53 protein-coding genes (2 of these 53 only partly in view) are annotated in these 57671 nt (G+C 52.2%); 29 read left to right on the top strand and 24 right to left on the bottom strand.

All coding sequences use genetic code 11. The features are described 5' to 3' along the window. Both F8R23_RS10010 and F8R23_RS10005 read left to right on the top strand, forming a co-directional pair. Positions 1-326, top strand: partial view of a fimbria/pilus outer membrane usher protein gene (locus F8R23_RS10010; protein ID WP_129938490.1) — the end only. Its footprint begins 2236 nt before the window's first position; only the last 326 of its 2562 coding nucleotides appear in the window; its start codon lies beyond the left edge, outside the window; it ends in the stop codon at positions 324-326. Next, a complete protein-coding gene (locus F8R23_RS10005) occupies positions 323-1360 on the top strand; it encodes a fimbrial protein (RefSeq protein WP_129935427.1) in 1038 nt (345 codons plus the stop codon). Before F8R23_RS10010 ends, F8R23_RS10005 begins: the two co-directional genes overlap by 4 nt. Before the next feature lie 60 nt (positions 1361-1420). Here the strand turns inward: F8R23_RS10005 and F8R23_RS10000 are convergent, their stop codons facing one another. From F8R23_RS10000 to F8R23_RS09990, 3 genes are all read right to left on the bottom strand, one after another. Then, the gene (locus tag F8R23_RS10000; protein WP_129935425.1) at positions 1421-1879 is read right to left on the bottom strand and encodes a helix-turn-helix domain-containing protein; all 459 of its coding nucleotides are present in this window, start codon (positions 1877-1879) and stop codon (positions 1421-1423) included. A gap of 202 nt (positions 1880-2081) precedes the next feature. Further along, entirely contained in the window at positions 2082-3659 is a 1578-nt protein-coding gene (gene mqo, locus F8R23_RS09995; RefSeq protein ID WP_129938489.1) for a malate dehydrogenase (quinone), read from the bottom strand. A 433-nt stretch (positions 3660-4092) separates the two neighbouring features. Continuing rightward, on the bottom strand, positions 4093-4929 hold the full coding sequence (locus F8R23_RS09990; protein ID WP_242503228.1) for an NmrA family NAD(P)-binding protein: 837 nt from the start codon (positions 4927-4929) through the stop codon (positions 4093-4095). 97 nt (positions 4930-5026) lie between these two features. Here F8R23_RS09990 and F8R23_RS09985 point away from each other — a divergent pair, with 97 nt between their 5' ends. Further along, positions 5027-5650: a TetR/AcrR family transcriptional regulator gene (locus F8R23_RS09985; RefSeq protein ID WP_129936099.1), complete on the top strand. Its 624-nt coding sequence runs from the start codon at positions 5027-5029 to the stop codon at positions 5648-5650. On the opposite strand, the gene F8R23_RS09980 is transcribed toward F8R23_RS09985, so the two are convergent. From F8R23_RS09980 to F8R23_RS09965, 4 genes are all read right to left on the bottom strand, one after another. Further along, positions 5647-6219 (bottom strand): GNAT family N-acetyltransferase, encoded by a 573-nt coding sequence (locus tag F8R23_RS09980; protein ID WP_112348243.1) that lies wholly within the window; start codon positions 6217-6219, stop codon positions 5647-5649. The two genes, F8R23_RS09985 and F8R23_RS09980, sit on opposite strands and share 4 nt — an antisense overlap. A gap of 222 nt (positions 6220-6441) precedes the next feature. Continuing rightward, positions 6442-7869 carry an alkaline phosphatase gene (gene phoA / locus F8R23_RS09975; protein WP_165366365.1) on the bottom strand — a complete coding sequence of 476 codons (1428 nt, stop codon included), beginning with the start codon at positions 7867-7869 and terminating at the stop codon, positions 6442-6444. Positions 7870-8006: 137 nt separating this feature from the next. Beyond that, positions 8007-8714 (bottom strand): glutathione S-transferase N-terminal domain-containing protein, encoded by a 708-nt coding sequence (locus F8R23_RS09970; protein ID WP_129938488.1) that lies wholly within the window; start codon positions 8712-8714, stop codon positions 8007-8009. A gap of 63 nt (positions 8715-8777) precedes the next feature. Continuing rightward, positions 8778-9461: an ArsR/SmtB family transcription factor gene (locus tag F8R23_RS09965; RefSeq protein ID WP_129935420.1), complete on the bottom strand. Its 684-nt coding sequence runs from the start codon at positions 9459-9461 to the stop codon at positions 8778-8780. Positions 9462-9542: 81 nt separating this feature from the next. Here F8R23_RS09965 and F8R23_RS09960 point away from each other — a divergent pair, with 81 nt between their 5' ends. From F8R23_RS09960 to F8R23_RS09950, 3 genes are all read left to right on the top strand, one after another. Continuing rightward, positions 9543-10607, top strand: coding sequence for a cytochrome P450 family protein (locus tag F8R23_RS09960; protein WP_151415585.1), 1065 nt, complete (start codon positions 9543-9545; stop codon positions 10605-10607). Continuing rightward, positions 10604-10951, top strand: a complete 348-nt coding sequence (locus F8R23_RS09955; protein ID WP_151415584.1) for an antibiotic biosynthesis monooxygenase family protein — start codon at positions 10604-10606, stop codon at positions 10949-10951. The genes F8R23_RS09960 and F8R23_RS09955 overlap by 4 nt, the downstream gene beginning before the upstream one ends. Positions 10952-11146: 195 nt before the next feature. Then, positions 11147-11647, top strand: coding sequence for a P-loop nucleotide/nucleoside kinase family protein (locus F8R23_RS09950; protein WP_151415583.1), 501 nt, complete (start codon positions 11147-11149; stop codon positions 11645-11647). Positions 11648-11742: 95 nt separating this feature from the next. Here the strand turns inward: F8R23_RS09950 and F8R23_RS09945 are convergent, their stop codons facing one another. Next, a complete protein-coding gene (locus F8R23_RS09945) occupies positions 11743-12174 on the bottom strand; it encodes a hypothetical protein (protein ID WP_151415582.1) in 432 nt (143 codons plus the stop codon). Between the two features lie 33 nt (positions 12175-12207). Continuing rightward, the gene (locus tag F8R23_RS09940) at positions 12208-13515 is read right to left on the bottom strand and encodes an MFS transporter (RefSeq protein WP_129938482.1); all 1308 of its coding nucleotides are present in this window, start codon (positions 13513-13515) and stop codon (positions 12208-12210) included. Between the two features lie 901 nt (positions 13516-14416). Between F8R23_RS09940 and F8R23_RS24270 the strand changes: the two genes are divergently transcribed. Both F8R23_RS24270 and F8R23_RS09930 read left to right on the top strand, forming a co-directional pair. After that, the gene (locus F8R23_RS24270; RefSeq protein WP_244953386.1) at positions 14417-14641 is read left to right on the top strand and encodes a hypothetical protein; all 225 of its coding nucleotides are present in this window, start codon (positions 14417-14419) and stop codon (positions 14639-14641) included. Between the two features lie 546 nt (positions 14642-15187). After that, positions 15188-16102, top strand: coding sequence for a hypothetical protein (locus F8R23_RS09930; RefSeq protein ID WP_151415581.1), 915 nt, complete (start codon positions 15188-15190; stop codon positions 16100-16102). Positions 16103-16237: 135 nt separating this feature from the next. Here the strand turns inward: F8R23_RS09930 and F8R23_RS09925 are convergent, their stop codons facing one another. Together F8R23_RS09925 and F8R23_RS09920 are read right to left on the bottom strand one after the other, a co-directional pair. Then, positions 16238-19339 (bottom strand): SIR2 family protein, encoded by a 3102-nt coding sequence (locus tag F8R23_RS09925; RefSeq protein ID WP_151415580.1) that lies wholly within the window; start codon positions 19337-19339, stop codon positions 16238-16240. A 575-nt stretch (positions 19340-19914) separates the two neighbouring features. Next, positions 19915-20124 (bottom strand): helix-turn-helix domain-containing protein, encoded by a 210-nt coding sequence (locus F8R23_RS09920; protein WP_151415579.1) that lies wholly within the window; start codon positions 20122-20124, stop codon positions 19915-19917. A 963-nt stretch (positions 20125-21087) separates the two neighbouring features. Here F8R23_RS09920 and mchS3 point away from each other — a divergent pair. The 3 genes from mchS3 (at position 21088) to F8R23_RS09905 (ending at position 23690) form a co-directional block, all read left to right on the top strand. After that, positions 21088-21513: an MchS3 family protein gene (gene mchS3 / locus F8R23_RS09915; protein ID WP_151415578.1), complete on the top strand. Its 426-nt coding sequence runs from the start codon at positions 21088-21090 to the stop codon at positions 21511-21513. A gap of 50 nt (positions 21514-21563) precedes the next feature. Then, on the top strand, positions 21564-21854 hold the full coding sequence (locus tag F8R23_RS09910; protein WP_244953385.1) for a hypothetical protein: 291 nt from the start codon (positions 21564-21566) through the stop codon (positions 21852-21854). 243 nt (positions 21855-22097) lie between these two features. Then, a complete protein-coding gene (locus F8R23_RS09905) occupies positions 22098-23690 on the top strand; it encodes an ABC-F family ATPase (RefSeq protein WP_112348256.1) in 1593 nt (530 codons plus the stop codon). An 86-nt stretch (positions 23691-23776) separates the two neighbouring features. Here F8R23_RS09905 and moeB read toward each other — a convergent pair whose 3' ends face one another. Beyond that, a complete protein-coding gene (gene moeB / locus F8R23_RS09900; protein WP_112348257.1) occupies positions 23777-24532 on the bottom strand; it encodes a molybdopterin-synthase adenylyltransferase MoeB in 756 nt (251 codons plus the stop codon). A 2-nt stretch (positions 24533-24534) separates the two neighbouring features. Further along, positions 24535-25773, bottom strand: a complete 1239-nt coding sequence (gene moeA, locus F8R23_RS09895; protein ID WP_129937376.1) for a molybdopterin molybdotransferase MoeA — start codon at positions 25771-25773, stop codon at positions 24535-24537. Positions 25774-25866: 93 nt separating this feature from the next. On the opposite strand from moeA, the gene F8R23_RS09890 reads away from it, so the two are divergent. The 7 genes from F8R23_RS09890 to F8R23_RS09860 all read left to right on the top strand — a co-directional run bounded on the left by F8R23_RS09890 (position 25867) and on the right by F8R23_RS09860 (position 33439). Then, positions 25867-26403: a DUF924 family protein gene (locus tag F8R23_RS09890; protein ID WP_151415577.1), complete on the top strand. Its 537-nt coding sequence runs from the start codon at positions 25867-25869 to the stop codon at positions 26401-26403. Positions 26404-26741: 338 nt separating this feature from the next. Continuing rightward, positions 26742-27686: an isoaspartyl peptidase/L-asparaginase family protein gene (locus tag F8R23_RS09885; protein ID WP_151415576.1), complete on the top strand. Its 945-nt coding sequence runs from the start codon at positions 26742-26744 to the stop codon at positions 27684-27686. A gap of 19 nt (positions 27687-27705) precedes the next feature. Then, the gene (locus F8R23_RS09880) at positions 27706-29583 is read left to right on the top strand and encodes a dipeptide ABC transporter ATP-binding protein (protein ID WP_129937374.1); all 1878 of its coding nucleotides are present in this window, start codon (positions 27706-27708) and stop codon (positions 29581-29583) included. Positions 29584-29606: 23 nt separating this feature from the next. Then, complete coding sequence (gene gsiB, locus F8R23_RS09875; RefSeq protein WP_151415575.1) at positions 29607-31145, top strand: glutathione ABC transporter substrate-binding protein GsiB; 1539 nt, start codon at positions 29607-29609, stop codon at positions 31143-31145. A gap of 50 nt (positions 31146-31195) precedes the next feature. Then, positions 31196-32116, top strand: coding sequence for a glutathione ABC transporter permease GsiC (gsiC, locus tag F8R23_RS09870; RefSeq protein ID WP_085115922.1), 921 nt, complete (start codon positions 31196-31198; stop codon positions 32114-32116). A 9-nt stretch (positions 32117-32125) separates the two neighbouring features. Then, complete coding sequence (gsiD, locus tag F8R23_RS09865; protein ID WP_099064104.1) at positions 32126-33034, top strand: glutathione ABC transporter permease GsiD; 909 nt, start codon at positions 32126-32128, stop codon at positions 33032-33034. Between the two features lie 210 nt (positions 33035-33244). Then, on the top strand, positions 33245-33439 hold the full coding sequence (locus F8R23_RS09860) for a hypothetical protein (RefSeq protein WP_129937372.1): 195 nt from the start codon (positions 33245-33247) through the stop codon (positions 33437-33439). Between the two features lie 64 nt (positions 33440-33503). Here F8R23_RS09860 and fghA read toward each other — a convergent pair whose 3' ends face one another. The 3 genes from fghA to ptrR are packed head-to-tail and all read right to left on the bottom strand — an operon-like array spanning position 33504 to position 36433. Further along, complete coding sequence (fghA, locus tag F8R23_RS09855) at positions 33504-34346, bottom strand: S-formylglutathione hydrolase (RefSeq protein WP_129938481.1); 843 nt, start codon at positions 34344-34346, stop codon at positions 33504-33506. Positions 34347-34360: 14 nt separating this feature from the next. After that, positions 34361-35488, bottom strand: coding sequence for an S-(hydroxymethyl)glutathione dehydrogenase/class III alcohol dehydrogenase (locus F8R23_RS09850; protein WP_129937379.1), 1128 nt, complete (start codon positions 35486-35488; stop codon positions 34361-34363). Positions 35489-35515: 27 nt separating this feature from the next. After that, a complete protein-coding gene (gene ptrR / locus F8R23_RS09845; protein ID WP_112348265.1) occupies positions 35516-36433 on the bottom strand; it encodes a putrescine utilization regulator PtrR in 918 nt (305 codons plus the stop codon). Between the two features lie 106 nt (positions 36434-36539). Between ptrR and F8R23_RS09840 the strand changes: the two genes are divergently transcribed. The 7 genes from F8R23_RS09840 to mglC all read left to right on the top strand — a co-directional run bounded on the left by F8R23_RS09840 (position 36540) and on the right by mglC (position 44913). Beyond that, positions 36540-37697 (top strand): YbfB/YjiJ family MFS transporter, encoded by a 1158-nt coding sequence (locus F8R23_RS09840; protein WP_151415574.1) that lies wholly within the window; start codon positions 36540-36542, stop codon positions 37695-37697. A gap of 247 nt (positions 37698-37944) precedes the next feature. Further along, positions 37945-38610 carry a GTP cyclohydrolase I FolE gene (gene folE / locus F8R23_RS09835; RefSeq protein ID WP_012005993.1) on the top strand — a complete coding sequence of 222 codons (666 nt, stop codon included), beginning with the start codon at positions 37945-37947 and terminating at the stop codon, positions 38608-38610. A gap of 67 nt (positions 38611-38677) precedes the next feature. Then, positions 38678-39859 carry a DUF418 domain-containing protein YeiB gene (gene yeiB / locus F8R23_RS09830; protein WP_151415573.1) on the top strand — a complete coding sequence of 394 codons (1182 nt, stop codon included), beginning with the start codon at positions 38678-38680 and terminating at the stop codon, positions 39857-39859. A gap of 129 nt (positions 39860-39988) precedes the next feature. After that, positions 39989-41029: an HTH-type transcriptional regulator GalS gene (gene galS / locus F8R23_RS09825; RefSeq protein WP_099064111.1), complete on the top strand. Its 1041-nt coding sequence runs from the start codon at positions 39989-39991 to the stop codon at positions 41027-41029. 256 nt (positions 41030-41285) lie between these two features. Continuing rightward, positions 41286-42278 (top strand): galactose/glucose ABC transporter substrate-binding protein MglB, encoded by a 993-nt coding sequence (gene mglB, locus F8R23_RS09820; protein WP_099064112.1) that lies wholly within the window; start codon positions 41286-41288, stop codon positions 42276-42278. Positions 42279-42382: 104 nt separating this feature from the next. Further along, entirely contained in the window at positions 42383-43891 is a 1509-nt protein-coding gene (gene mglA / locus F8R23_RS09815) for a galactose/methyl galactoside ABC transporter ATP-binding protein MglA (RefSeq protein ID WP_085115932.1), read from the top strand. Between the two features lie 11 nt (positions 43892-43902). Then, positions 43903-44913, top strand: coding sequence for a galactose/methyl galactoside ABC transporter permease MglC (gene mglC, locus F8R23_RS09810; RefSeq protein WP_012005998.1), 1011 nt, complete (start codon positions 43903-43905; stop codon positions 44911-44913). A 63-nt stretch (positions 44914-44976) separates the two neighbouring features. Here mglC and sanA read toward each other — a convergent pair whose 3' ends face one another. From sanA to metG, 7 genes are all read right to left on the bottom strand, one after another. Further along, on the bottom strand, positions 44977-45720 hold the full coding sequence (gene sanA, locus F8R23_RS09805; protein WP_151415572.1) for an outer membrane permeability protein SanA: 744 nt from the start codon (positions 45718-45720) through the stop codon (positions 44977-44979). Positions 45721-46083: 363 nt separating this feature from the next. Further along, the gene (locus F8R23_RS09800; protein WP_112348268.1) at positions 46084-47781 is read right to left on the bottom strand and encodes an NAD-dependent malic enzyme; all 1698 of its coding nucleotides are present in this window, start codon (positions 47779-47781) and stop codon (positions 46084-46086) included. Positions 47782-48002: 221 nt separating this feature from the next. After that, the gene (gene cdd, locus F8R23_RS09795; RefSeq protein WP_129937367.1) at positions 48003-48887 is read right to left on the bottom strand and encodes a cytidine deaminase; all 885 of its coding nucleotides are present in this window, start codon (positions 48885-48887) and stop codon (positions 48003-48005) included. Between the two features lie 137 nt (positions 48888-49024). Next, positions 49025-49720 (bottom strand): CidB/LrgB family autolysis modulator, encoded by a 696-nt coding sequence (locus F8R23_RS09790; protein WP_129937366.1) that lies wholly within the window; start codon positions 49718-49720, stop codon positions 49025-49027. Further along, complete coding sequence (locus tag F8R23_RS09785; protein WP_099064116.1) at positions 49717-50124, bottom strand: CidA/LrgA family protein; 408 nt, start codon at positions 50122-50124, stop codon at positions 49717-49719. Before F8R23_RS09785 ends, F8R23_RS09790 begins: the two co-directional genes overlap by 4 nt. Positions 50125-50260: 136 nt before the next feature. Beyond that, positions 50261-51484 carry an MFS transporter gene (locus F8R23_RS09780; protein WP_129938479.1) on the bottom strand — a complete coding sequence of 408 codons (1224 nt, stop codon included), beginning with the start codon at positions 51482-51484 and terminating at the stop codon, positions 50261-50263. Positions 51485-51624: 140 nt separating this feature from the next. Further along, on the bottom strand, positions 51625-53652 hold the full coding sequence (gene metG / locus F8R23_RS09775) for a methionine--tRNA ligase (RefSeq protein ID WP_112348273.1): 2028 nt from the start codon (positions 53650-53652) through the stop codon (positions 51625-51627). 159 nt (positions 53653-53811) lie between these two features. Here metG and apbC point away from each other — a divergent pair, with 159 nt between their 5' ends. After that, positions 53812-54924 carry an iron-sulfur cluster carrier protein ApbC gene (apbC, locus tag F8R23_RS09770; protein ID WP_099064119.1) on the top strand — a complete coding sequence of 371 codons (1113 nt, stop codon included), beginning with the start codon at positions 53812-53814 and terminating at the stop codon, positions 54922-54924. A gap of 48 nt (positions 54925-54972) precedes the next feature. On the opposite strand, the gene F8R23_RS09765 is transcribed toward apbC, so the two are convergent. After that, positions 54973-55602, bottom strand: a complete 630-nt coding sequence (locus tag F8R23_RS09765; RefSeq protein WP_129937378.1) for a phosphatase PAP2 family protein — start codon at positions 55600-55602, stop codon at positions 54973-54975. A 245-nt stretch (positions 55603-55847) separates the two neighbouring features. On the opposite strand from F8R23_RS09765, the gene udk reads away from it, so the two are divergent. The 3 genes from udk to asmA all read left to right on the top strand — a co-directional run. Then, positions 55848-56489, top strand: coding sequence for a uridine kinase (gene udk, locus F8R23_RS09760; RefSeq protein ID WP_012006009.1), 642 nt, complete (start codon positions 55848-55850; stop codon positions 56487-56489). Between the two features lie 125 nt (positions 56490-56614). Beyond that, positions 56615-57196 carry a dCTP deaminase gene (gene dcd, locus F8R23_RS09755; RefSeq protein WP_012006010.1) on the top strand — a complete coding sequence of 194 codons (582 nt, stop codon included), beginning with the start codon at positions 56615-56617 and terminating at the stop codon, positions 57194-57196. A 44-nt stretch (positions 57197-57240) separates the two neighbouring features. Beyond that, on the top strand, positions 57241-57671 hold the 5' end (the start) of the coding sequence (gene asmA, locus F8R23_RS09750; protein ID WP_129938478.1) for an outer membrane assembly protein AsmA. It continues 1405 nt past the right edge of the window; the window shows 431 of its 1836 coding nt (coding positions 1-431); the start codon lies at positions 57241-57243; the stop codon falls past the right edge of the window.

The following is a 57671-nucleotide window of genomic DNA, read 5'->3' as shown; positions in this document are numbered from 1 at the left end:
AAAGCAGCAGCCAGCAGATTGCTCCTTACGCCGGAGCTATTGCCCGACTGGAGTTTAAGACTACCAAAGGGCAGGCACTGATCATTCATGCCCTCGGTCCTGATGGCAGTGCGTTGCCGTTTGGTGCCGAAGTTCTGGATACCCGCAATCAGGTTGTCGGTATTGTCGGTCAGGGTAGTCGTATTTACTTGCGTACCGAAGCGCGCAAAGGTTTGTTGCAGGTTAAGTGGGGCACGCAGCCAACGCAGCAGTGTTCAGTCAGCTACAGTGCCAAAGCGCAGAACAATAATACTGACTACGAAATTATTGAAGCGAGTTGCAAATGATAAAATTAATGCGTGTTCCATCGCTGCATAAAAGGTCAGCGAAATACCTGATGCTGTTTGGGCTGATGATGGTTGGCAGTCAAAGTGCATATGCCGCCTGTTCGGTGAGGGCAGGTTACAAGGCTCAGGTGATCAATATGAAGCTTGGGCGTGTGCTGGTTACACCAAGCAGTCAGGTAGGCGATACCCTGGTCACCGGTCAGTTCCCGATCAATCAGGTTAGTAATATCGGCAGTTGTTCAAGAGGTGGTAGCGCGATTGGTAGGATTATGCAGGGCAGCTCTACCAGTTTTACCAATGTATGGAGCACCAATATTCCGGGGATCGGCATCCGTTTGTACCGTGAAGCAGGTTCGGTGAGTAACTTCTACCCGCATGATCTGAGATTTTCCGGTAATACTAACGTTACCCTTAACGGCGGTTATTTCAAGATCGATATTGTTAAAACTGCCGCACAGACTGGCACCGGCCAACTGACCACCGGGCTTTATACCAATTATTATATGGATGGCACGGGTCCTGGGTTGCCACTGCTGCAATCGATTGTTGATGCCAATAGTCTGACAATCGTTACTTCAACCTGTAATGTCGACAGTGGTTCCAAAAACAAGGTTGTTAATTTGGATTCTGTCACGGCAGCGTCTTTTGGTGGTGTTGGTTCAACTCAGGGTGAGAAGGCTTTTGATATTAATATCAATTGCGTAGGTGGCGTGGGTGAGAATCTGTTGCCTGGCACTGCGGGGCAAGGAATTGTGAATGTGCGTTTCGACTACACACAGGATCCTTCGAATGCGCCGGGCGTGATCAAATCAGAAACCGGTGCTAACACAGCATCTGGCGTTGCCGTACAGCTTTTGGCCGGCAATACCACACAGCCGATTAAGAATGGTGATGCGGTCAATGCCGGACGTACTATCCCTAACCAAGCCAATACATTGACCTTACCTCTGAAGGCTCGTTACTATCGTACTGGCTCGACGATTAAAGGCGGCAATATAAAATCGACTGCCGTTTTTACCATCGAATACAACTAAGTTTGTCGCTATTAAAAAAGCCAATGGGATTAGCCCATTGGCTTTTTGCTTTTCATTTCTCTATTGCTGACCAACCCAGTTGGTGCAGACGCCGTCCAGACATTTCCCCGCATACCACAGATGCACGCCCGGTGACTCGTGGCGATGCCCTTTCAATGGCTCGATCGCCTGCGGGCGCATTTCCGCTACGTCCCAGCGCGTGGTGCGGCGATACACCGCCGGCGTTTTACCGAACTGTTTTTTAAACGCGCGTGAAAATGATGGCTGGGAATCAAAGTGGAACTGCAGAGCGATATCGAGAATAGGGCGTGGGCTCGAACGCAACGCCTGTGCCGCCTGCGACAGGCGACGCTCGCGGATATAGCTGCCCAGCGCATGGCCGGTGGTACTGCGGAACATCCTTTGCAGATGCCATTTGGAGTAGCCTGACTTTGCCGCTACGTTATCTAACAGCAAGGGTTGATCCAGATGATTTTCAATCCAGTCCAGCAAATCGTGAATGATATTGACGCGATCCATTGTTTAAGTTCTCCCGCAGTACGACATTCAGGTCAGTGTAGGTAAGAGTAATTATCCAAGCTAGTTCTTTGATAATAGGCCGGAGCACCGGGTTACGCAAGTGTTAACTAGGAGGCTAAAGGTGGCTAAAAGTGCTGTTACCGTCGCGGAGAAATGAAAAAGGCCGCGCGAGGCGGCCTTGAAGCAAGCGGGGAAAGGGCTATCAGTTGGTTTCCGGCTTCACTTCGATATAGTCCAACTGCAACACGCTGCTGGTATAGCCACGGATCTTGTTGGTCATTTCAATATCACCGTTCAGCTTGTGGCCGTAGGACGGAATGATCTCTTTCAGTTTGCTCTGCCATTCCGGCGTTGCCACTTTATCTTTGAACACGGTTTCCATCAGGTGCAGCATGATCGGCGCGGCAGTAGATGCGCCCGGTGATGCGCCCAGCAGTGCGGAAATGCTGCCATCTTTGGCGCTGACCACTTCGGTACCGAACTGCAGCACGCCGCCTTTGTCATCGTCTTTCTTGATGATCTGCACGCGTTGGCCGGCGGTCCACAGCTTCCAGTCTGCCTGTTTGGCTTCAGGGAAATATTCTTTCAGCGCGGCGAAGCGGTCGTCGTCGTTCATCATCAACTGGCCCACCAGGTATTTCACCAGGTCGAAGTTATCCAGCCCGACATGCGTCATTGGCATCAGGTTAGAGGTGCTCAGGGAATGCAGCAGATCGAACAGTGAGCCGTTTTTCAGGAACTTGCCGGAGAAGGTGGCGAACGGCCCGAACAGCAAGACACGTTTGCCATCCAGCATACGGGTATCCAGGTGCGGAACCGACATCGGCGGTGAACCTACGCTGGCCAGGCCATAAACCTTGGCCAGGTGCTGGTTAGCGATTTCCGGGTTAGTAGTGACCAGGAACTGACCGCCGACCGGGAAGGCGCCATAGCCCTCGGCTTCGGGAATGCCGGATTTCTGCAGCAGTGTCAGAGAGGCACCGCCCGCGCCGATAAACACGAACTTGGCATTAACGCTGGTTTCTTTGCCGTCGCGGTTCAGATCGGCCACGGTCACGCGCCAGGTGTTGTCGGCGTTACGTTTGATATCGCGTACTTCATGGCTCAGGTTCAGCTTGAAGTTTGGATTTTTGGTCAGGGTATCCACCAGTTGGTGGGTGATCACGCCAAAGTTCACATCGGTGCCCAGCGGCATGCGGGTGGCGGCAATTTTTTGCGTTGGATCGCGACCGTCCATCACCAGCGGTGCCCACTGTTTAATCTGGTTGGCGTCTTCAGAGTACTCCATACCACGGAACAGGGTACTGTGCTGCAGTGCCGCATAGCGTTTGCGCAGGAAGTTGACATTATCGTCACCCCAGACAAAGCTCATGTGCGGTACGCTATTAATAAAGGATTTTGGATCTTTCAGGACGTTATTCTTAACCTGATAAGACCAGAATTGACGAGAGATTTCAAAAGACTCGTTCACCACCACGGCTTTACTGATATCGATGCTGCCGTCTTCTTTTTCTGGGGTGTAGTTCATTTCGGCGAAGGCTGAGTGACCGGTACCGGCGTTATTCCAGCCGTTGGAACTTTCTTCCGCTACGCCATTCATACGCTCATACATGTCGATGGACCAGTTTGGCTCCAGCTCGTGCAGATAAGTCCCCAGCGTGGCGCTCATGATGCCACCCCCGATCAGAACCACATCAACGGTCTTATTCTCTTCTGCTGCGGCCTGTTGCGTGACGCCAAACAGGTTCAGACAGAAAATCAGGACGAGTAATTTTCTCATTAAATCAATTCTCTTTTATGTAAATTCTACTCATTGCAGGTGAAAGAATTTATCGGGAGCTACCCTGGAAATAGGTGAAACTAACCCGCCCGGCAAAGCCGAATAGCAGTGATAATGTCTTTTTGTTAACCATTTTTTTAACGAAAAGTGGATTATTACAGGCTGCCTGGGGACAGATTGTTCAACTCTGGTTACTGAGGGGATATTATTGTTTGCAATATTGTTAAAAACTACTTTTGTAATTAAAAAAAGTGGATTAAAGGCAGGAATAATTCATTTTTATTTATATTCAAATATAACCGCTTTATTAACAGGGTCTAATTGCCGTTGATTTAAACGATATTCTGCTATCACACAATATTTATGGAACAATTGCAAATGACCGCCGGTAACAAAAAGAAAATGACCGCCGAGCAGGACGGCCATTAATCGGTTAACGCGCTTGCCAAACTCCGCTGGGGAGGGTGTCGGCGATGTAAGTGCTGAAATCTCGCGGGGCACGCCCGAGACTGCGCTGAACGTCCTCGGTCAGTGAGGCGTTGCGTCCGTCCAGCACGGTGCTGAATAGATACTCCAGCAGCGTGACCATTTCCGTCGGCAGTTGTGCCTCGCGCAGGTATCCGACGTAATCTGCCACCGGCACCTGCTGATAGTGGATCTCACGCCCGGCGGCGGCGGCAATCTCGCCAATAGCCTGTTCAAAGGTCATCAGACGCGGGCCGGTCAATTCATAATGCATATTGCTGTGGCCGGGTTGGGTGAGGGCGGCAACCGCAACATCGGCAATATCATTCGCATCAATAAAAGGCTCGGGGATCTCGCCCGGTGGCAAATAGACTGCGCCGTTTAGCAATTCATCAAGAATAAAACTCTCGCTGAAGTTTTGCATAAACCAACTGGCGCGCAGTACTGTCCAGTCCACACCGCTACGCTCGATCACTTCTTCCGCCTGACGGGCCTCGTCCTCACCGCGCCCGCTGAGCAGGACTATCTTTTGCACGCCGCCATTTACCGCCTGCTGGCAAAAACGTTCAACGATTTCGGTGGCACCCGGTACTGCCAGGTCAGGTTGAAAGCTGAGATAAAGTTTTTGCACATCCTGTAAGGCCGGTTGCCAGGTGTTGCTGTCTTGCCAGTCGAAGGGGATGGCGGCACCACGATGTCCGGCTCGCACCGCTATGCCAAGCTGTTGCAAACGTGCTGCCACACGACTACCGGTTTTTCCGGTAGCGCCTAAAACCAGAATGGGTGAACCCTGTTTGTTGTTCATGATGCCGCTCCAAATGTGAGTGTTACTCATGTTTTGTAAATATGATAAACCCTCGTATTATTGTCAAGGCGGTTTTTTGTTCAAAGGACGAGACATGATGATTGATAAGCAAAAAAAAACGCCTGCCCTGCGGCGTAAACCCAGCCAGACACGAAGCCGCGAGAAGGTGAAGCTGATCCTGGATTGCGCAACGGCGCTGATAGCCCAGCAGGGCAGTGACGCGATGCGGATGAGTGAAGTGGCGCAAAATGCGGGTATTTCTATTGGGGCGCTGTATCAGTACTTTCCGGATAAAACCGCCATCGTGCGGGTGCTGGCGCAAGGTTATAACCAGGAAGCGCGTGAATGCATCGAGCAAGGCTTAATTCAGGTGCAGACGTTACCGCAGTTGATCGAGGCATTTAACTGCCTGATCGACGAATATTACGCCTTGTTTATGGCTGAGCCGGTCATGCGGGATATCTGGGCGGCGACGCAGGCCAACAAAACGCTGCGCGAGGAAGAGGTGGCGGAAAGCCGGTTAAACGGCGCGTTACTGGCGGCGGCAATACGTCGGTTACGGCCGCAGTCAGATCCGGCGGCGGTGGAGAATGCGGCTTTCTTGCTGATGCATTTGGGGGAAGCGACCATGCGGCTGGCGGTCAGTACCGGCCCGGATGAGGGCCGGGAACTGGTGGCGAGTTATAAGCAAATGGCGGCCAAGATGTTGGCGGATGCCTAAAAGTTCTCTGGTTGCCGGAATTGACACCACTCTTCATTCAGCAGGGCATAAATCAATTCATCGCCCCATTTGCCGTTGAAACGATCATTTTGCCGCAGGTGCGCCTCTTTACGCATTCCCAGGCGTTCGACCACGCCAATCGAGCCCTGGTTGGCGGCATCAAGGCGGGCAAATATGCGATGAAAACCCGATTCGGCAAACCCGCGATCCAGTACCGACTTTACGGCTTCCGCGGCATAACCCTTTCCTGAATAAGCCGGGTTGAAAATGTAGCCAATCTCCCCTTGCAATGCTGCGCCGTTGGCCAGTTTCAGCAAGACTTCACCGATCAGTTTCCCGCTGTCTTTCAAGGTCACGGCACAATAAAGAATGTCGCCGTCTTCACTGAAGCGCGAGGTTATCGCCTGGGTAAACAGGGAGGTCAACTGCGCATCGTCCGGTGTGGGTGCATACAGATAACGATAGACTTCCGGCAAGCGATGATATTCCGCATAAGCATCCAGATCGGTAGGTGTAAAGCCGCGCAGTTGCAGACGTTCGGTGGTAAAGGGCAAGGTAATCAAATTCAAAAGCAGATCCTTATTTTGGGGCCGGCTCACACTGGTTTTTCAACAGGCTGGGAAACAATGAACTGATTAGCGTAAACAAACGCAGTAACGCTTTGAAAAGCCTTTCTCGAAAGCGAAAGTGTTTTTCAATATAGCAGTTGCCTGCTGTTTATAAAGGGGAAAAACGCTATTCATCCCAGGTACTCCAGGCGATGAACAGCGTTTGGATTTCTGGCTATTAACTTACTTAATCGCCATTGCATCACGCAGGGTATAGAACAGATCCGTCTGATCGGTTAGCCCGACTACGTTGGCGGCATGTGGGCCGTAGGCGGCGATCCGCAGTTGAGTCCCGGTATGCCCCTGTGAATCCTCCTCCGAATTGCCGTAGCTGATGGTCATCGGTGCGCCATCTTTGGTGGTCAGCGTTTGTGTCAGGCCAGGGGCCTTGGCATCGGTGGCGATAATCTGACTGGAGTGGGCGTGGTCTGCGGTAACAATCACCAGAGTGTTGCCGTCGGCACGGGCGAATGCCAACGCTTTTTGTACCGCTTCATCCAGGTCAACAGTTTCACCAAACTGGCCGCACGGGTTGGCCGCATGATCCTGTTTGTCGATCGACGCGCCCTCAATCTGCAGGAAGAAACCGTTTTGATTGGTTTTCAACAGGTCGATGGCTTTTTCGGTCATTACCGCCAGCGTCGGGATATCGGCCGTGCGTGCCGGGTTGTTTGCGCAGGTTACCGCCGGTTGGTCGATATTGCCGTGATAAGTGGCTTTCGGCCCCTGCCAACGCACCGGCATATTACCGGCGGCAAACAACCCGAGCAGCGGTTTTTGCTGGTTGGCCACGCTGACGGCGTTCAGTGCATCGAGATTTTCGACCCACTGATAACCGAGAGCCGTTGCCTGGTCTTTCAGCGATTTTCCCTGCCATTCGCCACTTTTCGCTAACTGATTAAAGGATTTTTCCCCGCCGCCCAAGGTGACGTCGGCGCGCGCCTTGAGCAACTGCTCGCTGATTGAGCCATGGCCGCCGTTTTCCAGCGCGTTGGTGGCGCATTTTTCACTGGTTTCCTCGGGACCGTAACATTTACGTGAGGTGACGTGGGAAATCTGTGCCGCTGGCGTGGCGTCCTGTAGCTCGGCGGTAGAGACGTTACCGGTGGCTTTGCCTGCCGCCTTGGCGATTTCCAGCAGCGTCGGTTGGTCTTTACCGTTGACGTCCACACCCAGCGCACCGTTATAGGTTTTTACGCCGCTTGACCATGCGGTCGCCGAGGCGGCAGAGTCAGTCACGTAATTCGGTTTGTGGGTTTTCTTATCCAGCGAGTAATGGGTGTATTGGCCGGTCAGCGGCAGGGCATCGATACCTTTAAAATAGCCGCCCGCGCCTTCGGCGTAGTTGCGCGCCGAGGTGATTTCAGAATCACCCATTCCGTCGCCGATCAGCAAAATCACGTTTTTGACCGTTTTGTCAGACAAAGAAGCCTTCAACGCGGCGGTCTGATCGCCACTCAGGCGTCGTGCGCCACCGGGTTCAACGATGTTGCCACGTGCAGCACGCTCGTAAAGGCCTGCGGTATTGACCGGTGTTTCATCGGCGAAGGCGGCGGAACAGAGTAAGGCGGATAACACGGCGCCGGCGATCAAAGAAACTGGCTGCGGCATGGGAAAGCTCCTTGTCGTAATAAAAAAATATAAATAGCATCAGTTTGTTACGCAGGGAGAGTAGTGCAGAGGTGTGACACTTTTATGACGGTAATTGGGGATAAAAGGATAGCCGGGCGGCTATCCCAGGCAATCCATTATTCGCTGCGGGCGGGAATATTCAGGCCGCGTTGTACTGCCGGACGGGCCAGACCGCGCTCCAGCCATTGCCCCACCAGTGGGAAGTTATCGAACTCGACCAGCTCACGCGCTTCGTAAAAGCCGATCAGATTACGTACCCAGCCCAGCAGTGAAATATCGGCAATGGTGTAATCCTGCCCCATGATCCAGTCACGGCCTTCAAGCCGGGTTTCCAGCACGCCGAGCAGACGCCTGGATTCATTTTTATAGCGTTCCAGCGGACGCTTATCCTCATATTCACGACCGGCGAATTTGTGGAAGAAGCCGACTTGACCGAACATCGGGCCCACCGCCGCCATCTGGAAAAACACCCACTGGATGGTTTCGTAGCGCAGTGCGGGATCCTGCGGCAGGAACTTACCGCTTTTTTCCGCCAGATACAGCAAGATTGCGCCGGATTCAAACAGCGCCAGTGGTTTACCGCCGGGGCCATTGGGATCGATGATCGACGGGATCTTGCCGTTCGGGTTCAGCGACAGAAACTCCGGCGTCCAGGTTTCGTTCTTGCCGATATCGATCAGGTGCGGTTCATAAGCCAGGCCAATTTCTTCCAGCATAATGGACACTTTTACGCCGTTGGGCGTAGGCAGAGAGTAAAGCTGTAGCCTTTCCGGGTGTTGTGCAGGCCAGCGTTTGACGATCGGGAATTGGGTTTGGCTGAGCATGAAGAATCCTCGGGTTGACGGTTTGCCTATTGAGTATTGCAGCAAAGCTAACGCGGCGCAGGGTTAAAGCGTGAGACCAAAATGTGCGGTCAGCGCTTTTTTACCGGCGGGGGTGAGTTGTAGCTCACGGCTTTCAAGCTGACGCCTGATCCAACTATGATCGATAAAAGCACTGAGTACAGCCGCACCCAGTGCGCCGCCAAGGTGAGCCTTACGTTCGCTCCAGTCCAGACAGCCGCAGGCGAAACGCCGCCGTGAAAGCGCCGTCGAACAGTCGATGCCCAGCCGGGTTAAGGCGTTGAGGCCAGCGTTCGTTAACCGGTAGTCTTCATCCCCTTCCAGCCAGGCTAATTGATGCAACCGGTCATGCAATTTTACCGCGACTTCTCCGGCCATATGGTCATAACAGGTGCGGGCGAATTGCAATGAGGTTGGGGTAGTACTTTTTACTACCGGCCTTTCGACGCCAGCCAGCGCCATCAATGTTTCCAGCGCGGCGGCAACCGCCGGCCCGGTCAGACGGAAATAACGATAGCGGCCCTGTTTGACGCAGACAATCAGCCGCTGCTCCTGCAAGCGCGCCAAATGCCCGCTGGCGGTAGAGGCGGCGACGTCCACCGCGGCGCTGAGCTCGGTGGCGGTATAGGCGCGCCCGTCCATCAACAGACACAGCATACGCGCCCGGCTGCGGTCGGCAATGGCGGCGGTCAGTGCCGCCAGACGATCTTCAATATCGATGTTATTCATACTTCGAGATTAGACGAAGTATGGCTGCCAGGCTAGCGCTAGGATAGGTTTTCACACTGGTTCGGTTCAACGGAGAACACTATGACAGTTTGTCCCTATTCCCGTGCGCTTGCTGCCCTGACTTCTGACGATCCGCTTGCCGACTATATGCCGATGGCACCGATGGCATTTCAAGCGGACTTGCAGAGTTGGGTAGCCGTTTCTCCTGTGGTGGTGCGGGAGGTTTTGCACAATATTGATTTTGGGGTACGTCCTGCAGCTGAACCTATACCCGCGGCCTTATTGAACACGTCAGCACAGCCCATTTTCGGTGCTCTGGTACGAATGCAGGAGGGTGAACAACAGCTCAGGCTCAAAGAGGCCATTCTACAGACGTTAACCGCCTTTAACCCAAACCGGGTCCGGCAAACCGCATTAAGCGTGGCGCGAGAGTTAATGCCTTCCTCACCGGATTCACACCAGATCACCCGGTTTAACTATGCCCTGCCAGTGTGCGTTATCGCTGCACTGCTGGGTGTCCCTGCGGATGAGTGGTCGGAGTTAGTTGATGACATTCTGGCTTTTTCCCGCTGCATTGCTCCGGGGGGTAGTGAGCAACAGGTAGAGCGGGGGATCCTGGCTGTGGAGCGTTTAACGGCACGTCAGGAAGGTTGTCGTGGCCCGTTATGGCTGAGTTTGCAGCATTCATGTGCGATACAAGGTCTTGATCGTCAGGTGGCAATGGCCAATGCTATTGGCTTGATGTTTCAGGCTTGTGAAGGGACTGCCGGCCTGATCGGGCAGGCGTTGTTATTGATGCGCAATCACCAGGGAAGTGCGCAGGAACTGATTGAAACAGTCTTGTCCGACACACCCTCGATCCAGAACACCCGCCGCTTTGCTTTGCGGGATACGCAGGTTGCCGGCTACCCGGTGTTGGCTGGGCAGAGCGTCCTGGTGTTGTTGTGCACGGGTGACGAAAGTTTTGCTTTCGGTGAGGGTGCGCATCGCTGTCCGGGGGCGGACTGGGCGAAGATGATCGCGCGTTGTGGTATCGAGCATTTATCCGCCTTGGGTATTGATCTGCAACTGCTGAACAATGTGCGCTGGCGGGCTTCGCAAAACGCGCGCGTGCCTGAATTTACCGCTGACAGGAGCTTATTATGATTGCCGTTATTTTTGAACTGCAGGCCACCGACGGCCAGCGCGAAACCTATCTAGATTTGGCGGCTGAGCTGAAGCCGCTGCTGGCGGAGATTGACGGGTTTATTTCCATTGAGCGCTTCCAAAGCCTGGCCGATCCGCAGCGGCTGCTGTCACTGTCTTTTTGGCGTGATGAGGCAGCAGTGCAACAGTGGCGCAATATCGAGCAGCATCGTGCCGCACAACAGCGTGGTCGCCATGGGGTGTTGGCGCAGTACCGCCTGCGGGTGGCGGAGGTGGTACGGGATTATGGTCTGGATCAGCGGGATCAAGCGCCGCAGGACAGCTGCGGCTATCACGCAGGTTAATGCAAGGCTGGTTTTATTGTTGACAGCACTCCCGGCTTTATTCTATTGATAGTGGATGAACAAAAACCGACTTGTATTCGCGCAGATTATTATCACCATTCTCAGAGTGGTGGGATAGCGCGTCTCTTTCAAGCCAAAACCCGCCAGTAAGGCGGGGTATCTCTCCTCCTGCTGGCCATCACCCAGGAGGACGTCATGGAAAATCACCCCCAGGCTGTTTTACATCTGATGTGCGGCAAAGCCGGTTCAGGTAAGTCGACGTTGGCAAATCGCTTGTCGCAGCAACCACAAACGCTATTGATTGTTGAGGACAGCTGGCTGGCGACGCTGTATGAACAACAGATGGCCGGGTTGCAGGATTACGTTCGCTATTCGGCCCGGCTACGGCAGGCATTGAGCGAACATATTGTACAACTGCTGCATCATGGGCTGTCGGTGGTGCTCGATTTTCCGATGAACACGCCGGATCGTCGTCTTTGGGCCAGGCAATTGGCAGACGCCGCCGGTGTTGGTCATTGTCTGCATTTTCTGGACGTCAGCGATGTGCAATGCAAGAGCCGGATAAAACTGAGAAATGAGCAGGGCGATCATCCTTTCGTGCTAAGCGAAGAAACCTTCGATCTGCTTACCCACTACTTTGTTTCCCCTTCAGAGGAAGAGCGGCTGACTGTGGTCATATACGGTGAGCATGCCTGAGTCAGCCCGTTTGAGGGACGTGGTTTCAAACGCGGTATCGACAGCGACCCGCTCTGCGGTGCAGAGCGGGCGTTATCTCTTGCGTTAACGGAAAGCTATGCCAGCGCGTTCCAGCGCTGTGTAAGCCCCAGCAGATGAACCAGACCCAGACAGAGACAAATCAACGAACTTATGACAATGAATCTGTGACTGCGACCGGTATTGCATAGCGCCAGGGGGCCGGCAATGCCGCGCAACAGATAGATAAACGTGATGAGGCACAGCGCGGGGCGTAGCAATGGCAGCGGCGCAATAATGCCGGCGCCGGCCAAAGCGTACAGCGCCCAGATAAACAGCACCAGGGCGATACCCGCGGTCGCGATGGCCGGAAATTTCTTGCCGGCTTCGACGGCGCGGATAAAGCGATCGCCGGCGCCGCACAGGTGATATCCGCGCGGCCCCGCCTTGATCACCCAAACATGCACCAGGGCCGCAATGGCGCTCAGTCCTGCGCCCGTCAGTAATGCCAAATTATAAGGGGTATCCATACTTCTCTTCGCTCCTGGGGTAGAACCATTGCGTTAGTTTTTGTGCCGCTCCTTGAACACTGTAGTGGCAATCAGGCTGATAGTCAGCATGCCGGTGACATACCAGGCCGGTGCCATAGGATTGCCGCTGACATCCAGCAGCCAGGTGACGACGAGCTGCGCCGACCCACCAAACAGCGTAACGCCGAAAGCATAAATCATTGAGGTGCCAGTAGCGCGGACATGGCGCGGTAGCGCAGAGACGATCAGCATGGTGCTCGACAGCATATTGATCCCTAAAGCGCCGATCAGCAAGATGCGAAAGAGGATTGCCAGCCACAGAGAGTGTACGGAGCCCAGGAACCAGAACGTGGGATAAATCAGTATCAGAGCGGCAAAGATAGAGAAAAGCAGCGGCCTTTTGTAGTTTTGTACCCGATCGACATAACGGCCGGCGAAATAAACGGCGACGATTTGCATCACGGAGGCAATGCAGCTGAAGAGATAGGCGGTTGGCGCGGCAATATGATAGGTCTGCATCATATAGGTCGGCATATACAGCAGCACAATATAAACCATCACGGTGCCGGACATAATGATCAGCATCCCCAGCAGCAGGTCTTTAAAGTGATTGCGCAGCACATCCCAGACCGGGTTAACCGGTGGGCGTTCTTGATCCGCAACCTCGCCGCTATAGGTTTCTTCCAGGTGTTTACGGATATATACGCCGACGGGAATAATCAGCAGGCCGATGATGAAAGGCACGCGCCAGCCCCAGGAATAGAGGGCGTCTTCCGGCAGAAAATAGGTCAACAGCAGCCCGAAAGAAGCACCGAGCAAGGCGCTGATGCCTTGGCTGATCGCCTGCCAACTGACAAAGAATCCCCGCTGGTTGGCCCCGGCCGACTCCAGCAGCAGGGTGGTCGCAGACCCCACTTCACCGCCAGCGGCAAAACCCTGAATCAATCGCCCGACCACGATCAGCATCGGTGCGAAGATGCCAATCTGCGCATGGGTGGGGGCGAAGGCGATCAGCGCCGTGCCGACGCCCATCAGAACAATAGTCATTAACATGGCGGCCTTACGCCCGACCCGATCGGCATAGGCCCCCAACACCATGCTGCCCAGCGGCCGCATAATAAAGCCGACGCCAAAAACGGCCACCGACATTAATAAAGAACCGTAGGCCGTGTCGCTGGGGAAATACAGTTTACCGATAATGGCTGCAAAGAAGCTGTAAACGGTGAAATCGAAGATCTCCAGTCCGTTACCGAGGCTGGCGCCAAAAATGACCTTATAATTTATCTTTTTCTTTTCGATCGTCCGATTCTCGGATAACTCGTTTTCAACAGTGTTTGTCATTATTTCTATCTCTCGCGATGGGTGGCATGTTTTTATTGTTAATGTTTCACCAGTGATACCTGAGGGATGCTGCTTGTTGCGATCACACTATTGCAACCTCTTGTTTACATATACTTGTATGTACAACTATATGCAATACAGGTTGTTTTCGGTGTAAAAATGGAGGTTAATTGGTTTAACTTGTTGTTTGTTTGGTGATTTATTCGGGTTGTGATAAGCGTGTCAACTCTGCCAGGTTGACGATTTAGTGACCTGCCACACACAAAGGATCCGATTCCCTGTGGGTTTTAAGAGGTGAATCACAATTTTAATCGTAGAGAGGAATCTGTGGTGGTATGGTTCTGCCGTAGCAATAAAAATTGCTACTCGGCCTGAAGGAGAGGGTAAAGGCAAAGCATTTACTTAATCCAGGGGAGCAATGGTTTATTACCCGCAGGTTAACGTTATTTTTTTGTTGAGATGTTTAACGTAAATATTGGCTCTCTCTATCACTCCGATGATACGCCTGATGGTTTTTTTAGGCCTGCCTGTGAGTAATTAATATTTTGTGTGAATTTAATTTATTTAAATAATCGTTGTGGTGAATGCAAATATGATTTCTCGAACGCAGACAGGAATACGAGTAATCCAGGATATTGAGACGTCTCGCACAAGGCCCCTTATGCTCTGATGCGCGAGTAGTGCAAAGTGCGGGGCTATTGAATGTCGTGACCAAGCCCCGCTGACTTTTTCTTAAACTTCTGTTTTTTGCATTTGCAGGCAAGGTTCCCGTTGCCATCTCAGTGTCAGAAAATCGACTCTGTTTTTTACTTCGTTATGTTTTCTCCATTGCTACGCAAATGAAAATAATTATGAAACTATAGAAACCAACTTATCCCAGGTTGGTTGTTTTTCCTTAGGAATGAATGGCTTTGCTGGCAAGGTTAGTGAAAGAGAAGTTGCTGTAATAGATATTCTTAAAAGCAAAGGAGTAACTGATATTTTCCTGAGAATAGCCAATAACCCCAAGGCAACGTCAGAAAGTAAACTTTATGCAGCTTGTGGATTGAAGCAATTAGGTAAACTAAATAATAACGACGGCAAATCCATTTTTGAAAAGAGTGGAATGATGATGTTTCGATATTGAAAGCAGACATTTTAAGAAAAGAAAAATTTAAACATTTATATTTTGGCATTTTAAATCACGGATGCATGTGAGTAAATTTACTGAATTATTCTATTTCTTGGGGAAGTGGCTCATGACAACCTTCAAACGGTAAAAGCTTCACTGGTATCCCTCCGTCAACGGGCGAGCTTGCATTGCGCCGAGCCACGGGGCCGGCATGTCGGGTTAATCGCATGATCCTCTGCCACCGCATCATTGCTCAAATTGTCACCGAAACTTCCCGCGATCTCTTATCCCCGTTATGGCATAATGCGCGCCAAATCACATTCCTAATGATATGAAGAGCGAGCGCTGTGTTAAGCACTAACAACATTACAATGTTGTTTCATATGTAAAAGGTAAGATGCTTATTTTTTAATATCTATATCTTATTATTTCAATGATTATTATTTAAATCGTCAATGAATTATAATGTTCTAAACATAAAGTTGAGTATATAGCATTGACTTTACTGCAAGGTATTGGTAAATACATTAGTTATCAAAACTTATGGAATGGCTATCTATAATGGACGATTTAGGAATATTTAGAATTAAATTTGCTTATTTTCATAGTTCTTGGGATCGTGAATCTGATTCTGTTCAAGTTTTAAAATCACAAGGGAGAAGAGTACTTCCTCACGAGTTCACTTCAGACATGGATGGATTTATTTTTTGCCCTGAATGTCACACACCAATATCTAGAAGGCCAAAAAACAAAGAGAAAATGAGAAATGGCAGAAATGCTAGTTTTGTACACCTCCCTTCTTTTAGACATATAGGATGTAATTTAAGAGTAAATAAAAGTACTGGCAGGAAATTTGAAACAGAGGAGGAAGCTAAAAAGGCAATTGCAGATGAACAATTGGCAATAATAAGTGGATTTATAATTGAACGTCCAGAGATTAAAGATATTAAAAAAGGAAAGTTCGAGCATTCTTTTATTGAAGATATTGATGGTGAAGTTAGCGATGTACCGATAAGCCGCCATACTGGCGAGTCATTTAAATTACCTAGCAAAATTACAACTGTATCTGGACTGTGCCGGAACTTTGATGATAACTACTACAAGTATTTTGTTTTTCCAGGAGACACTAATGCGAGACGACTGGACAGTATACTTGTAGATATAAATCTAGTTAATGAAATCTGTGATATTCCTAAGCTATATTTTGGAAAAATACAAAGTAGCTTTAGTGGCCCATGGGATCATTCAATCAGAATGACTAAGATTTCTTGGGAAATTTCAGGAGAGTACCTGGACTTTTACTTTAAACAGAATAATAAAGATTCAAAAGATCATGGGGTTAATGATAATTCACGAGGGAGAATTATCCTGATGTATGGGAAGGTGGAAAGAAATGGCCTTGGTCTATGTTTGAATAATGTGGGGTGGGGAGAGTTTTCACTATTGCCTGAAAAATATAACTATTTACTTGAATAGTTAACCCTATGTATTTTTTATTTGATTAAATAGTTTATTAAAAATATAGAGGGGATAATGAAATACATAGCATTTTTATATTACACAGTAGTGCCCCTTTAAATCCGGGGCATTGCTAGTTTTTTGTGATGTTTTTCAATATTTGTTTTCGATTAAAAAAATCTCTCTATTGTCAGAAATATAATCACAACGGCGGTTTATAAATATAGCGTATTCAGTATGTGAATACCTGACATCTATTGTCATCCCTTTCAATATGCTAGCATATTCAAACTCTTTTTTATAATCACCTTTTATTCGCCATATTATTGAACTTGTTTTATAAAGATGATAAAGTTTGCTGAAATCACCATATTTATAAAAAACTTGCCAAAGTATTTCATGGCATTGAGAAAATAGTCCGTCTATGCGTTGCATGAATAAATAGCTGTAAGACTCTACGACAGATGGTAATATATTACTGTGAAGAAACTCTTCTTCATCTGATTTTAAAATCCCTTTTGCTTTTATTAATAGCGCCCTTATTCTCGTATATGTATCTCTCTCTGTTTTTAAGACAGTATCTATGTATGCATCTTTATTACTTGGTAGTAAAGATGCCAGTTCTAAACTAATGTTATTTGCAGTGAGGGTTTGTTTGTTATTTCTGGCTAATTTTTCTATTCTCTTTAATTTCCTAATTAAAACATCACCCGTTGATTTTTTTGCAAGTATACTATCGGATAAAAACATATCACTTGAGTTGGCTGGTGAAATTTCTTTTAGTTTTTCAGCATATGTGTAAGCCGAATCATCTTTTTGGCTAGACAATGAAAGACTAAGTGTTGACAACATATTTCGATATAATAGTTTTTCATAGTTTTCATTTTTCTCAAAGTGGTCACAAATTGGATTTAGTATTTCTATAGCTTCTCCATGTGAACCGATCATTCGAAGACTCTCGCACAAATAATATGCAATTGTATCTTTTTTAGGTATTTCACTGTTCCTTATTGATTTATATATTTCTCTGGAGAACCCAACAAGCTCTTTAAAAAATGAACTGCTTTTTAAAAACATACAATAAGAGATAGCAGTGTTTACTATTTTGTTTATTTCTTCTTTATCATCTGTTTTAATAGTAACCAATAATAGAGAGTTTATGAGGATATGGCCATTCCCAGGTTGACAATCTTGATAGTTTAACATGTTTTTAGATGTAGGGTTTATTTTGACATTGGAAGATCTCCAATTATCCCCAAGAATAATATTTAATGATCTAATTGTTAATTTTTTTATTTCTTCTTTAGTCAAAAGTGAATGAATGTAGTCTTTTATGACTGGGTTTATCTTTAGAATGAAAATGGGGTTTCTATCTTTTTTCTCTATTGAGTAAACTAACCCCATATCGTTCAATCGAGTAAAGTCATTAAGAGAAAAATGATGATCATAGAAACTCCTTCTTACATTGTTGACTGATTCTCCACATTCTAGAATAGAAAATATTTTTAGAAGAGAGAATAGTTTTTTATTTTCATATCCTTCGGATATAGATAGTTCTTGTATCCTTACTAGGAGTGCGTTTGGAACATTTTCAATAATTAAATCTTCACTGAGTTCGATATAACCTTCATCCAAAACATCCTCAAAAGACATAATTGATTGATAACTTTTGAATTTGTCGAGTTTTGCAGGTAGACCTGATGTTATATTGAATAGACGATCGACTTTATCACCATTAAGTAGTAGGCTTGAATGATCTGTCTTTATATATTCATTAATTTCATCTAAACCAAGAGCATTTAACTCAACACAATTGCAACCAATATTTAAAGTATTGTTGGTGACAAATATTGCTTTTATTTTTTCCGGGAAATCTCCAATTAGTGATGTTATTTCACTTAAGTAAGAATTCAGGTCTGCATTTACTTTTTGTATGTTGTCAAAAATAACAACACTACCTTTCAATTCATCTGTTGCAAATAAAGTTGCTAAGTCAACACCGATATCATCTATTATTCTCTTATCAACTTCTTCTTTACTTTCCGCAGAGGATAAGTCAACGCGAAAAATACCCGATTCGCTATAACTGTCTTTTATGAATGATGCGATAAACCCAAGTTTACCGAATCCCCATCCAGTCTTTAATATAAATGATCCATTTTCTTCAAGGTATTTCATGGCTGAAATTTGCTCAGAAAAACGAATTAGTTCGTGGGAAGGGTCGTATGGTAAATTATAAACCTTCAAACTAACTATACTCGAGCGCTGCTTAGGATTATATATCTCCTCGAGACTTATTGTCTTGACTACACCCGAGTCATCTTTATTTTTATCAAGCTGCTCGGTTTCAAAATTTCCAAAACTTAAAATTTTGTTATAAACATCCTCAAAAAGACGATTGCAGTCGACATCTTTATAGGCATTGAATCTACCCTTTGCAATGGCTGGCTGAACAGTTTTTATTAATTTTGCATTGTTATGGTTAATATCACCATCAGTTTTTTCATAAAAAGCCCATCGAATGTCATAATTTCCCTTTACTTCATTGATTATTTCTTCCAATGAAAGTGTGAATATATCATCCCATCCACCGTATCCGACTATGTAAAGTTTTGACTTCTCTAATATGTTTTTTATTGTCGCCTTTACTTTTCCCCTAATAGCTAATAATTGGTTCGGTGTATGCATTGTATCACCTTCCCAAAAGCCATGTAGGTGAATTATATTGATTTGGTTTTCACTATAGGCGGTCACTGCTTCTATATTTGTATCATTGTCTACGACAGCACGTGAGACTACTCGATTACCTGTTTTAAGGGCCTCCTCTATCAAGGGGTCAAAGTTTGTAGTAATGATATTGTTTACTTTCAGTAATTTATTATTAACTAGTTGTGCAATGTCTAATATTGTTTTGGGAATCAACCATTCTCCGGAATCGATATCCCTGGCCTTCGAAATGGCTCTTTTTATTATCTCTTGGACATCATTTTGGTCACCTGTCGCTAATAAAAACTCGAAACTACTTTGATATGATTCCGACCCTTTTTTTTCTCCTACTTCGGCGTCGTACCCGAGATACATATTATTTTCATGGAGATACTCTCTTATTATTTCGATCACGCCATTGACATTTGGAACCCCCTTGCCATCGTTAGATATACTAATTGCTGAACCAAATAAGAATGAAACTTCCTTGTTTCTCCTAGAGTCATTCAATAATGATGTTACAAGATTATCATAGTTGTTAATTCTCATTGATTACCTTACTTTTAACCGAATTAGTATTTAAAATTTAATGGAGAAAATAACAATAACTAAAGTTATCTTATTGTTCTTTAGGGGGTTTCAAAAATATTGTGATGATTTCTTAATTGATGATTCTATCATAGCTTAATCAACCACCCTTGAAAAAGGCATCTTTTTATTCAGTTAGCAATTTACTTTTAATTGCTCACATATTTACACTAAGATTATAGTTAGATTACAACATACTTATCACATGTCAATCGGTTGTTATACTCGATATGCTAAATAATTTCGCTAAATAGTAGCCATATATAATAACACTAAGTTATTAATTAGGTGATCATTATTTCAACTTCATGGTACTGACTTAAGCGGTTTTGATATGGGAAACGTATAGTGCAAAGCCTAATAGTATTAGGCATCATGATTTATCAGTTACTTTCCAAGATTTTTTATAATGTTTTTTATTTCAATTAGTTATTATTTAATGTGATTGAGCTATATGAATGAAGTGATAGAGAACTACTTTATTTGCAATAAAGTATAATATCTTTTATTAATTATTTAAATTTTAACTATTGACTTTAAAGGAAAAGTTGATGGAGAGTCAATCCAAATCCATTTGCAATGACTCCAATCACCTCTAACGTCGGATTCCTAACCCCACGCTCAATCCCACTCACATAGGTACGGTCTAACCCGCATCTATCAGCGAACTCTTCCTGTGACCAGCCGCGCTCTTTACGTAACTCTCGAACACGTTGGCCAAATTTTATTTGAAGTTCATTTTTCATCTAACAAACATCATGTTTTGTTGCTTATCAGACCACGGACTATGAGTCACATTTTGTCTGTTAAAATGTGACTTATAGTCATCAATAAATTGTACGAAAAGAAATATTTTTGTTAATATTCATTATGTTAGTAATTGATGGGAGAGTGTGATAATGAAGACATGCATGTTGCCACTTTTAGTGGCATTCCCAGCAACAGTCTTGGCATGGGCGCCGGCAGACCCTTTCAAGTATCCTGACGAGTATACAAACCCTTATAACCAGAGTGAGCGGAGCAAAGCTGCCCCATACGAAATGGCTCTCTTCTACAACAACAATACAGATCAGTTCTCAATGGCATTCCGCGCTCTTCGTAGCGATCGGCTCATCAGATTTTCGAATGGGGATACGCCGAACAATGTGGAGATTTCTGGTTGCAAGAAAGAAATGAGAGGTTCCTTAGAGTATGGAATAGGGCTACCGAAACTAATGCTGAAAATTACAAGAAACCGCGAGCTGAAAACTCTTTTCCTTGACTGTGCAGATGTCTTCTTCCGTGTTTCAGATGGAAACAGTCAACAAACCTACAAACCAGTCGCGGGAGGTATAAGCCGGATGCAATGGAGAGACTTACACTATTTGTTAAATTCTCAGAGGTTGTGATTTATCTGTTTTTTGTAAATTGAAGAACGTTATTATAAGTTATATGAATGGTTTCCTGTGATTTATTTTTCACGTGAAAAATAATTACAACTGGGTACAGAAGTTAGGGGGCTCGGTTATTTGATATTTTTAAATGTCTACTGTCATTTATGCTGCGGTATGATAATTATAAAAACCATATAAAATAACAAGTTGTTTGGAGTTTTATAGGTTTTAAAAAATCATGTAATTAATGTGGTTATAATTTTTTATTTGCAATGTTTTTATTTGTGTGCTTAGGTTTGGTATAAGTCGAATAATTTTTGAATGCGGGTGGGATTTATGAAAAGGATTTTTATAGTTGCTACTTTGTTTTTTACTTCGTTATGTTCTCTCTATGGCTACGCAAATGAAAATCATTATGAAACCATAGAAACCAACTTATCCCGGGTTGGTTATTTTTCCTTAGGAATGAATGGCTTTGTTGGCAGGGTTAGTGAGGGAGAAGTTGCTGTAATAGACATCCTTAAAAGCAATAGTGCAACTGATATTTTTTTGAGAATAGCCAATAACCCCAAGGCAACGCCAGAAAGTAAACTTTATGCAGCTTGTGGATTGAAGCGACTAGGTAAACTAAATAATAATGACGTCAAATCCATTTTTGAAAAAGAGTGGAATGATGATGTTTCTGTATTGAAAGCAGATATTCTAAGAAAAGAAAAATTTAAACATTTATATGTTGGTATTTTAAATCATGGATGCATGTGAGTAAACTTACTGAATTACTCTATTGAAAAATACATGAAAAGGATATGTTCATGAAAGAGCTCATACTTGACGAGTTACATTCAATTTCTGGAGGGATGAATCTTGATGGTCACAGAGAATCAACAAATGTAATTGATCAGCGCGGGAGAGATATGGGGACGTACATTGATGCTAATGGAAAATGTTGGTCTCCTGGCACATCTTCAATTGATATGTACCCTAACGGGGGAGGTACATCTTGGGGAAGTGGCCCATGGCAACCTTCAAGTGGTAATAGCTTCTCTCTGGAAGATATTCTGAGTATTGGTTGGAGCAGATTCCAAAGAGACGTTTGGGGCTAATACTGCAGGACGATGACACAAACTAACTGCCTTAATTAAGGCAGTTAGTTTCACCGGTATCCCTCCGTCAGTCGGCAGGCTTGCATTGCACAACCCACGGGGCCGGCATGTCGGGTTAATCGCATGATCCTCTGCCACCGCATCATTGCTCAAATTGTCACCGAAACTTCCCGCGATCTCTTATCCCCGTTATGGCATAATGCGCGCCAAATCACATTCCTAATGATATGAAGAGCGAGCGCTGTGTTAAGCACTAACAACATTACTATGCAGTTTGGCAGTAAGCCGCTGTTTGAAAACATCTCTGTTAAATTTGGTGGCGGTAACCGCTATGGTTTGATCGGGGCCAACGGCTGCGGCAAATCCACCTTTATGAAAATCCTGGGCGGCGATCTGGTACCGAGCGGCGGCAACGTGTTCCTCGATCCGAACGAGCGTCTGGGTAAACTGCGTCAGGATCAGTTCGCTTTTGAACAATACAGCGTGCTGGACACCGTCATCATGGGCCACCATGAGCTGTGGGCAGTGAAGGAAGAGCGTGACCGTATTTACGCTATGGCCGAAATGAGCGAAGAAGACGGCTATAAAGTGGCCGATCTGGAAGTGGCTTACGGCGAGATGGACGGTTACACCGCCGAAGCACGTGCCGGCGAGCTGCTGCTCGGCGTAGGCATCCCGGTTGAACAGCATTATGGCCCGATGAGCGAAATCGCACCGGGCTTCAAACTGCGCGTGTTGCTGGCGCAGGCACTGTTCTCCGATCCAGAAATCCTGTTGCTCGATGAACCAACCAACAACCTGGACATCGATACCATTCGCTGGCTGGAGCAGGTGCTGAACGAGCGTAACAGCACCATGGTTATCATTTCGCACGACCGTCACTTCCTGAACATGGTCTGTACGCACATGGCGGATTTGGACTACGGCGAACTGCGCGTGTATCCGGGCAACTATGACGAATACATGACGGCGGCAACCCAGTCGCGTGAACGTCTGATGGCGGATAACGCCAAGAAAAAGGCACAGATTAACGAACTGCAGTCGTTCGTTAGCCGCTTCAGCGCCAACGCCTCCAAATCCAAACAGGCGACTTCACGTGCCCGCCAGATCGACAAAATCCAGCTGGAAGAAGTGAAGGCTTCAAGCCGTCAGAACCCGTTCATCCGTTTTGACCAGGACAAAAAACTGTTCCGTAACGCGTTGGAAGTGGAAGCACTGACCAAAGGCTTCGACAACGGTCCGTTGTTCAGCAAACTCAACCTGATGGTTGAAGTGGGCGAGAAAGTCGCGGTACTGGGCCCGAACGGTGTTGGTAAGTCGACCCTGCTGAAAGCGCTGGTTGGCGATGCTCAACCGGACAGCGGCAGCGTGAAATGGTCTGAAAACGCCAAGATCGGTTACTATGCTCAGGATCACGAATACGAATTCGATGACACCCTGACGGTATTCGACTGGATGAGCCAGTGGAAGCAGGAAAAAGATGACGAGCAGGCAGTTCGCAGCGTGCTGGGTCGTTTGCTGTTCAGCCAGGACGACATCAAGAAGAAAGTGAAGGTGTTGTCAGGGGGTGAGAAAGGCCGCATGTTATTCGGCAAGCTGATGATGCAGCGTCCTAACATCCTGATTATGGATGAACCAACCAACCACCTGGATATGGAATCCATCGAGTCGCTGAACATGGCGTTGGAAATGTATGAAGGCACCCTGATCTTCGTTTCCCACGACCGTGAGTTCGTTAGCTCGCTGGCGACCCGCGTACTGGAAATGACACCGACCAAGGTGATCGACTTTACCGGCAACTACGAAGACTATCTGCGTAGCCAGGGTATCGTCTAACTCTCTGGTAGGGGCGCGTTATACGCGCCCGCAAAGATAACCAGTGATAATTGCAGGCGGGAGCACTCCCGCCTTTTTTGTGTCTGTTATTCCCCGCCACAAACCTCGCACTGCGGATTTTTCGGCAGCTTCATTTCACGAAATTGCATCGTCATGGCATCAAACATCAGCAGTTTTCCGGTGAGCGGCTGGCCGTATTGTGTCAGCAGTTTGATGGCCTCCATGGCTTGCAGGGTGCCGATGGTGCCCACCAGCGGGGCCATTACACCGGCTTCGACACAGGTCAGGGCGTTGTCGCCGAATAACCGGCTCAGGCAACGGTAACAAGGTTCATCAGGCTGGTAGGTGAAAACGCTCAGCTGCCCCTCCATACGGATCGCCGCGCCGGACACCAGCGGTTTACGCTGCGCATGGCATAGGCGATTCAGCAGATCGCGCGTTGCCACGTTGTCGGTACAGTCCAGTACCAGATCGCAGGCGGCAATCTGTGCCGCCATCTGAGAGTCGTCCAACTGCCCGTCAACGGCGTCAATGTGGGTATGCGGATTGATGGCGCTCAGTTCGATACGCGCAGACTCCACTTTCGCCATGCCAATACGCGCGTCGCGGTGCAGGATCTGGCGTTGCAGGTTGGAGAGCGAAACGGTGTCGAAATCAACCAGCGTCAGGTGACCGACGCCCGCCGCAGCTAAATAGGGCGCGGCGGCGCAACCCAATCCGCCCAGGCCGACAATCAGTACCCGTGCGGCCTTCAGCTTTTCCTGACCGTCGAAGTCGAAGCCGCGCAGGATAATCTGGCGGTTATAGCGCAGCGCTTCGGCATCGGTTAATTCCGGCAGCATGTTCAGCTCCTCAGTAGGGCGTTGAAGGGCTCAATGTCCACCCTTTCACCCACAGCCACTGAGCCGCGATCGCGCTCCAGCACGATAAAGCAGTTGCCCTGGCTGAACGAGCTGAAGACGTGCGAGCCCTGATGACCGGTGCTGCTCACTTCCAACTCACCCTGGGCGTTGCTGGTAAATACGCCGCGCTGGAAATCGAGACGGCCCGGTGCTTTCTTCAAGGGGGTTAATGCGCGCGCTTGCAGACGCGGTGGCAACTGCCAGTCGCTGTAACCGGCCAGCTTTGCCAACAGCGGTTGCACCAGTTGGTAGAAGGTCAGGGCGGCGGAAACCGGGTTGCCCGGCAGGCCGCAGAACCAGGCGTGTTTCAGCTTGCCGAAGGCAAAAGGCTTACCCGGTTTGATCGCCAGCTTCCAGAAGCTGACTTCACCCAGTTCGTCCAGCATCTGCTTGGTGTAGTCGGCTTCACCGACCGAGACGCCACCGCTGCTGATCACCACGTCGGCCTGACTGTCCGCCTGCTCGAAAGCGGCGCGCAGCGCTTCTTGATTGTCGCGGATAATGCCCAGATCGATCACCTCGCAGCCCAGCTGTTCCAGCATCAGGCGCACCGCAAAGCGATTGGTATCGTAGATTTGACCTGCCTGCAGCGGTTGACCGACCGGTTGTAACTCGTCGCCGGTGGAGAACACGGCGACTTTCAGTTTGCGCATCACCTGGACTTCGGCGACGCCGAGCGAGGCCAGCAACGGCAACTGTGCCGCGCCCAACCTGACGCCAGCGGGTAACACCCCGGCACCCAGGCGAATATCTTCCCCCGCCAGACGGATATTTTGCCCGGCTTGCACTTCGGCCGTGAAGCGTACTCCGGCATCACTCACCTCGGCCTGCTCCTGCATGATCACCGCTTCGGCGCCGACAGGGATAGGGGCGCCGGTCATGATGCGCACGCAGGTGTTGGCTGGCCAGTCGCCGTTGAATGGTGCACCGGCAAAGGCTTTGCCCGCCACGGGCAGCGGGGCATTGGCCTGCAAATCGGCGAGGCGCACGGCGTAACCGTCCATCGCCGAATTGGCAAACGGAGGAACATCAATAGGGGAAATCACCGGTACGGCTGTAATACGGCCGGCGGCAGCGGTCAGGGCAATGGATTCGGTCTGCTGCAGGGGGGAGAGTTGGCTGAGCATCTTCTCCAGCGCCTGCTCCAGGGAAATGAGATCGGAAGTATGGCAATGATCCATTGAGAGAACTCCGTAATCAGGGTGCGCGAAATTTTCGGCAAAGTGGGGGTATTATGAAGGATGCTATGCTGAAGTAAACAACAGGAGACCGTGATGCACAGACAGGTATTAGACTTCTGGTTTGACGAGATCGAACCGGCAATGTGGTTCAAAAAGGATGATGAATTTGATCGCCTGCTGCATACCCGCTTTGGCCTGGTTTGGCAGGCCGCCGCTGCCGGTGAACTGGCGCACTGGCGAGAAACCATTGAGGGGCGATTGGCTGAGGTGATCGTGCTCGATCAGTTCAGCCGCAATCTGTTCCGTGGCACACCCGGTTCATTTGCCAGCGACTGTATGGCGCTGGTGTTGGCGCAGGAAGCGGTGCGCAGCGGGCAATGTGAACAGCTCAGTCGGGAGCAGCGGGGTTTTCTCTATTTGCCGTTTATGCACTCGGAGTCGGCGCTGATCCATCAGCAGGCGCTGGAGTTGTATACCGAACTGGATAATGGCGATCAGCTGGAGTTTGAATTGCGACATAAAGCTATTATTGACCGTTTTGGCCGTTACCCGCACCGTAATGCGATATTAGGCCGCGTCTCAACCCTGGAAGAAGAAGCATTTCTGTTGCTGCCGGGTTCCGGGTTCTAAATATTATCATCTGCGTTCAGCCTGCTGAAAAACAGCAGGTTGAACCTGTGACAGCTTAATATACAGAGATATCGGTTATTTCTCCGGATAATAGTTGTCTATCTGCCCAGTGCTTTTACCAAAAATCCCAACCGTTATTTACGGTGTTTCCTCTCCATTCTAACTGACTGTTTTTATTCCATTAAGCTATTTCAATGTGCGAAATAATCTAAGCGAACTACGCTAAATGCTGAGTAGTGACTTAATGCTTTACATAGAATGACGGGCTAAGTATAATAATTAATTAGCAGCCCGGGAACGGTGTGGGGTTGGCAGGTTTAACACAGGGTGTCAGGCAAATGAGCAAACCAGTGATTGCCATTCACGGCGGTGCGGGCGCAATTACCCGTACGGCGCTGAGTGCTGAAAAAGAACAAGAGTATATTCAGGCGTTATCCGGCATTGTCGCCGCAGGTCAGCAGATCCTCGCCCAGGGTGGCAGCGCATTGGATGCGGTGACTGAAGCGGTGCGGTTGCTGGAAGAGTGCCCGTTGTTCAATGCCGGTAAAGGCTCGGTGTTCACTCATCAGGGTACCCATGAACTGGATGCCTGCGTGATGGACGGACGCACCTGTGATGCCGGTGCCGTAGCGGGTGTCAGTCGGATACGCAATCCGATACTGGCTGCGCGTGCGGTGCTGGAAAGCAGCCAGCATGTGCTGTTCGCCGGCGAGGGCGCCGAAAAGTTTGCCATTGCCCACGGCCTGGAAATGGTCGCCCCTGACTTCTTCTTTACCCAATCACGTTTTGACCAACTGCACCGCGCTCAGGCAGAGCTGGGACGGGTGTTGCTCGATCACGACGGTGCCGAGCCGATCGACCCTGACAGTAAGTTTGGCACCGTGGGTGCGGTGGCGTTGGACGCCCTGGGTAATCTGGCAGCGGCCACCTCGACCGGTGGCATGACCAACAAACAGGCCGGTCGGGTCGGCGATACGCCAATAATCGGTGCTGGCTGTTACGCCAACAATGCCACGGTGGCGGTCTCCAGCACCGGCACCGGTGAAATATTCATGCGCGGCGTGGCTGCCTATGACGTTTCCGCGTTGATGGAATACGCCGGTCTCAGCCTGCAGCAGGCCAGCGACCGGATAGTGATGGAAAAACTGCTGGCGATGGGCGGTAGCGGTGGGATGATCGCCATCGACAGCCAAGGTAACGTGGCGCTGCCTTTTAACAGTGAAGGGATGTACCGCGGGTTTGGTTATGTCGGCGATGCGCCGTCCGTAGGGATTTATCGCTAACCGATCACCAGGAGGGTGCATGACCGATACCTTGATGCCACCCACGGCCGATGTTGGGCTATGGTTGCCGCCACAGCGCGTACTTTCAGTACGCGATCTCAGTATTCAGTTTCATCAACAGGGTGACACCCTGGATGCGGTGCGCAACCTGTCATTCGATATCGATCGCGGTGAAACGCTGGCGATCGTCGGCGAATCCGGCTCAGGCAAATCCGTCACCTCGCTGGCCTTGATGCGGCTGGTGGAACAGGGCGGTGGCAATATCGTCAGCGGTGCCATGCCCTTCCGTCGGCGCAACGGTGAGGTGCTTGATTTGGCCCGTGCCCGCCAGGGGACGCTGCGGACGGTACGCGGTGCCGATATGGCGATGATTTTTCAGGAGCCCATGACCTCACTGAATCCGGTATTCCCGGTGGGTGAGCAGATCGCCGAATCCCTGCGTCTGCATCAGGCGATGGATCATCGGGCTGCCAAACAAGCCGCCTTGCAGATGCTCGATCTGGTCCGCATTCCCGAAGCCAAAGATGTGCTTAACCGCTACCCGCATCAACTTTCTGGCGGCATGCGCCAGCGAGTGATGATCGCCATGGCGCTGTCTTGTAAACCGGCATTATTGATTGCCGACGAACCGACCACCGCGCTGGATGTCACTATTCAGGCGCAGATCCTGCAGCTCATCCGCGTGTTGCAGCAGGAAATGCAGATGGGGGTCATTTTCATCACCCACGACATGGGCGTGGTCGCGGAGATTGCCGACCGGGTCCTGGTGATGCGTCAGGGAGAACGGGTGGAGCAGGGACCGGTGCGCGAGCTGTTTGCCGCACCGCAACAGCCCTACACCCAGGCCTTGTTGGCAGCGGTACCGAAGCTGGGTTCGATGGCACAGCAAGATTTTCCGGCCAAATTTCCGTTGCCGAACGGTGCGGACAATGGCGAGCCACAAGATACCGTGCCGCCCGGTGCGGCGCCGATCCTGCGGGTGGAGAATTTGGTGACGCGCTTTGATCTGCGCAGCGGCATTCTGAACCGGGTCACCCGCCGGGTACACGCGGTGGAAAACGTCAGTTTCGATCTCTACCCCGGTGAAACCCTGGGGTTGGTAGGGGAGTCCGGCTGCGGCAAGTCCACCACCGGCCGATCCTTGCTGAAGCTGGTGGACAGCCAGCACGGCACCATTACCTTTGACGGTCGCCAGATCAATCAGTTGAAAGGCCCGGCGTTGCAGCATCTGCGGCGGGATATCCAGTTTATCTTCCAGGATCCTTATGCCTCGCTCGATCCGCGTCTGACCGTCGGTTTCTCGATTATGGAACCGCTGCTGGTGCATAACGTGGCACGCGGCAAGGCCGCACAAGAACGGGTCGATTGGCTGCTGGAGCGCGTCGGATTGAAACCTGAACACGCACGTCGCTACCCGCATGAATTCTCTGGCGGGCAACGACAGCGAGTCTGTATTGCGCGTGCGCTGGCACTCAACCCCAAAGTGGTGATCGCCGATGAATCGGTGTCGGCGCTCGATGTGTCGATTCAGGCGCAGATCGTCAACCTGCTGCTCGATTTGCAGCGTGAGTTTGGCATTGCCTTTTTGTTTATCTCGCATGATATGGCGGTGGTGGAGCGTATCAGCCATCGCGTTGCGGTGATGTATCTTGGACAGATCGTCGAAATTGGCCCGCGCCGTGCGGTGTTTGATAGCCCGCAGCACGCCTACACCCGCAAGCTGATGGCAGCAGTACCGGTGGCCGATCCGGCCCATACTCACCAACGTCAGCCGCTGCTGGTCGATGAAATTCCCAGCCCGATCCGCGCGCTGGGCGATGAACCCGTTACCGCACCGCTGGTGCAGGTTGGCCCCGGGCACTTTGTTGCCCGTCATCCGATCGCCGGTGCCTTTTAATGACCTCAGGAGATGCAAGTACCATGAAGCACACATTCAAACGTAAGGCGTTAGCGGTCGTCGTGCTGTTGGCGGCGGTGGGCGCAGGCCCGGCCTGGGCGGCGAAAGATGCGGTGATCGCCGTCGCGTCCAATTTCACCACGCTTGACCCGTATGACGCCAACGACACGCTGTCGCAGGCTGTGGCCAAATCCTTCTATCAGGGCCTGTTCGGCTTTGACAAGGACATGAAGCTGGTAAACGTGTTGGCGGACAGCTACGAGGTGAGTCCAGACGGCCTGACTTACACCGTCAAGCTGCATCCGGGAGTGAAATTCCATGACGGCAGCGAATTTAACGCCGAAGCGGTGAAGGTTAACCTGGATCGTGCCAGCAACCCGGACAATCACCTCAAGCGTTACAACCTGTTCAAGATGATCGACAAAACCGAAGTGGTGGATGCTACAACGGTCAAGATCGTGCTGAAAGCGCCATTCTCGGCGTTTATCAATAATCTGGCGCACCCGGCGGCGGTGATCATTTCCCCGGCGGCGCTGAAGCAGTACGGCAAAGAGATTGGTTTCCATCCGGTTGGTACCGGCCCTTACCAGTTCGTGACCTGGAACCAGACCGATTTCGTCAAGGTGAAGAAGTTTGACGGTTACTGGAAGCCGGGGCTGCCGAAACTCGACAGCATCACCTGGCGGCCGATCGTGGATAACAATACCCGCGCGGCGATGTTGCAGACCGGCGAAGCGACCTTTGCTTTCCCGTTCCCTTATGAGCAGGCCAAGGTGCTGGAAGGCAATGCCAAGCTTGATCTGGTGGCGGCTCCTTCGATCCTGCAACGCTACATCAGCCTGAACGTCACCCAGAAGCCGTTTGATAATCTGAAAGTGCGGCAGGCGCTGAACTACGCCATCAACAAAGATGCACTGATCAAGGTGGCGTTCTCCGGCTACGCGGTACCGGCAGAAGGCCCGGTGCCGCCGGCGATAGACTTTGCTACCCGTTATAAGCCATGGCCATACGATCTGGCCAAGGCGCGCGAACTGCTGAAAGAAGCAGGCTACCCGAACGGCTTCACCACCACCCTGTGGTCTTCGCATAACCACAGCACCGCGCAGAAAGTTCTGCAGTTTGCTCAGCAGCAGTTGGCGCAGGTAGGGGTGAAAGTGACGGTGACGGCGATGGATGCCGGTCAACGTGCGGCGCAGGTGGAAAGCGTTGGGGTGAAAGGTACCGGCGTGCGGATGTTCTATACCGGCTGGTCCGCGTCAACCGGTGAGGCGGATTGGGCGCTGTCGCCGCTGTTCTCTACCCAGGCGGCACCACCCAAGCAGTTCAACACCGCGTTCTACAGTAACCCGCAGGTGGACCAGGATCTGACCGGTGCGCTGGCGACCACCGATCGCGGCGAGAAGCAAAAACTGTACAAGGACGCGCAGGATCGCATCTGGGCTGATGCGCCGTGGATCTTCCTGGCGACCGAGCGTTTGCTGTCGGCCAACAACAAACAGTTGAGTGGTTTCTATGTGATGCCGGATACCTCGTTCAACTTTGATAATGCCGACCTTAAATAAGGCGCCAATCCCCGCTCTCATTGAGGGCGGGGTGAGGGGACTCACCCGAGATGCTTAATTATTTTCTGAAACGACTGCTGGGGTTGATCCCGACGCTGCTGATTGTCGCGGTGCTGGTGTTTCTGTTCGTCCATATGTTGCCTGGCGATCCGGCGCGGTTGGCGGCAGGGCCGGAGGCCGACGAGGCAGTGGTGCAACTGGTACGCAAGGATCTGGGGCTCGACAAGCCGCTGCCGCAGCAGTTCGTGCACTTTTTTGTCAATGCGCTGCAGGGGGATTTTGGCACCTCAATGGTCTCCAAACGCCCGGTAAGCGAAGAGATTGGCTCGCGCTTTCTGCCGACCCTGTGGCTGACCTTGACCAGCATGCTGTGGGCGACGATCTTCGGTATGGGCATCGGTATGGTGTCTGCCGTCTGGCGTAACCGCTGGCCAGACCGCCTCGGCATGACGTTAGCGGTTTCCGGCATCTCATTCCCCGCTTTTGCGCTTGGCATGCTGTTGATGCAGGTATTCTCCGTCAACCTTGGCTGGTTGCCGACGGTGGGGGCCGACAGCTGGCGGCACTATATTCTGCCCTCGATCACGCTGGGAGCGGCGGTGGCAGCGGTAATGGCGCGTTTTACCCGTGCTTCATTCGTCGAAGTGCTGCAGGAAGACTACATGCGTACCGCGCGCGCCAAGGGCGTACGGGAAACCATGGTGGTGGTGAAACACGGCCTGCGTAACGCGATGATCCCGGTCGTCACCATGATGGGATTGCAATTTGGCTTTTTGCTCGGCGGCTCGATCGTGGTGGAGAAGGTGTTCAACTGGCCGGGGCTGGGCAGGCTGCTGGTCGACTCGGTGGAGATGCGTGACTACCCTGTGATCCAGGCCGAAGTCTTGCTGTTCTCGCTGGAGTTCATTCTGATTAACCTGTTGGTGGACCTGCTGTATGCGGCAATTAACCCGGCGATACGCTACAAATGAGGGCGCTGGATGATTAAGTATTGGCGACGCAACGCCGCATTGAAGGCGATGCCGACGATCAACCCTAACGCGGTTCGCACACCTTGGCATGAGTTCTGGCGGCGGTTCCGCCAACAACGCGTGGCCCTGGTCGCCGGGCTGTTGGTGCTGTTGCTGGTGGTCGCCGCGCTGTTGGCACCATATCTGGTGCCATTTGATGCGGAAAACTACTTTGATTATGACCGTCTGAACGAGGGGCCTTCGCTGGTGCACTGGCTGGGTGTGGATTCGCTTGGCCGGGATATTTTCAGTCGCATTCTGATGGGCACCCGCATTTCATTGGCCGCCGGGGTGTTCTCGGTGCTGGTCGGCGGGCTGATCGGCACGCTATTGGGGCTGCTGGCCGGTTATTACGAAGGCTGGTGGGATCGTATCACCATGCGAATCTGTGACGTGCTGTTCGCCTTTCCCGGCATTTTGCTGGCGATTGGCGTGGTGGCGATTATGGGTAGCGGTATGTCCAACGTGATCATCGCGGTCGCGATTTTCAGCATCCCGGCGTTTGCCCGGCTGGTGCGCGGCAATACGCTGGTACTGAAGCACCTGACTTATATCGAGTCGGCGCGCAGCATCGGTGCGTCCGACTGGACCATCATCCTGCGGCATATTCTGCCGGGGACGATTTCGTCAATTGTGGTGTATTTTACCATGCGTATCGGCACCTCGATCATCACCGCCGCCAGCCTGTCATTTCTCGGTCTGGGCGCGCAGCCGCCGACACCGGAGTGGGGCGCGATGCTCAATGAGGCGCGGGCGGATATGGTGATTGCACCGCACGTGGCGATCTTCCCCAGCCTGGCGATATTTATCACTGTACTGGCGTTCAACCTGCTAGGCGACGGGCTGCGTGACGCGCTGGATCCGAAATTAAAGGGGTAGAATAAAGTTAAATTAATAGCGGTTAATATACGGGGTATTAATCGCTTAATTAACTTTGGCACTTTAACGTGTTCGGTAATTAAACCGAATACGTTCACCTAATTATTGTGTTAGTCATGTAATCATAATTAATGGTTATTTTTATTTAAAATTGAGTGGTTTTATCTTGTTTTCCTTAGTGTTCTTTTGATTTCTTACATGGATGTGTAAATGAAAGACTGCATTATTATAGCCCTGTGGATATTTATTTCATTCTCTTTAATCGAGCATTCATCACTGCTAATTATGGAACCCTGTCATAGTTATGTGGATGTTGCAATCGCGGTGATTACAGTGATCGGCACCAAAGCCTTATTAACCTGGTTTGAAGATGTTTATTATTGGTTCACTGGCCGAGAGCGTTAACTGAGAGTGTTATCGGGAGGAATAACCGCTTGCAATGCTTGCCAATGCAAGCGGTTAGGGCCGATCAACGGAACAGATGTTCGGCGTGGAAGCGCAGGTGGTCTTCGATAAAGCTGGCGATGGTGAAGTAGCTGTGGTCATAACCCGGCTGAATGCGCAGGGTTAGCGGCCAGTCGCGCTGGCGGGCCAGCTCGGCCAGCTTCGCCGGTTGCAGTTGATCCGCCAGGAACTGATCGTCATCACCCTGATCCACCAGCACCGGCATTTTTTCCGCGCCGTTGGCCAGCAGGTGGCAACTGTCATATTGCAGCCATTGGCTTTCGTCGCTACCCAAATAGGCGGCGAAGGCTTTACGCCCCCATGGCACCTGGCAGGGGTTAACGATGGGCGCGAATGCCGACACCGAACGGAAACGCTGTGGATTACGGAATGCCATCACCAGTGCGCCGTGGCCGCCCATTGAGTGACCGAAGATCGACTGACGATCGCTGACGCTGAAATGCTGATGGATCAACGTCGGCAACTCATCGCTGATGTAGTCGTACATGCGAAAGTGCTTGTCCCAGGGGGCCTGGGTGGCATTCAAGTAGAAGCCAGCCCCCTGACCCAGGTCGTAGCCTTCATCGTTCGGCACATCGTCGCCACGAGGGCTGGTGTCGGCCATCACCAGCACCAGCCCCAGCTCGGCGGCGATACGCTGCGCACCGGCCTTCAGCGTGAAGTTTTCATCATTGCAGGTCAGCCCCGACAGCCAGTACAGCACCGGCGGCGGGTTATCATCGCGCGGTGGCGGCAGATAGATGCTGAAAGTCATGTTGCAATTCAGGCTCTGCGCCGCATGGCGATAACGCTGTTGCCAGCCGCCGAACATACGGTGCTCTTCGAGAAGTTCTAATGACAAGGTCATCTCTGCCTCCTGGCTTATTTTTTGTCGAAGTGGATAACGGAACGGATGGATTTGCCTTCGTGCATCAAATCGAACGCTTCGTTAATCTGCTCCAGCCCCATGGTGTGGGTAATAAAGTCATTCAGCGCAAACTCGCCGTCCATATAACGCTGGACGATGCCTGGCAGTTGCGAACGCCCCTTCACGCCACCGAAAGCGGAACCGCGCCACACACGGCCGGTCACCAGTTGGAACGGACGGGTAGAAATCTCCTGACCGGCACCGGCTACGCCGATAATTACCGATTCGCCCCAGCCTTTGTGACAGCATTCCAGCGCCGAACGCATCACGTTGACGTTGCCGATACATTCGAAGGAGAAATCAACGCCGCCGTCGGTCAGTTCGACGATCACGTCCTGAATCGGTTTATCGTAGTCTTTCGGGTTGATCAGGTCGGTTGCGCCCAGTTTGCGTGCCAGATCGAACTTGCTGGTGTTGATATCGATGCCGATGATGCGGCCTGCGCCGGCCATCTGTGCGCCAATAATCGCCGACAGACCAATGCCGCCCAGGCCGAAGATGGCCACGGTATCGCCTTTTTGCACTTTGGCGGTGTTGATTACCGCACCCATACCGGTGGTAACGCCGCAACCCAGCAGGCAGACTTCTTCCAGTGGAGCTTCTTTACTGATTTTCGCCAGTGAGATTTCCGGTACCACGGTGTATTCGGAGAAGGTGGAAGTGCCCATGTAGTGGAAGATGGGTTTGCCGTCTTTGTAGAAACGGGTGGTGCCGTCCGGCATCAGTCCCTTGCCCTGGGTCGTGCGGATCGCCTGGCACAGGTTGGTTTTGCCGGATTTACAGAATTTGCACTCGCCACATTCCGGAGTATACAGCGGGATCACGTGATCGCCGACTTCCACGCTGGTCACGCCTTCACCAATGGCTTCCACCACGCCACCGCCTTCATGGCCGAGGATCGCCGGGAACACCCCTTCCGGATCGGCACCGGACAGGGTGTAGGCATCGGTATGGCAGACACCGGTGGCGACGATACGCACCAGCACTTCGCCTTTTTGCGGTGGCATTAAATCGACTTCTTCAATTTTCAGCGGCTGGTTAGGGCCCCAGGCAACGGCGGCACGGGTTTTGATCATTTCCATCATAGTCTCCAGTGGTCTATTTTTTAATCAGGCTATGTCGATAGCATCTGGTAAGTCGTAGGCAGTATTTTCAACCGCGAGGGTTTCCGCCTGTTCAATAATTAATTCTTTCAGGGCACGCACGTTCGGGCCAAAGGCATCCCGTCGCCACAATAGCCAGGTGGCGGTTTGGGCTATGTCATCCGGCAGGGTATGTACTTTCACTCGCTCATGGCCTGGCAGCAGGCTAAGCACCGAATGCGGGATCATCGCCAGCCCGGCACCGCTGGCGACACAGGCCAGCATGGCGTGGTAGGACTGAATTTCCATCACCTGACCCGGCAGCACGCCTTCGCGCTTGAACCAGGATTCCAGCCGCAGGCGATAAGAACAACTGGCGCGGAAGGCAAACAGCGTTTCGCCCTTGGCGTCTTTGGCGCTATGGATCGGCAGGTGATCGAGGCAGGAGATCACTACCATATGCTCGGGGAAGGCGATGCAGCCGTTGAGTTCGTCATATTGCACCGGCCCGTCGACCAGCGCCGCTGCCAACGTACCGGCGCGTACCCGTTCGGTGATCTCGCCGGAGGTACCGGTGGTCAGCGATAGCGACACCTGTGAGAAGCGTTGGTGATAGGCCGCCAGCAAAGTGGGTAAACGGGTGGCGGCGGTGCTTTCCATCGAACCGATAGCGAAGTTGCCTGCCGGCTCACCGGCATGGGTGATACTCATGGCTTCTTCGCTCAGCGCCAAAATACGGTTGGCGTAGCAGAGAAAATTATGGCCCATCGGCGAAAGGCGCAGGCGCTGTTTTTCGCGAATGAACAGATCGGTGCCCAGTTCCTGTTCAAGCTGACGCAGGCGGGTGGTCAGATTAGAGGGTACGCGGTGCAGTTGCTCGGCAGCACGGGCAACGGAGCCGGTTTCGGCGACGCTACAGAACATGCGGAGCTGGGTCAGATCCATTATCTTCTCTTTTCGTGATGAACTTGGTGAGTATTATTCAGTTTTTGTGAGTGTAATACTGCGGCATGATACTGGCAACTTTCTTTTAACAGTCTGGAAACTCTACATGGCCTTAAGAATTGCCCTGAGCGGCTTTATTGCGTTGATCGTAGCCATGGGGATTGGCCGCTTCGCCTTTACCCCGCAGGTGCCGCTGATGATTGCCGAGCACCAGTTTACCCTGACCGGTGCCGGGCTGGTGGCGGCCATCAACTACCTGGGCTATCTGTGCGGTGCCTATGACGCGATGCGGGCCAGTCAGCATGTCGAGCGTCGGCTGTGGCTGGGCGTGTGGGGCGCGGTCATGTTGACGTTGCTTTCTGCCTGGGTGCAGGGCGAATGGTGGCACGGTGTCGTGCGTTTCCTGATTGGTTGGGCCAGCGGCTGGGCGATGGTGCTGGTGGCGGCCTGGACCAATGAGCGGCTGGCACATTATGGTCGTCCGGCTCTCAGTGCGGCGGTCTTCGCGGGGCCGGGGGCCGGGATTTTTATCAGCGGTATGCTGGCGGTTGGCATTCACAGCCTGGCGCTGACGGCGTCTCAGGCCTGGCTGGTGTACGGCGTGCTGGCGCTGGTATTGATTGGTGCAATCAGCATTAACCTGCCGAAGGCCGGTGAATTACATCGTCCGGATGTGGCTCCGGAGCCACTGTTGCTGACCCCGGCGCTGAAGCGGCTGGTGTGGAGCTACAGTCTGGCGGGCTTTGGCTATATTCTGCCGGCCACCTTTTTGTCGCAAATGGCCGCCGCACGTTTTCCCGGCAGCGTGTTCGCGCAATTTGTCTGGCCGATCTTCGGTGGGGCGGCGGTATTGGGGATTGTTATCGGTATCCTGACCCGCCACAAGCTGACCACCCAAACCCGTCTGGCCATTACCCTGTGGGTACAGGCGTTAGGAGTCTTGAGCGCGGAAATCGTCCCGGGGGTGGCCGGGCTGGCGCTGGGGGCATTGTTGACCGGTGGTGGTTTCCTCAGTGTGGTGCAGTTGTCGATCCAGCACGGCAGGGAACTGGCACCCAACCATGCGCGCTATATGGCGGGATTGTTGACTACGGGTTATGCCGTGGGTCAGTTGGTTGGCCCTACGCTGTCGGCGCTGTCAACGGCCCTGACCCATAGGTTGGAACCGGCGTTATATGTTGCTGTGGCTGGCCTGATTGTCGCCGGACTGCTGGTGGTGAATACGCCGGCGCGTGAGCAGGCACGAAAACCGACGTCGTTGTGATTAAATTCCGTACAAAAAACGTGGAATAGCCGCAGCGGGCCTGATTGTGCTAAATGCGAATATTTCAACTGCTGATGAAGCACAATCACTGGATAATCCCCTCACTCTCATCTAGAGTGGGGTCAAAATCTTGACCGGGTTCACGTTATTAATGACGGAAACTTCTGTCGTCAGGAGAGTATGCAATTCGCCCGTCTGCTCGGTAAAGCAGCCGGAGGGGTGAGTTCCAGTCCGTTGGAGAGATGAAATGACATCATTAAGTAAAGAAGCTGTACTGGTTCACGCGGCGCTCGAAGAGCGTGGCCTGGAAACCCCGTTGCGTGGTGAAGTGCTGGATCGCGAGACGCGCAAGCGCCGTATTAAAGAGCACATGACGGAAATCATGCAGCTGCTTAATCTCGATCTGTCCGACGATAGCCTGGCGGAAACCCCACACCGTATCGCCAAAATGTATGTTGATGAGATTTTCTCTGGTCTGGACTACGCTAATTTCCCAAAAATCACCGTCATCGAAAACAAGATGAAGGTGGATGAAATGGTGACGGTGCGCGACATTACCCTGACCAGTACCTGTGAGCACCACTTCGTCACCATAGATGGCAAGGCGACCGTGGCCTATATCCCGAAAGATGCGGTGATCGGCCTGTCGAAGATCAACCGTATCGTGCAGTTCTTCTCCCAGCGCCCACAGGTGCAGGAGCGTTTGACTCAGCAGATCCTGGTGGCATTACAAACTCTGCTGGGCACCAATAACGTGGCGGTATCTATCGATGCGGTCCATTATTGTGTTAAGGCGCGCGGTATCCGCGACGCGACCAGCGCGACCACCACCACCTCGCTGGGTGGGCTGTTCAAGTCCAGCCAGAACACTCGCCAGGAATTTCTGCGCGCGGTGCGACATCACCAGGGGTGATGGTGAGTGATAAAAAAACAGGCGCCTGCGGGCGCCTTTTTAATGACCGGAATACAGCGGTAAAATAATGAACAACACTTCGACCACACCGCTGCCGCGCATCGCCACTCTGGACTGTGTGCGCGGTATCGCCATTCTTGGCATTCTGCTGCTGAATATCAGCGCCTTTGGCCTGCCGAAGGCGGCCTACCTGAATCCAGCCTATCTGGGGGTACCGTCGTCACGAGATGCCTGGACCTGGGCGCTGCTGGATATTTTCGCTCAGGCCAAGTTCCTGGCGATGTTTGCACTGTTGCTTGGTGCAGGTTTGCAGATGTTGCTGCGTCGCGGCAAGGGCTGGATACGCGCGCGGCTGTCGTGGCTGGTGCTGTTTGGTCTGGCACACGCTATTTTCCTCTGGGACGGTGACATCCTGCTGGCTTACGGTTTGATCGGGTTGGTGTGCTGGCGAATGATCCGCGAGGCCAAAGAAACCTATCAACTGTTGAAAACCGGCGTGGTGCTATACCTGATCGGTGTCGGGGTCCTGCTGTTACTGGGCTTTATATCGCACGGTGAACCGGGTGGTTTCTGGCAGCCTGGGGTGGCGGAACTGCAGTATGAAAAATTCTGGAAGCTGCAGGGCGGTATGGAGGCCTGGCGGAGCCGCACCGATCTGCTCTCTTCCAGCCTGTTGGCGATTGGCGCGCAATACGGTTGGGAGTTGGCGGGACTGATGCTGTTTGGTGCCGGGCTGATGCGCAGTGGCTGGCTGCGTGGCACCTATTCACCGGGTTATTACCGCCGTCAGGCCGCCTGGCTGATACCGCTTTCATTGCTGATCCAACTGCCGGCAGTGGCGTTGCAATGGCATCTTCACTGGGACTACCGCTGGAGCGGTTTTTTATTGCAGGTGCCGCGTGAACTGGGTGCACCGCTGCAGGCTATGGGCTATCTGGCGCTGTGCTACGGTTTCTGGCCAACGCTGTCGCGCCTGCGCATCGGGCATTGGCTGACGCAGGTCGGGCGTATGGCGCTGAGCAATTATCTGCTGCAAACGCTGATCTGCACCACGCTGTTCTATCGCTTCGGCCTGTACCAACAGTTTGACCGCCTGCAGCTGTTGGCGTTCGTTCCATTGGTCTGGTTGGCTAACCTGTTGTTTTCTAACCTGTGGCTGAATTATTTCACCCAGGGCCCAGTGGAATGGCTGTGGCGCAAATTGACCCACCTGGCCGCCGGCAAGACCGAGCCAAGAGCGCTGAATTGAGATTTGGCGCAGGTAGGTTAAAAAAATGTATGTAAACGTTTTCTTTCCTGTGACGTAATTCACGCAGAGGAGGATGACAAACGGGGTAGGATAGCGCCACTGTTAACTACCCCGACCTCAGGATCTTTCATGACCTCCTCTGTTCACCCAACCACCATTCGCGACGTGGCGAAGCGTGCGGGCGTGTCCGTAGCGACCGTCTCCCGCGTGCTGAATCACAGCGCCCTGACCAGTAAAGAGACGCGTGAACAGGTGCTGAAGGCGGTGGCTGAACTGGGTTATCGGCCCAATGCCAATGCGCAGGCGCTGGCCACGCAGAGCAGCGATACCCTCGGGGTGGTGGTGATGGATGTCTCCGATCCCTTCTTTGGTGCGCTGGTGAAAGCGGTAGACACCGTGGCGCAGCAACACCACAAATATCTGCTGATCGGTAACAGTTATCACCAGGCGGATAAAGAGCGTCACGCTATCGAGGTGCTGATTCGCCAGCGCTGTAATGCCTTGATTGTTCATGCTAAAACGTTGTGTGATGCCGAGCTGATGACCTTTCTCGATCAGGTACCGGGCATGGTGTTGATCAACCGTATTATTGCCGGCTATGAGCACCGCTGCGTCGGTCTGGACAACGTCAGCGGCGCGGAGATGGCGATGCGCTTGCTGTTGTCGCAAGGTCATCAGCGTATCGGCTATCTGGGCTCCAATCACCCGATCGAAGACGGGCCGCTGCGCCAGCAGGGCTACTCGCAGGCCATGGGCGCTGCAGGGCTGATCACGCCGGACAACTGGCGCGCCTACGGTTCGCCGGACCTGCAGGGCGGGGAAGCGGCCATGGTCGAGTTACTCGGCCGTAACCTGCATTTGAGTGCGGTGTTTGCCTACAACGACGCCATGGCCGCCGGTGCCATGGCGGTGCTGAAAGAAAACGGTATCACAGTACCGCAACATTTCTCGCTGGTGGGGTTCGATGATATCCCCATCGCACGCTATACCAGCCCCAAGCTCACCACGGTGCGCTACCCCATTGTTACCATGGCGACGCTGGCTACCGAGCTGGCTTTGCTGGGTGCGGCAGGCCGGCTGGAGCCGCAGGCCCGTCATTTGTTTATGCCTACCCTGGTTCGTCGCCATTCTGTGGCGCCGTGGCAAAGTGAGGCAGCGGTCACTCTCTGAACATTTAATCTTGTGTAACCGTTTTCAATCTGTGAGAAAATTCACAGATTATTAACATCGCGCCGTCTATGCTCTAGGCGTTTTCCAGCGCAAAGGCACTTGCCGCTGCTGTTTTTTACCTCGCGCTGGCACCACCTTTTTCAGGAATAACATGATTCACGGATGACAGGGAAACTGCCAGGCCCGGTTGTGCACTCACCACCGGTTACCTTTGGCCTAATACCGAGCAAGACCCTACATAAACCGGAGACACACAATGAATAAGAAGGTTTTCACCCTGGCCGCGACGGCCGCAGCCATGATGTTTGGCGCCGCAGCACATGCAGACACTCGTATTGGCGTCACAATTTATAAATATGACGACAACTTTATGTCGGTGGTACGCAAGGCAATCGAGAAAGACGCCAAGGCCTCTCCGGACGTTACCCTGCTGATGAATGACTCGCAGAATGACCAATCCAAACAAAACGATCAGATCGACGTGCTGATCGCCAAGGGCGTTAAAGCGCTGGCGATCAACCTGGTTGACCCGGCCGCCGCTCCGGTGATTATCGATAAGGCGCGCGGAAATGATATCCCGATCGTGTTCTACAACAAAGAGCCTTCCCGCAAAGCGCTGGACAGCTATGACAAAGCCTATTACGTAGGGACCGACTCCAAAGAGTCCGGGGTGATCCAGGGCCAACTGATCGAGAAACACTGGAAAGCTAACCCGAACTGGGATCTGAACAAAGACGGCCAGATCCAGTACGTGCTGCTGAAAGGCGAGCCGGGTCACCCGGATGCCGAAGCGCGCACCACTTACGTGGTGAAAACGTTGAACGATAACGGCATCAAGACTCAGGCGCTGCAGATGGATACCGCGATGTGGGACACCGCTCAGGCCAAAGACAAGATGGATGCCTGGTTGTCTGGCCCTAACGCCAACAAAATTGAAGTGGTGATCGCCAATAACGATGCGATGGCGATGGGTGCGGTTGAAGCGCTGAAAGCGCATAACAAAACCAGCATTCCGGTATTCGGTGTCGATGCACTGCCAGAAGCTCTGGCGATGGTGAAGTCCGGCGCGATGGCGGGAACGGTGCTGAACGATGCCGACAATCAGGCTAAAGCCACCTTCGAACTGGCGAAAAACCTGGCTGCGGGCAAACCGGCTGCCGACGGCACCAAATATAAGATTGAGAATAAAGTGGTCCGTATTCCTTACGTTGGCGTAGATAAAGACAACCTGTCTCAGTTTGTGAAATAAGCGCTGAGATAACCCACAATGACCCCGCCCACGGCCGCCAACACCAGGAAAGCCGTGGGTGGGGAAATTTACGATATTAAAAGACCGATAAGCCAGGTGTATTTATGGCCGACAGCCCACGCGAATTTCTGCTGGAAATGACCGATATCAGTAAGTCATTTCCCGGCGTCAAGGCATTGGATAATGTGAATCTGCGCGTTCGTCCGCACTCCATTCATGCATTAATGGGGGAGAACGGCGCGGGCAAATCGACATTATTAAAATGCCTGTTCGGCATTTATAAAAAAGATGCCGGCAGTATTATTTTTCAGGGCCAGGAAATTGATTTCAAAAGCTCTAAAGAGGCGCTGGAACACGGCGTTTCAATGGTGCATCAGGAATTGAATCTGGTGTTGCAGCGCACCGTGATGGACAACATGTGGTTGGGACGTTATCCGACCAAGGGCATGTTTGTCGATCAGGACAAGATGTTGAAGGACACCCAGGCGATATTCGACGAGCTGGATATTGATATCAACCCACGGGATAAGGTGGGCACGTTATCGGTATCGCAAATGCAGATGATCGAAATTGCCAAGGCATTCTCCTACGACGCCAAGATTGTGATCATGGATGAGCCGACCTCTTCGCTGACGGAAAAAGAGGTGAATCATCTGTTCACTATTATCCGTAAGCTGAAAGAGCGCGGTTGCGGCATCGTCTATATCTCGCACAAGATGGAAGAGATCTTCCAACTGTGCGACGAGATCACCATCCTGCGTGACGGCCAGTGGATCGCCACCCAGCCGCTGGAAGGGCTGGATATGGACAAGATCATTTCGATGATGGTGGGGCGCTCGCTCAGCCAGCGTTTCCCCGATCGGCAGAATACGCCGGGCGAGGTGATCCTGGAGGTGAAGGGCCTGACCTCATTACGCCAGCCTTCGATTCGCGATATTTCCTTCGATCTGCATCAGGGGGAGATCCTCGGCATTGCCGGGTTGGTGGGCGCCAAGCGCACCGACATCCTGGAGACGCTGTTCGGCATCCGCGAAAAAGTGGCGGGCACCATCAAGCTGCACGGCAAGGCGATCAATAACCACAGCGCCAATGAAGCGATTAACCACGGTTTTGCCCTGGTGACGGAGGAGCGCCGCTCCACTGGGATTTACGCTTATCTGGACGTCGGTTTTAACTCGCTGATCTCCAACATCCGTAACTATAAAAACAAAATCGGCCTGCTGGATAATGCCCGTATGAAAAGCGATACCCAATGGGTGATCGACGCCATGCGGGTCAAGACTCCGGGTCATCATACCAATATCGGTTCGCTGTCCGGCGGTAACCAGCAGAAGGTGATCATCGGCCGTTGGCTGCTGACCCAGCCGGAAATATTAATGCTGGATGAACCGACGCGTGGCATTGACGTTGGCGCCAAATTCGAAATTTATCAGTTGATGACCGAATTGGCGAAGAAGGGCAAGGGGATCATTATTGTCTCGTCTGAAATGCCGGAGCTTTTGGGAATTACCGACAGAATACTGGTGATGAGTAATGGTCAGGTTGCGGGCATCGTTAACACCAAACAGACCTCGCAAAATGAAATTTTACGTCTCGCATCCCTGCACCTTTAAGGATCAGAATTATGAACGCGCTGAATAAGAAAACTTTGTTCACCTATTTCAAGGAAGGTGGCATTTACGTGGTGTTGCTGGTGCTGCTGGCAATTATTATTATCCAGGATCCGACTTTCCTCAGCTTAATGAACCTGAGTAACATTCTGACTCAGTCTTCAGTACGCATTATTATTGCACTGGGTGTGGCGGGGCTGATTGTTACCCAGGGGACGGATCTGTCCGCCGGGCGTCAGGTGGGGTTGGCAGCGGTGATCGCCGCGACGCTGTTGCAGTCGATGGACAACGTCAACAAGGTGTTTCCGCACATGGAAACCTGGTCGATCCCGCTGGTGATCCTGCTGGTGTGTGCCGTGGGTGCGGTGATCGGTCTGGTGAACGGGTTGATCATCGCCTACCTAAACGTGACGCCGTTTATTACCACTTTGGGTACCATGATTATCGTGTACGGCATTAACTCGCTGTATTACGACTCTGTTGGCGCATCGCCGGTGGCGGGGTTTGATCCCAAGTTTTCCACCTTTGCTCAGGGATTCCTGCGCTTTGGCGACTTTAAGCTGTCGTACATTACCTTCTACGCCATCATTGCGATTATTTTTGTCTGGATCCTGTGGAATAAAACCCGCTTCGGTAAAAATATCTTCGCCATCGGCGGCAACCCTGAGGCAGCCAAGGTTTCCGGCGTCAATGTGCCGCTGAACCTGATCATGATTTACGCGCTGTCTGGTGTGTTCTATGCCTTCGGCGGTTTGTTGGAAGCGGGCCGTATCGGCAGCGCCACCAACAACCTCGGCTTTATGTATGAACTGGATGCCATTGCGGCCTGTGTGGTGGGCGGAGTGTCCTTTGCCGGCGGGGTAGGTACGGTGTTGGGGGTGGTGACCGGGGTGATCATCTTTACGGTCATCAACTACGGGCTGACCTACATTGGCGTTAACCCTTACTGGCAGTACATCATCAAGGGCGGCATCATTATCTTCGCGGTAGCGTTGGATTCACTGAAGTATGCCAAGAAGAAGTAAGTCTTCGCTACAATGGGAACGGCCAGCGAATGCTGGCCGTTTTTGTTTTTAGTGAGGGGGGAGTTATGGCAGTTTGGCTTTCTGTTTTTCCGCCGCCAGCTTGTGCTCCAGCTCGACCAATTGTTCCGGTGATACTGCCGGATAACCCTGGGCATCTTCCGGGATGGTGTGCATGGAGGAAATTGGGATCAGCGGGCCGAGGAAGCGCGGTTCACGTTTGAGGATATACAAGTCGGTCAGTGCGCCAAGGCGGGCGAAGATCTCACGCACACGCACTGTCATCATATCTTTTGGTGACGGTACCGCGTAGCACTGCGCCTGGATCCCCATATGCAACGCGATAAACAGCGCGCGCTCACAGTGGAAGCGTTGGGTGATAATAATAAAGTCATTGGCATCGAACACTTTACGGGTGCGCACGATCGAATCCAGGGTGCGGAATCCGGCGTAATCCAGCACGATATCGCTGGGCGCCACACCTGCGGCGATCAAATCGCGGCGCATGGTCATAGGTTCGTTGTAGCTTTGCTGGGCATTGTCACCGCTCAGCAGCAGATATTTCACCTTGCCACTGTTATAGGCGTTGATCGCGCCCTGAATACGGTAGCGGTAATATTGGTTGATCACGCCGGTACGGTAATATTTGGCGGTACCCAGTACCACGCCGACCTGGCGATGGGGCAGCCCTTGCAGTTCATCATAGACGAAAGGCGCCGTTTTCCAGCTGATCCAGCGATCGAGCGCGAGAGCCGAGAGCATCAGCAGTGCAATGATGACGAACAGGCTGATTATCAGGCGTTTCCACATGTTATTGCCTTACGCGCACAGGGGCCAAAAAAGATGGCTCAAGGCTACTTTACCTGACTGGTTGAAGCAAGCGTGTCCCTGCCTCTGGCACGCATTGCGCCGCATTTTTAGGCGGTTTTGCCAATAAAAAAGGCCCGGCGAGCCGGACCTTGGATTTGTTGATGAATTGTCTTCATGCCCGAGATACGCGGGCCTAGCGCACCGAGGGGCCATTATGGGACACGTCCATGTGTCCCACCCTACGGGCCGACTGGAAGTCGTTCCAATTTGCTCCCGGCAAATTGGTCGGCAGCTGAAGCTGCTACGATCCCTTCGGTACGCTCTCCCTAATAACGGGCTTTGGTGGGGAAATATATCTACAAATCAGAATGAGGTGCGCTTGTAGCTGCGGTATTGCGGCCGCCAGAAGTTGTGTTCAATGGCTTTTGACAGCGCTTCTTCAGAGGTGACTACCGCCATTCCCTGCAACTGAGCCGCTTTGCCGACTTCCATCGCGATGCATTTTGACACGCCCTGAATATCGTCGATATCCGGCAACAGTGCGCCATGCCCATCGGTGGCCAGCGGGGAACACTCGGCCAACGCACGGCTGGCGGCCATTAGCATCGCGTCCGTGACACGGGTCGCGCCGGAGGCCAACACACCCAGACCAATACCCGGGAAGATATAGGAGTTGTTACACTGGGCAATCGGGATCTGCTGATCTTTATAGTGCACCGGTGCGAACGGGCTGCCGGTAGCGACCAGCGCAGCGCCTTCAGTCCAGTTGATGATATCTTCCGGACGGGCTTCCACGCGTGAGGTCGGGTTGGACAGCGGCATCACGATTGGGCGCGGACAATGCTTGTGCATTTCGCGGATCAGTTCTTCGGTGAACAAGCCCGGCTGGCCGGAAACGCCGATCAAAATGGTTGGCTTGGCGTTACGTACCACGTCCAGCAACGAGATGGCATCGCTGGACGTCTGCCATGCGCTCAGGTTTTCGTTCTTTTGCACCAGCTTGCTCTGGAAATCGAGCAGGTTAGGCAGTTTGTCGGTCAGCAGACCAAAACGGTCGACCATGAACACGCGGGCGCGCGCTTCGTCTTCACTCAGGCCTTCGGATTTCATCTGCGCGATAATTTGCTCGGCAATGCCGCAACCGGCGGAACCGGCTCCCAGGAAGGTGACGGTTTGATCGCGCAATTGGCTGCCGGCAGCGCGGCTGGCGGCAATCAGGCTGCCCAGCGTGACCGCGGCGGTGCCCTGAATATCGTCGTTGAAGCAGCAGATTTCATCACGGTAGCGGTTCAGCAGTGGGGTCGCGTTATTCTGAGCGAAATCTTCAAACTGCAGCAGCACGTTCGGCCAGCGGCGTTTCACAGCCTGGATAAATTCTTCAACGAAAGCGTGGTATTCATCACCTGAAATACGCGGATGACGCCAGCCCATGTACAGCGGATCGTTCAGGCGCTGTGGGTTATTGGTACCCACGTCCAGCACCACCGGCAAGGTATAGGCCGGGCTGATGCCCCCGCAGGCGGTATACAGCGACAGTTTACCGATAGGAATGCCCATGCCGCCAATGCCCTGGTCGCCCAGGCCGAGAATACGTTCACCGTCGGTGACGACAATCACCTTAACGTTTTGCTTGGTGGCGTTTTGCAGCATGTCGTCAATGCGATCGCGGTTAGGGTAGGAGATAAACAGCCCACGCGCCCGGCGATAAATATCAGAGAAGTGCTCACAAGCTTCACCCACCGTTGGCGTGTAGATGATCGGCATCATTTCGCTCAGGTGTGAGTCCAGCAGACGGTAGAACAGGGTTTCGTTGGTGTCCTGGATGTTGCGCAGGTAGATGTGCTTATCGCTGTCGTTTTTAAAATCCTGATACTGGCGATAGGCGCGTTCCGCCTGCTCCTCGATGGTTTCCACCGCATCGGGCAGTAAGCCTTGCAGGTTGAAATGGCTGCGCTCATCCTCGGTGAAGGCACTGCCTTTGTTCAGCAGCGGGAATTCCAGCAGGATCGGGCCGGCATAAGGGATGTAGAGAGGGCGTTTGCTTTCGTATTCAAGTTCCATGGCTTTTGCTCTTCAACTTATCGGATAACTTTATAAGGGTGATCCTAAAAGATCGGGGAAATATGTACAGCAATTGTTATCGGATCATGAGGTAAATTGGCGTAATTATCGACGATCAAGTCCTAATTTAACTAAAGAAAGTGTTTTAAGACGTGAATGCCATTGTAATCGGCTTGCGGGGCTGTTAACAGCGGTGCCGGGCGGCACCGCCAGGGTCAGGATCAGAAAGTAATGCGGCTGACATTTTGGCAACCCAGGGCAGCCAGGGTGGCACGGGTCGCGTCCCATTGGGTGAGGATGGCGCTTTCGGGTTCGGCCAGTACCGCGCGGCTCACTTTTTGGCAGTCGCCGCCGGAGACGTTCATCAGGATCAACGCGGCTTGCAGCGGTGGCAGACTCGGGTTGAAAGCGGCGTTTTCCGCATAGCGGCCGGTGTAAATTGTACCGTCCTCGGTTTCCAGCGCGACGCCGCTGTGGGCATTGCTGTAGGGAGCGTGACTCTGATTGGCAGCAGCCAGTGCTGCCTGTTCCAATTCGTCAGTCAGGGCCAGTTGGAAGCCGTGATCGACCCGATCCATCAGCAGCGTGGCGATATCCAGGTCTTTCGGGCCGAAGGCATCCGGCAGATAATCGCCAAGCGTTGCCGGCTCACGACCGGGCAGACGGATTTTCAGATCGCTACCGCTGTTCAGTTCATTCATAAACTGGCGGCAGTGGCCGCAAGGCGTGTAGTTAACGGTGATGGAAACCAGAGCGGGTTCGCCACGCAGCCAGGCATGGGTGACCGCACACTGTTCTGCATGAATGGTTTGTTGCATCGGCGCGCCGCTGAACTCCATGTTGGCGCCAAAATACAGATTACCACTCTGCCCGCGGGCAATGGCACCGACGTAAAACTGAGAGATCGGGGCTAACGAGCAGGCTGCCGCCAGTGGCAGCAGAGCGAATGCCAGAGCATCATCATCCAGCCCGCAGCGTTGCTTAATCGCCTCCACCTGTTCTGCTTTGAACATGGCCGGGAAATCAGGCGCATCCATATAAGACAGCAGGGCGGATTGCAATGTGGCGGGCAGTTCGCCGAAAGCGGTTTGAAAACGCGGGTGCATAGAAACTCTCTCTACAGGTTAACGGGATAACATTCTAGGCAGCCCTGCGTGAATAAAGTGTGATGAAAATCTCTTTATTGATGAAATCAATGCAATGAAAGCCATAATTGCGAGATGTCTCGCAAGTTTTAGGCCGTTTAACCGAACAAATGCAGTAACACCGGAAACAGGAAGGGGGCCAGCAGTGAGGTAATGATGCCGCAGATCACCAGCGCCAACGAGCCGAATGCGCCTTCCTGATAGTCCATTTCCGCGCAACGTGCAGTACCCAACGCGTGAGAGGCTGTGCCCATTGCCAGTCCACGCGCCGAGCGAGTGGTGATCTTCAATATTTTAAACAGCGTATGCCCGAATACCGCGCCGAGAATACCGACGAAGATCACGCAGACAGCGCTGATCGCCGGGATACCCCCGAGCGACTCCGCGACCGCCATGGCGATGGGCGTGGTGACCGACTTCGGCATGATGGACGCGGCAATTTCCGGTGTGGCACCCATCCACAAAGCAATGGCGCCGCCGCTGATCATGGCGGTCATGCTGCCGATAAAACAGACGGTGATAATGGACTTCCAGCGCGCACGGATTTGATGCAGTTGCTCATACAGCGGATAGGCCAGCGCCACCACGGCCGGTTGCAACAGGTCGTTAAGGATTTTGCTGCCCTGAAAGTAGCGCTCATAAGGGATGCCGGTCAGTAACAGCAGGGGAATGATCACCGCCATCGATACCAGCAATGGGTTCAGCAGTGGCATATTCAGCGACTGCGCCAGCTTACGCGCTGCAAAGTAGACCACCAGCGACAGCGGCAATGACCACCAGATTTCATGGATCATTTTTCGCCCTCTGCCGCATCCGGTTTGCCAACGATGCGGCGCTCCCGGTGGAAATAATGTGAGGTATAGCCCACCACCACCAGCACCATCAGAGTGCTGACAATGCAGGAGACCACCAGCGGGCCGAGGTGATCGAGGATCTGGTCGTAGTATTTCATCACGCCAACGCCGATGGGTACGAACAACAACACCATATAACGGATCAGCAGATGGCAGCCGGGTTTAACCCATTTGGCCGGCATAATTTGCGTGGAGAGCAGGGCGAACAGCAGCAACATGCCGATAATGCTGCCGGGAATAGCGATCGGCAGCAGCGCCGCGATAGCATTGCCGACAAACAAGCAAAAGTAGATAAGGACGATTGCCCTCAGGTATTTCCAGCACAGTGTGAGCACGTTGGCCATAACTTAATCCCGTTTAACTGACGCATTCATCATACAATTAAACTGTGACCTTCGCCACAAATCACACCATGAATTCTCTCTATGGCTTTCATGCCTGTCAGGCAGGTTGACAGCCGCAGTTAAGCCCGGTGCGTCCTTATTCTATGCTGATGATGCCGGCGCTGTGCTGCTGTTTTTGCGCCAGGCGATGGCCGAGGAAAAAGAATAACAGGCTGAACAACGCGGCGGCAATCAACATCAGGAACATCATGTGTGGGGCGGCGTAGCTAAGAATAAAACCGCAGAGTACCGGGTTAATGGCACCGCCCAGTGCGCTGAGGTTTTGTACCCCGTAGTAGCTGCCTTTCAGATGCTGTGGGGCGATAAAGTCGATAAACATGTATTCCACCGGGATCACAATAATCTCGCCCAGGGTAAATATGGCCATCGCCGCGATCCACAGCCAAAGTGATTGCCCGGCCAGACTAAACCCGATCAGCCCGAGAATGAAAAACAGCGTGCCCAACACCAGCCAGCGCAGCATGTTTTCCTGACGCATGCCGCGGCTCAGCAGGTACTGCAGGGCAATGACGATACAGGCATTGACGATCATCACCGCCCCAATGACCTGATAGGCGAACTCTGCGTTGGAAACGAGGATCAGGTATTGCGACAAATAGCCGGTGAACTGGCCGAAAACGACCGCCCCGAGCGTACTGCCGAGGGTAAAGTAAATCAGCCGGCGATCGTTACGCAGGATGGCCAGTGTCTGGCGGAAATCGGGCGGTGCGATCGGCGCGAGCTCGGTCGCTCCAGGTGATACCGTGCCTTGCCGGCGCAGGCCAAAACTCAGCGCCGTCACGGTGAGCAAGGCCAGCCCACCGGAGAGATAAAAAGGTAATAACGGGTTCAAGCCTGCCACCATCACGCCCAATGATGAGCCCACCGCCCAGCCAACGTTCACCAGCGTGTAATTAATCGAAAAGGCCTTGATACGCAGGGCAACCGGCAGCCAGTCGGCAAAGCAGGCCTTGATGGTGATGCCCAGAACTGAATAGGCGGTATGCAGGATCGCCAATACCACGATGATACCGCCCGGACGCGGGATCCACGGGATAGCGAAAAAACTCAGGGCGAACAGCAGAATAGAAATCAGGATCAGCGTGTTTTTGTTGAACTTGTCGACTAAATAACCGCCGTACAGACTGGCGAAAATGCCAATTGCCAGGCTGGCGCCCAGAATAATGCCGACGCTTTTCGGCAGCAGGTGGAAATGCCCGGTGAGATAGATGGTAATGAACGGCAGCGTGACGCCACGGCCAATGGTCAGTGCCAGCGAACTGGCCAGCAATGCGTTAATCAGCGGTGGGAATCCCTTCATATCAGACCTGTTTATGCATACAGTAATTAAACCCGTATGGTTAAGATAGCTTATTTTGGCCGATTTTGTCGCTGTCGCAAGGAATGAAATTTAATAAAAAGGGCCGAGCAAGCTCGACCCTGATGCAGTAAAAACCGGTGTTATTTCACCTGCATACCTGGCTGTGCACCGCTGTCCGGGCTGAGCAGGAAGATCTCTTTTCCGCCTGGGCCGGCAGCCATCACCATGCCTTCAGATATACCGAAGCGCATTTTGCGTGGTGCAAGGTTGGCGACCATGATGGTCAGGCGACCTTCAAGCGCTTTCGGGTCCGGATAAGCGGAACGAATGCCGGAGAAGATCTGACGTGTTTCACCGCCAAGATCCAACTGCAGCTTCAGCAACTTGTCCGAGCCTTCAACAAAGTCGGCGCTGGTGATCAACGCAATACGCATATCAACCTTGGCGAAATCATCAAAGGTGATGGTGTCCTGAATCGGATCGTCCGCCAGTGGGCCAGTGACTACTTTCGCCGCCGCCATGTCTTCTTTCGACGCGCTGACCATTTCATTAACCTTGTCCAGATCGATACGGTTGAACAGGGCTTTGAACGGGTTGACCTGATGGCCCAGCAACGGTTGCTGAATGCTGTCCCAGGTCAGTTCGCAGTTAAGGAAAGCCTCGGTGCGCTCAGTCAACGATGGCATTACCGGTTTCAGGTAGGTCATCAGTACACGGAACAGATTGATGCCCATTGAACAGATGGCTTGCAAATCAGCATCACGGCCTTCTTGCTTGGCTACTACCCACGGTGCCTGCTCATCCACATAGCGGTTTGCCAGATCGGCCAGCGCCATGATTTCGCGGATTGCTCGACCGGACTCACGGCTGGCATAGGCATCGGCGATGCTTTGTGCTGCGTCAACGAAGGTTTGGTACAGCACAGGATCGGCCAGTTTGTCGGCCAGTTGCCCCCCAAAACGCTTGCTGATAAAGCCGGCATTGCGCGAAGCCAGGTTAACCACCTTGTTCACGATGTCGGCGTTCACCCGCTGCACGAAATCTTCCAGATTCAGGTCGATATCGTCAATGCGTGAAGACAGTTTGGCGGCGTAGTAGTAACGCAGGCAGTCGGCGTCCAGGTGTTGCAGATAGGTGCCGGCCTTGATAAAGGTGCCACGAGATTTGGACATCTTGGCACCGTTCACTGTTACGTAGCCGTGTACGAACAGGTTTGTCGGCTTGCGGAAGTTACTGCCTTCCAGCATTGCCGGCCAGAACAGACTGTGGAAATAAACGATATCCTTGCCGATAAAGTGATACAGCTCGGTGGTGGAGTCCTTGCGCCAGAACTCGTCAAAGTCCAGATCGCCACGCTTGTCGCACAGGTTTTTGAATGACCCCATGTAGCCAATTGGCGCATCCAGCCAGACGTAGAAGTATTTGCCTGGCGCATCCGGGATTTCAAAACCGAAATATGGCGCATCGCGGGAGATATCCCATTGTTGCAGACCAGACTCAAACCATTCCTGCATTTTGTTCGCCACTTGCTCTTGCAGTGCACCGGAGCGAGTCCAGGCCTGCAGCATTTCGCTGAACGACGGCAGATCAAAGAAGAAGTGCTCGGAGTCACGCAGCACCGGTGTCGCACCGGAAACCACGGATTTGGGATCGATCAGCTCGGTCGGGCTGTAGGTCGCACCACAGACTTCGCAGTTGTCGCCGTATTGATCCGGCGATTTGCATTTCGGGCAGGTGCCTTTGACGAAGCGATCTGGCAGGAACATGCCTTTTTCCGGATCGTACAACTGAGAAATCGTCCGGTTCTTGATAAAACCGTTTTCTTTCAGGCGGCCGTAAATCAGATTAGACAGTTCACGGTTCTCATCGCTATGGGTTGAATGATAGTTATCATAGCTGATGCCAAAACCGGCGAAATCCTGTTGGTGCTCCTGGCTCATTTCCGCAATCATTTCTTCCGGCTTGATGCCCAACTGCTGAGCTTTCAGCATGATCGGCGTGCCGTGCGCGTCGTCCGCACAGATGAAATGAACCTCGTGGCCGCGCATTCGTTGGTAACGAACCCAGATGTCTGCCTGGATGTGCTCGAGCATGTGGCCGAGATGGATGGAACCATTTGCGTACGGCAGCGCGCACGTCACCAATAATTTTTTCGCGACTTGAGGCATAGTGAGAACTTGGTTTCTGTAATGAATAAAAGGGTCTTCGATGTTACCCGATCGCGCTCGCCACGGCTAGGGCGGTTTCTTTATACAGACATGCGCCGAGCGGCCCGCAGTTCTGATATGCTTAGCGGGAAGCTATCCATTCAAAATCAAGGAGCCGGGATGAGCACAAAATCCCCCGAGCAGACCAACCCCGAAGTTCTGCGTGCCCTGGTGACCGGTGTACTGGCCGCCTTTGAACACCCGACGTTAAAAAATAATCTGACCGCGCTGAAAGCGATCCACCATTGCGCGCTGTTGGACCATGTGTTGCACATTGAATTGACCATGCCATTCGCCTGGCAGAGTGGTTTTGAAGAGCTGAAAGATACCGTCAGCGCAGAACTGTTGCGCGTGACCGGTGCTGAGGCGATCGACTGGAAATTGAAGCATGACATTACCACTCTGAAACGGGCCAACGATCAGGCCGGCATCAAGGGTGTGCGTAATATTATTGCTATCAGTTCCGGCAAGGGCGGGGTGGGCAAATCCACGACGGCCGTTAACCTGGCGCTGGCGCTGGTCGCTGAAGGTGCCAAGGTCGGTATTTTGGATGCTGACATCTACGGCCCGTCGATCCCGAATATGCTGGGTACCGAGAATGAACGCCCAACCTCGCCGGACGGCCAGCACATGGCGCCAATCGTGGCGCACGGTCTGGCAACCAATTCTATTGGTTATCTGGTGACCGACGACAACGCCATGGTGTGGCGCGGCCCAATGGCCAGCAAGGCGTTAATGCAACTGTTGCAGGATACGCTGTGGCCGGATCTGGACTATCTGGTACTGGATATGCCGCCGGGCACTGGTGATATTCAGTTGACGCTGTCGCAGAACATTCCGGTTACCGGGGCGTTGGTGGTTACTACGCCGCAGGATATCGCGTTACTCGATGCTGCCAAGGGCATCGTGATGTTCGAAAAGGTTCACGTGCCGGTATTGGGCATCGTGGAAAACATGAGTGTGCACATTTGCAGTAACTGCGGTCACCATGAGCCTATTTTCGGCACCGGTGGGGCTGAGAAGCTGGTGAAGAAATATCACAGTCGCCTGCTGGGGCAACTGCCGCTGCACATTTCGCTGCGCGAGGATTTGGATCGTGGCGAGCCGACGGTGATAAGCCGTCCGGACAGCGAATTTGCTGAGCTGTATCGTCAACTTGCCGGTCGTGTTGCCGCGCAGATGTATTGGCAGGGTGAGGCTATTCCTACAGAAATCTCTTTCCGCGCGTTGTAATCACCATTGGCTAAAAAACAAAACCCCGGACAAGTTCCGGGGTTTTGTTTATGGAGCAACGGGCAGCTTATGCAAATCCGCTCGGGTGTATGGGCGTTCGATTTGTGCTAATACGGTGGCAATATGTTCTAACAGGCCCTGTGTTGGTGCCGGTTGCCGAAAGCCCATCAGAACCATCGGCAGAGCCAGTGCCACAACGATCTGCGGTGTGGATAGGTGTGGCCGCGGCTTGCCACGCTGTAGCCACAGGAACAGCGAGCTGGCCAGATAGCCAAGTACCAGGCCGCTCACCACTTCCGAAGGCGAATGCACATGGATTGCCAGCCGCGATAACCCGATAGTGAGGGGCAACACCAAACCTACCACCAGTGCGATGCTACGAACCGCATGTGAAAAACGTCCGGTCAGCGTCCAGAGCAATACTGGCCAAATACTGGCCGCTAGCGCAGAGTGGCCGCTAAAACCGGTAAAGTCATAGCTTTTTATGCCAATGCCCCAACCCATAAAGGCCAGTTTTGAGGCGCATACCACACCGCCGGCGCAGCCGAAGATCAGCGCCCATTGCCAGCCGGCAGTCCGGGTGGTGCGCGGAGCGACCAGCACGGCAAAAAGAATCAATGAGCAGGGTAACAACAACATGCTGTCGCCAAAAAATGTCAGAAAATGCCAGTCCAGCACGTTAGTCTCCGGTGAAATACAACATCCTATTTCAAGGATAATCATCAAGCCGCCGAGTTTACCCTGTCATGCGGGATTGCCCTAGACGCATTAGTCTTAAAACCGTGGAGCGCTGGTTATGGCAAAATAACCTGAGATAGCGGCCCGGCGGCGACAATATAGGCTGGCGCTATGGCCGCTAACTCCCTATAATTGTCCCGTTTTAGCTCCCCCCCTTCACACTACGAAATCAGGTCTTCAATTTTATGACTGACAAGCCGCATCAGTGCGTCATTATTGGTATAGCTGGCGCATCTGCCTCCGGAAAAAGCCTTATCGCCAGTACGTTATATCGTGAACTTCGCGATCAGGTCGGCGATGAACATATCGGCGTTATTCCTGAAGACAGTTACTACAAAGACCAGACTCACTTGACCATGGAAGAACGCGTCAAGACAAACTATGACCACCCGAGCGCCATGGACCACAACCTGCTGTTTCAGCATCTGCAAATGTTGAAATCAGGCAAGGCGATAGAGTTACCCTTGTACAGTTACACCGAGCACACGCGGAAGAAAGAGACCATTCACCTGGAACCGAAAAAGGTGATTATTCTTGAGGGGATCCTGCTATTGACGGATATCCGTCTGCGTCAGGAAATGAACTTCTCGATCTTTGTCGATACGCCATTGGACATTTGCCTGATGCGCCGCATGAAGCGAGATGTGAATGAGCGTGGCCGCTCGATGGATTCGGTCATGGCGCAATACCAGAAAACCGTCCGCCCGATGTTCCTGCAGTTTATCGATCCTTCCAAACAATACGCCGACATTATCGTCCCACGCGGTGGCAAAAACCGCATTGCGATCGACATTCTGAAAGCCAAAATCAGCCAGTTCTTTGAATAATGCCGTTCAATGGCCGGAAAGTTGGTGTTTCCGGCCGGCGGGCAACTTTTTACGCTGCGACGTAGACCTTTCGCCCGTTGTGTGGCAATTTTTGTTTTAGTGACACGCCTTGATGGAGATAAATAATGAGACTGTGCGACCGTGATATAGAAGCCTGGCTGGATTGTGAAAAACTGGTGATTTCACCGCGTCCGCCGATTGAGCGTATTAACGGGGCCACGGTGGATGTCCGTTTAGGCAATCAGTTCCGTGTGTTTCGTGGCCACACCGCTGCGTTTATCGATCTGAGCGGGCCAAAAGATGAAGTCAGTGCGGCGCTGGACCGTGTGATGAGTGATGAAATCGTCTTGCCGGAAGGGGAGGCCTTTTTCCTGCACCCGGGTGAGCTGGCGCTGGCGGTCACGCTGGAGTCGGTCACGCTGCCAAACGATCTGGTCGGTTGGCTGGACGGTCGTTCTTCTCTGGCACGTCTGGGCCTGATGGTTCACGTTACCGCGCACCGTATCGATCCTGGTTGGCAGGGCCGAATTGTCCTGGAGTTCTATAATTCAGGTAAGCTGCCATTGGCGTTGCGCCCGGGCATGCTGATCGGCGCACTGAGTTTTGAACCTCTGTCCGGGCCGGCAGCACGTCCTTACAATAGCCGGCAGGATGCAAAATACCGCGATCAGCAGGGCGCAGTCGCCAGCCGAATCGACAAGGACTAACAGCGCTGGAAGCACGGTCGGTGTGGCGCTGACAAGAGGATGGCATGAGAAGATTTCTGACGACTTTGGTGATTTTACTGGTGGTGCTGGTGGCGGGGATGTCTGCGCTGGTGTTGTTGGTCAATCCGAATGATTTTCGTGCCTACATGGTCACGAAGGTTGAACAAAAGAGTGGTTATCATCTGACGCTGGATGGCGATCTGCGCTGGCATATCTGGCCACAGCTCAGCATTCTATCCGGCCGCATGACGCTGACTGCACCCGGGGCGAAAGCACCGGTGGTGAGTGCAGATAATATGCGCCTTGATGTCAAACTGCTGCCACTGCTGTCACATCAATTGTTTGTGAAACAGGTGATGCTGAAAAATGCTGTCATCCGTCTTACCCCTGACAGTGAAGAACAAAACCAACCGGACGCGCCTATCGCGCCGGCAGGTCACTCTGAAGAGTCGATAGACACGCCGTGGAAATTTGA

The sequence above is a fragment of the Serratia proteamaculans genome (assembly GCF_008830365.1).
Classification (GTDB): domain Bacteria; phylum Pseudomonadota; class Gammaproteobacteria; order Enterobacterales; family Enterobacteriaceae; genus Serratia; species Serratia proteamaculans.
Note: the sequence above shows the minus strand (reverse complement) of the source record. Positions and strands in the feature narration are given on the sequence as shown.

What these genes read in the sequence shown, in the direction of transcription:
- yeiB (WP_151415573.1), top strand. Translation starts at nt 38,678, where the DNA reads ATGAACAACACTTCGACCACACCGCTGCCGCGCATCGCCACTCTGGAC.
- F8R23_RS09785 (WP_099064116.1), bottom strand. Translation starts at nt 50,124, where the DNA reads ATGGCCAACGTGCTCACACTGTGCTGGAAATACCTGAGGGCAATCGTC.
- fghA (WP_129938481.1), bottom strand. Translation starts at nt 34,346, where the DNA reads ATGACCTTGTCATTAGAACTTCTCGAAGAGCACCGTATGTTCGGCGGC.
- F8R23_RS09890 (WP_151415577.1), top strand. Translation starts at nt 25,867, where the DNA reads ATGCACAGACAGGTATTAGACTTCTGGTTTGACGAGATCGAACCGGCA.
- F8R23_RS09940 (WP_129938482.1), bottom strand. Translation starts at nt 13,515, where the DNA reads ATGACAAACACTGTTGAAAACGAGTTATCCGAGAATCGGACGATCGAA.
- udk (WP_012006009.1), top strand. Translation starts at nt 55,848, where the DNA reads ATGACTGACAAGCCGCATCAGTGCGTCATTATTGGTATAGCTGGCGCA.
- F8R23_RS09960 (WP_151415585.1), top strand. Translation starts at nt 9,543, where the DNA reads ATGACAGTTTGTCCCTATTCCCGTGCGCTTGCTGCCCTGACTTCTGAC.
- F8R23_RS09780 (WP_129938479.1), bottom strand. Translation starts at nt 51,484, where the DNA reads ATGAAGGGATTCCCACCGCTGATTAACGCATTGCTGGCCAGTTCGCTG.
- F8R23_RS09850 (WP_129937379.1), bottom strand. Translation starts at nt 35,488, where the DNA reads ATGGAAATGATCAAAACCCGTGCCGCCGTTGCCTGGGGCCCTAACCAG.
- apbC (WP_099064119.1), top strand. Translation starts at nt 53,812, where the DNA reads ATGAGCACAAAATCCCCCGAGCAGACCAACCCCGAAGTTCTGCGTGCC.
- moeB (WP_112348257.1), bottom strand. Translation starts at nt 24,532, where the DNA reads ATGCTGCCGGAATTAACCGATGCCGAAGCGCTGCGCTATAACCGCCAG.
- F8R23_RS09910 (WP_244953385.1), top strand. Translation starts at nt 21,564, where the DNA reads ATGAAAGAGCTCATACTTGACGAGTTACATTCAATTTCTGGAGGGATG.
- F8R23_RS09920 (WP_151415579.1), bottom strand. Translation starts at nt 20,124, where the DNA reads ATGAAAAATGAACTTCAAATAAAATTTGGCCAACGTGTTCGAGAGTTA.
- F8R23_RS09950 (WP_151415583.1), top strand. Translation starts at nt 11,147, where the DNA reads ATGGAAAATCACCCCCAGGCTGTTTTACATCTGATGTGCGGCAAAGCC.
- F8R23_RS09990 (WP_242503228.1), bottom strand. Translation starts at nt 4,929, where the DNA reads ATGAACAACAAACAGGGTTCACCCATTCTGGTTTTAGGCGCTACCGGA.
- metG (WP_112348273.1), bottom strand. Translation starts at nt 53,652, where the DNA reads ATGCCTCAAGTCGCGAAAAAATTATTGGTGACGTGCGCGCTGCCGTAC.
- sanA (WP_151415572.1), bottom strand. Translation starts at nt 45,720, where the DNA reads ATGTGGAAACGCCTGATAATCAGCCTGTTCGTCATCATTGCACTGCTG.
- F8R23_RS09800 (WP_112348268.1), bottom strand. Translation starts at nt 47,781, where the DNA reads ATGGAACTTGAATACGAAAGCAAACGCCCTCTCTACATCCCTTATGCC.
- F8R23_RS09925 (WP_151415580.1), bottom strand. Translation starts at nt 19,339, where the DNA reads ATGAGAATTAACAACTATGATAATCTTGTAACATCATTATTGAATGAC.
- F8R23_RS09885 (WP_151415576.1), top strand. Translation starts at nt 26,742, where the DNA reads ATGAGCAAACCAGTGATTGCCATTCACGGCGGTGCGGGCGCAATTACC.
- dcd (WP_012006010.1), top strand. Translation starts at nt 56,615, where the DNA reads ATGAGACTGTGCGACCGTGATATAGAAGCCTGGCTGGATTGTGAAAAA.
- mchS3 (WP_151415578.1), top strand. Translation starts at nt 21,088, where the DNA reads ATGAAAAGGATTTTTATAGTTGCTACTTTGTTTTTTACTTCGTTATGT.
- F8R23_RS09970 (WP_129938488.1), bottom strand. Translation starts at nt 8,714, where the DNA reads ATGCTCAGCCAAACCCAATTCCCGATCGTCAAACGCTGGCCTGCACAA.
- gsiC (WP_085115922.1), top strand. Translation starts at nt 31,196, where the DNA reads ATGCTTAATTATTTTCTGAAACGACTGCTGGGGTTGATCCCGACGCTG.
- mglB (WP_099064112.1), top strand. Translation starts at nt 41,286, where the DNA reads ATGAATAAGAAGGTTTTCACCCTGGCCGCGACGGCCGCAGCCATGATG.
- gsiB (WP_151415575.1), top strand. Translation starts at nt 29,607, where the DNA reads ATGAAGCACACATTCAAACGTAAGGCGTTAGCGGTCGTCGTGCTGTTG.
- mglA (WP_085115932.1), top strand. Translation starts at nt 42,383, where the DNA reads ATGGCCGACAGCCCACGCGAATTTCTGCTGGAAATGACCGATATCAGT.
- phoA (WP_165366365.1), bottom strand. Translation starts at nt 7,869, where the DNA reads ATGCCGCAGCCAGTTTCTTTGATCGCCGGCGCCGTGTTATCCGCCTTA.
- F8R23_RS09955 (WP_151415584.1), top strand. Translation starts at nt 10,604, where the DNA reads ATGATTGCCGTTATTTTTGAACTGCAGGCCACCGACGGCCAGCGCGAA.
- F8R23_RS24270 (WP_244953386.1), top strand. Translation starts at nt 14,417, where the DNA reads ATGAATGGCTTTGCTGGCAAGGTTAGTGAAAGAGAAGTTGCTGTAATA.
- moeA (WP_129937376.1), bottom strand. Translation starts at nt 25,773, where the DNA reads ATGGATCATTGCCATACTTCCGATCTCATTTCCCTGGAGCAGGCGCTG.
- F8R23_RS09965 (WP_129935420.1), bottom strand. Translation starts at nt 9,461, where the DNA reads ATGAATAACATCGATATTGAAGATCGTCTGGCGGCACTGACCGCCGCC.
- F8R23_RS10005 (WP_129935427.1), top strand. Translation starts at nt 323, where the DNA reads ATGATAAAATTAATGCGTGTTCCATCGCTGCATAAAAGGTCAGCGAAA.
- mqo (WP_129938489.1), bottom strand. Translation starts at nt 3,659, where the DNA reads ATGAGAAAATTACTCGTCCTGATTTTCTGTCTGAACCTGTTTGGCGTC.
- F8R23_RS09880 (WP_129937374.1), top strand. Translation starts at nt 27,706, where the DNA reads ATGACCGATACCTTGATGCCACCCACGGCCGATGTTGGGCTATGGTTG.
- F8R23_RS10000 (WP_129935425.1), bottom strand. Translation starts at nt 1,879, where the DNA reads ATGGATCGCGTCAATATCATTCACGATTTGCTGGACTGGATTGAAAAT.
- ptrR (WP_112348265.1), bottom strand. Translation starts at nt 36,433, where the DNA reads ATGGATCTGACCCAGCTCCGCATGTTCTGTAGCGTCGCCGAAACCGGC.
- F8R23_RS09860 (WP_129937372.1), top strand. Translation starts at nt 33,245, where the DNA reads ATGAAAGACTGCATTATTATAGCCCTGTGGATATTTATTTCATTCTCT.
- F8R23_RS09840 (WP_151415574.1), top strand. Translation starts at nt 36,540, where the DNA reads ATGGCCTTAAGAATTGCCCTGAGCGGCTTTATTGCGTTGATCGTAGCC.
- galS (WP_099064111.1), top strand. Translation starts at nt 39,989, where the DNA reads ATGACCTCCTCTGTTCACCCAACCACCATTCGCGACGTGGCGAAGCGT.
- folE (WP_012005993.1), top strand. Translation starts at nt 37,945, where the DNA reads ATGACATCATTAAGTAAAGAAGCTGTACTGGTTCACGCGGCGCTCGAA.
- gsiD (WP_099064104.1), top strand. Translation starts at nt 32,126, where the DNA reads ATGATTAAGTATTGGCGACGCAACGCCGCATTGAAGGCGATGCCGACG.
- F8R23_RS09945 (WP_151415582.1), bottom strand. Translation starts at nt 12,174, where the DNA reads ATGGATACCCCTTATAATTTGGCATTACTGACGGGCGCAGGACTGAGC.
- F8R23_RS09790 (WP_129937366.1), bottom strand. Translation starts at nt 49,720, where the DNA reads ATGATCCATGAAATCTGGTGGTCATTGCCGCTGTCGCTGGTGGTCTAC.
- F8R23_RS09985 (WP_129936099.1), top strand. Translation starts at nt 5,027, where the DNA reads ATGATTGATAAGCAAAAAAAAACGCCTGCCCTGCGGCGTAAACCCAGC.
- mglC (WP_012005998.1), top strand. Translation starts at nt 43,903, where the DNA reads ATGAACGCGCTGAATAAGAAAACTTTGTTCACCTATTTCAAGGAAGGT.
- F8R23_RS09930 (WP_151415581.1), top strand. Translation starts at nt 15,188, where the DNA reads ATGGACGATTTAGGAATATTTAGAATTAAATTTGCTTATTTTCATAGT.
- cdd (WP_129937367.1), bottom strand. Translation starts at nt 48,887, where the DNA reads ATGCACCCGCGTTTTCAAACCGCTTTCGGCGAACTGCCCGCCACATTG.